The organism is Burkholderia sp. FL-7-2-10-S1-D7 (genome assembly GCF_001524185.1).
GTDB classification, from domain to species: Bacteria; Pseudomonadota; Gammaproteobacteria; order Burkholderiales; family Burkholderiaceae; genus Burkholderia; species Burkholderia diffusa.
Window position 1 is genome coordinate 1 of sequence record NZ_LOWY01000083.1, and the last position, 54,894, is coordinate 54,894.

The 54,894-nt window shown below is 68.8% G+C and carries 54 protein-coding genes; 28 read left to right on the forward strand and 26 right to left on the reverse strand.

What is annotated here, in order from left to right; genetic code table 11:
- Both WS75_RS34250 and WS75_RS24305 read right to left on the reverse strand, forming a co-directional pair.
- A partial coding sequence (locus WS75_RS34250) for a hypothetical protein (RefSeq protein ID WP_179948947.1) occupies window positions 1-247 on the reverse strand: 247 nt, incomplete at its 3' end.
- Between the two features lie 35 nt (window positions 248-282).
- Window positions 283-1,128 carry an aldo/keto reductase gene (locus WS75_RS24305; protein WP_059684039.1) on the reverse strand — a complete coding sequence of 282 codons (846 nt, stop codon included), beginning with the start codon at window positions 1,126-1,128 and terminating at the stop codon, window positions 283-285.
- A 168-nt stretch (window positions 1,129-1,296) separates the two neighbouring features.
- On the opposite strand from WS75_RS24305, the gene WS75_RS24310 reads away from it, so the two are divergent.
- On the forward strand, window positions 1,297-2,043 hold the full coding sequence (locus WS75_RS24310; RefSeq protein WP_059684042.1) for a GntR family transcriptional regulator: 747 nt from the start codon (window positions 1,297-1,299) through the stop codon (window positions 2,041-2,043).
- A gap of 21 nt (window positions 2,044-2,064) precedes the next feature.
- Here the strand turns inward: WS75_RS24310 and WS75_RS24315 are convergent, their stop codons facing one another.
- Window positions 2,065-3,456 carry a CoA transferase gene (locus WS75_RS24315; protein ID WP_059684044.1) on the reverse strand — a complete coding sequence of 464 codons (1,392 nt, stop codon included), beginning with the start codon at window positions 3,454-3,456 and terminating at the stop codon, window positions 2,065-2,067.
- A gap of 139 nt (window positions 3,457-3,595) precedes the next feature.
- Here WS75_RS24315 and WS75_RS24320 point away from each other — a divergent pair, with 139 nt between their 5' ends.
- On the forward strand, window positions 3,596-4,828 hold the full coding sequence (locus WS75_RS24320) for a citrate/2-methylcitrate synthase (protein ID WP_059684045.1): 1,233 nt from the start codon (window positions 3,596-3,598) through the stop codon (window positions 4,826-4,828).
- On the opposite strand, the gene WS75_RS24325 is transcribed toward WS75_RS24320, so the two are convergent.
- The gene (locus tag WS75_RS24325; protein ID WP_059684047.1) at window positions 4,801-5,124 is read right to left on the reverse strand and encodes a DUF2917 domain-containing protein; all 324 of its coding nucleotides are present in this window, start codon (window positions 5,122-5,124) and stop codon (window positions 4,801-4,803) included. The two genes, WS75_RS24320 and WS75_RS24325, sit on opposite strands and share 28 nt — an antisense overlap.
- 200 nt (window positions 5,125-5,324) lie before the next feature.
- Here WS75_RS24325 and mdtD point away from each other — a divergent pair, with 200 nt between their 5' ends.
- Both mdtD and WS75_RS24335 read left to right on the forward strand, forming a co-directional pair.
- Window positions 5,325-6,764, forward strand: a complete 1,440-nt coding sequence (gene mdtD / locus WS75_RS24330) for a multidrug transporter subunit MdtD (protein WP_059608008.1) — start codon at window positions 5,325-5,327, stop codon at window positions 6,762-6,764.
- Window positions 6,765-6,947: 183 nt separating this feature from the next.
- Complete coding sequence (locus WS75_RS24335; protein ID WP_059684049.1) at window positions 6,948-8,222, forward strand: EAL domain-containing protein; 1,275 nt, start codon at window positions 6,948-6,950, stop codon at window positions 8,220-8,222.
- 15 nt (window positions 8,223-8,237) lie between these two features.
- Here the strand turns inward: WS75_RS24335 and WS75_RS24340 are convergent, their stop codons facing one another.
- The 3 genes from WS75_RS24340 to WS75_RS24350 form a co-directional block, all read right to left on the reverse strand.
- Complete coding sequence (locus tag WS75_RS24340) at window positions 8,238-8,852, reverse strand: class I SAM-dependent methyltransferase (protein WP_059684051.1); 615 nt, start codon at window positions 8,850-8,852, stop codon at window positions 8,238-8,240.
- 85 nt (window positions 8,853-8,937) lie between these two features.
- A complete protein-coding gene (locus tag WS75_RS24345; protein ID WP_059684054.1) occupies window positions 8,938-9,993 on the reverse strand; it encodes a 2-dehydropantoate 2-reductase in 1,056 nt (351 codons plus the stop codon).
- On the reverse strand, window positions 9,986-10,510 hold the full coding sequence (locus tag WS75_RS24350) for an Mpo1 family 2-hydroxy fatty acid dioxygenase (RefSeq protein WP_059684056.1): 525 nt from the start codon (window positions 10,508-10,510) through the stop codon (window positions 9,986-9,988). Before WS75_RS24350 ends, WS75_RS24345 begins: the two co-directional genes overlap by 8 nt.
- Window positions 10,511-10,591: 81 nt before the next feature.
- On the opposite strand from WS75_RS24350, the gene WS75_RS24355 reads away from it, so the two are divergent.
- Complete coding sequence (locus tag WS75_RS24355; protein WP_059684058.1) at window positions 10,592-11,299, forward strand: Crp/Fnr family transcriptional regulator; 708 nt, start codon at window positions 10,592-10,594, stop codon at window positions 11,297-11,299.
- A gap of 100 nt (window positions 11,300-11,399) precedes the next feature.
- Window positions 11,400-12,611, forward strand: coding sequence for a chromate efflux transporter (gene chrA / locus WS75_RS24360; protein ID WP_059684365.1), 1,212 nt, complete (start codon window positions 11,400-11,402; stop codon window positions 12,609-12,611).
- Between the two features lie 112 nt (window positions 12,612-12,723).
- Here the strand turns inward: chrA and sodB are convergent, their stop codons facing one another.
- Window positions 12,724-13,302 carry a superoxide dismutase [Fe] gene (sodB, locus tag WS75_RS24365; RefSeq protein ID WP_044848579.1) on the reverse strand — a complete coding sequence of 193 codons (579 nt, stop codon included), beginning with the start codon at window positions 13,300-13,302 and terminating at the stop codon, window positions 12,724-12,726.
- Between the two features lie 240 nt (window positions 13,303-13,542).
- Window positions 13,543-14,925, reverse strand: coding sequence for an exodeoxyribonuclease VII large subunit (xseA, locus tag WS75_RS24370; protein ID WP_059684060.1), 1,383 nt, complete (start codon window positions 14,923-14,925; stop codon window positions 13,543-13,545).
- Window positions 14,926-15,375: 450 nt separating this feature from the next.
- Here xseA and lpxK point away from each other — a divergent pair, with 450 nt between their 5' ends.
- The 5 genes from lpxK to WS75_RS24395 all read left to right on the forward strand — a co-directional run bounded on the left by lpxK (window position 15,376) and on the right by WS75_RS24395 (window position 19,339).
- Window positions 15,376-16,404: a tetraacyldisaccharide 4'-kinase gene (lpxK, locus tag WS75_RS24375; RefSeq protein ID WP_059684063.1), complete on the forward strand. Its 1,029-nt coding sequence runs from the start codon at window positions 15,376-15,378 to the stop codon at window positions 16,402-16,404.
- A complete protein-coding gene (locus WS75_RS24380) occupies window positions 16,385-16,588 on the forward strand; it encodes a Trm112 family protein (protein WP_006750935.1) in 204 nt (67 codons plus the stop codon). The genes lpxK and WS75_RS24380 overlap by 20 nt, the downstream gene beginning before the upstream one ends.
- 118 nt (window positions 16,589-16,706) lie before the next feature.
- Window positions 16,707-17,498 carry a 3-deoxy-manno-octulosonate cytidylyltransferase gene (kdsB, locus tag WS75_RS24385; RefSeq protein ID WP_059684065.1) on the forward strand — a complete coding sequence of 264 codons (792 nt, stop codon included), beginning with the start codon at window positions 16,707-16,709 and terminating at the stop codon, window positions 17,496-17,498.
- A gap of 208 nt (window positions 17,499-17,706) precedes the next feature.
- Window positions 17,707-18,369: an adenylate kinase gene (gene adk / locus WS75_RS24390; protein WP_059684069.1), complete on the forward strand. Its 663-nt coding sequence runs from the start codon at window positions 17,707-17,709 to the stop codon at window positions 18,367-18,369.
- Between the two features lie 211 nt (window positions 18,370-18,580).
- Window positions 18,581-19,339 (forward strand): SDR family NAD(P)-dependent oxidoreductase, encoded by a 759-nt coding sequence (locus tag WS75_RS24395; RefSeq protein WP_059684072.1) that lies wholly within the window; start codon window positions 18,581-18,583, stop codon window positions 19,337-19,339.
- A gap of 78 nt (window positions 19,340-19,417) precedes the next feature.
- On the opposite strand, the gene WS75_RS24400 is transcribed toward WS75_RS24395, so the two are convergent.
- Together WS75_RS24400 and murJ are read right to left on the reverse strand one after the other, a co-directional pair.
- Window positions 19,418-20,260: a SirB1 family protein gene (locus WS75_RS24400; RefSeq protein ID WP_059684368.1), complete on the reverse strand. Its 843-nt coding sequence runs from the start codon at window positions 20,258-20,260 to the stop codon at window positions 19,418-19,420.
- 8 nt (window positions 20,261-20,268) lie between these two features.
- The gene (gene murJ / locus WS75_RS24405) at window positions 20,269-21,819 is read right to left on the reverse strand and encodes a murein biosynthesis integral membrane protein MurJ (protein ID WP_059684074.1); all 1,551 of its coding nucleotides are present in this window, start codon (window positions 21,817-21,819) and stop codon (window positions 20,269-20,271) included.
- A gap of 304 nt (window positions 21,820-22,123) precedes the next feature.
- Here murJ and rpsT point away from each other — a divergent pair, with 304 nt between their 5' ends.
- Window positions 22,124-22,396: a 30S ribosomal protein S20 gene (gene rpsT / locus WS75_RS24410; RefSeq protein ID WP_006482211.1), complete on the forward strand. Its 273-nt coding sequence runs from the start codon at window positions 22,124-22,126 to the stop codon at window positions 22,394-22,396.
- Window positions 22,397-22,543: 147 nt separating this feature from the next.
- Here rpsT and WS75_RS24415 read toward each other — a convergent pair whose 3' ends face one another.
- Window positions 22,544-22,864 (reverse strand): DUF3579 domain-containing protein, encoded by a 321-nt coding sequence (locus WS75_RS24415; RefSeq protein WP_006762342.1) that lies wholly within the window; start codon window positions 22,862-22,864, stop codon window positions 22,544-22,546.
- A 413-nt stretch (window positions 22,865-23,277) separates the two neighbouring features.
- Here WS75_RS24415 and argF point away from each other — a divergent pair, with 413 nt between their 5' ends.
- Window positions 23,278-24,207 carry an ornithine carbamoyltransferase gene (argF, locus tag WS75_RS24420; RefSeq protein WP_059607996.1) on the forward strand — a complete coding sequence of 310 codons (930 nt, stop codon included), beginning with the start codon at window positions 23,278-23,280 and terminating at the stop codon, window positions 24,205-24,207.
- Between the two features lie 128 nt (window positions 24,208-24,335).
- Here the strand turns inward: argF and murB are convergent, their stop codons facing one another.
- Window positions 24,336-25,385 carry a UDP-N-acetylmuramate dehydrogenase gene (murB, locus tag WS75_RS24425; RefSeq protein WP_059684076.1) on the reverse strand — a complete coding sequence of 350 codons (1,050 nt, stop codon included), beginning with the start codon at window positions 25,383-25,385 and terminating at the stop codon, window positions 24,336-24,338.
- Window positions 25,386-25,521: 136 nt separating this feature from the next.
- Between murB and WS75_RS24430 the strand changes: the two genes are divergently transcribed.
- Window positions 25,522-26,007 (forward strand): YajQ family cyclic di-GMP-binding protein, encoded by a 486-nt coding sequence (locus tag WS75_RS24430; RefSeq protein ID WP_006762345.1) that lies wholly within the window; start codon window positions 25,522-25,524, stop codon window positions 26,005-26,007.
- 93 nt (window positions 26,008-26,100) lie between these two features.
- Here the strand turns inward: WS75_RS24430 and plsY are convergent, their stop codons facing one another.
- A complete protein-coding gene (gene plsY / locus WS75_RS24435) occupies window positions 26,101-26,739 on the reverse strand; it encodes a glycerol-3-phosphate 1-O-acyltransferase PlsY (protein WP_059684079.1) in 639 nt (212 codons plus the stop codon).
- A 182-nt stretch (window positions 26,740-26,921) separates the two neighbouring features.
- Window positions 26,922-27,413, reverse strand: a complete 492-nt coding sequence (ybaK, locus tag WS75_RS24440; protein WP_059607993.1) for a Cys-tRNA(Pro) deacylase — start codon at window positions 27,411-27,413, stop codon at window positions 26,922-26,924.
- A gap of 295 nt (window positions 27,414-27,708) precedes the next feature.
- Between ybaK and WS75_RS24445 the strand changes: the two genes are divergently transcribed.
- Window positions 27,709-29,271, forward strand: a complete 1,563-nt coding sequence (locus tag WS75_RS24445; protein ID WP_059684082.1) for a class I adenylate-forming enzyme family protein — start codon at window positions 27,709-27,711, stop codon at window positions 29,269-29,271.
- A 46-nt stretch (window positions 29,272-29,317) separates the two neighbouring features.
- On the opposite strand, the gene xerD is transcribed toward WS75_RS24445, so the two are convergent.
- The 3 genes from xerD to queG all read right to left on the reverse strand — a co-directional run bounded on the left by xerD (window position 29,318) and on the right by queG (window position 32,046).
- Window positions 29,318-30,280, reverse strand: coding sequence for a site-specific tyrosine recombinase XerD (gene xerD, locus WS75_RS24450; protein WP_059684085.1), 963 nt, complete (start codon window positions 30,278-30,280; stop codon window positions 29,318-29,320).
- Window positions 30,280-30,747 (reverse strand): methylated-DNA--[protein]-cysteine S-methyltransferase, encoded by a 468-nt coding sequence (locus WS75_RS24455; RefSeq protein WP_059684370.1) that lies wholly within the window; start codon window positions 30,745-30,747, stop codon window positions 30,280-30,282. The genes xerD and WS75_RS24455 overlap by 1 nt, the downstream gene beginning before the upstream one ends.
- A gap of 63 nt (window positions 30,748-30,810) precedes the next feature.
- Entirely contained in the window at window positions 30,811-32,046 is a 1,236-nt protein-coding gene (gene queG / locus WS75_RS24460) for a tRNA epoxyqueuosine(34) reductase QueG (RefSeq protein WP_059684087.1), read from the reverse strand.
- Between the two features lie 17 nt (window positions 32,047-32,063).
- On the opposite strand from queG, the gene tsaE reads away from it, so the two are divergent.
- Together tsaE and WS75_RS24470 are read left to right on the forward strand one after the other, a co-directional pair.
- Window positions 32,064-32,615, forward strand: a complete 552-nt coding sequence (gene tsaE, locus WS75_RS24465) for a tRNA (adenosine(37)-N6)-threonylcarbamoyltransferase complex ATPase subunit type 1 TsaE (RefSeq protein ID WP_059684090.1) — start codon at window positions 32,064-32,066, stop codon at window positions 32,613-32,615.
- Window positions 32,597-34,123: an N-acetylmuramoyl-L-alanine amidase gene (locus WS75_RS24470; RefSeq protein ID WP_059684092.1), complete on the forward strand. Its 1,527-nt coding sequence runs from the start codon at window positions 32,597-32,599 to the stop codon at window positions 34,121-34,123. Before tsaE ends, WS75_RS24470 begins: the two co-directional genes overlap by 19 nt.
- Window positions 34,124-34,168: 45 nt before the next feature.
- Here the strand turns inward: WS75_RS24470 and WS75_RS24475 are convergent, their stop codons facing one another.
- Window positions 34,169-35,047, reverse strand: coding sequence for an EamA family transporter (locus WS75_RS24475; RefSeq protein WP_179948949.1), 879 nt, complete (start codon window positions 35,045-35,047; stop codon window positions 34,169-34,171).
- Window positions 35,048-35,295: 248 nt separating this feature from the next.
- Here WS75_RS24475 and WS75_RS24480 point away from each other — a divergent pair, with 248 nt between their 5' ends.
- Entirely contained in the window at window positions 35,296-36,177 is an 882-nt protein-coding gene (locus WS75_RS24480; protein WP_059684098.1) for a pirin family protein, read from the forward strand.
- Window positions 36,178-36,229: 52 nt separating this feature from the next.
- Complete coding sequence (trxA, locus tag WS75_RS24485; protein ID WP_059684100.1) at window positions 36,230-37,078, forward strand: thioredoxin; 849 nt, start codon at window positions 36,230-36,232, stop codon at window positions 37,076-37,078.
- A 102-nt stretch (window positions 37,079-37,180) separates the two neighbouring features.
- Here the strand turns inward: trxA and tcdA are convergent, their stop codons facing one another.
- Window positions 37,181-38,038, reverse strand: coding sequence for a tRNA cyclic N6-threonylcarbamoyladenosine(37) synthase TcdA (gene tcdA, locus WS75_RS24490; protein WP_059684103.1), 858 nt, complete (start codon window positions 38,036-38,038; stop codon window positions 37,181-37,183).
- 128 nt (window positions 38,039-38,166) lie between these two features.
- Between tcdA and pdxH the strand changes: the two genes are divergently transcribed.
- The 3 genes from pdxH to WS75_RS24505 all read left to right on the forward strand — a co-directional run bounded on the left by pdxH (window position 38,167) and on the right by WS75_RS24505 (window position 41,503).
- Window positions 38,167-38,811 (forward strand): pyridoxamine 5'-phosphate oxidase, encoded by a 645-nt coding sequence (gene pdxH / locus WS75_RS24495; RefSeq protein WP_059684105.1) that lies wholly within the window; start codon window positions 38,167-38,169, stop codon window positions 38,809-38,811.
- A gap of 128 nt (window positions 38,812-38,939) precedes the next feature.
- On the forward strand, window positions 38,940-40,160 hold the full coding sequence (locus WS75_RS24500) for an SAM-dependent methyltransferase (RefSeq protein WP_059684107.1): 1,221 nt from the start codon (window positions 38,940-38,942) through the stop codon (window positions 40,158-40,160).
- 23 nt (window positions 40,161-40,183) lie between these two features.
- Window positions 40,184-41,503 carry a DUF72 domain-containing protein gene (locus WS75_RS24505; RefSeq protein WP_059684110.1) on the forward strand — a complete coding sequence of 440 codons (1,320 nt, stop codon included), beginning with the start codon at window positions 40,184-40,186 and terminating at the stop codon, window positions 41,501-41,503.
- 40 nt (window positions 41,504-41,543) lie between these two features.
- Here the strand turns inward: WS75_RS24505 and msrA are convergent, their stop codons facing one another.
- Entirely contained in the window at window positions 41,544-42,104 is a 561-nt protein-coding gene (gene msrA, locus WS75_RS24510; RefSeq protein ID WP_059684111.1) for a peptide-methionine (S)-S-oxide reductase MsrA, read from the reverse strand.
- Between the two features lie 545 nt (window positions 42,105-42,649).
- Here msrA and WS75_RS24515 point away from each other — a divergent pair.
- From WS75_RS24515 to WS75_RS24525, 3 genes are all read left to right on the forward strand, one after another.
- On the forward strand, window positions 42,650-44,056 hold the full coding sequence (locus tag WS75_RS24515) for a selenium-binding protein SBP56-related protein (RefSeq protein ID WP_059684113.1): 1,407 nt from the start codon (window positions 42,650-42,652) through the stop codon (window positions 44,054-44,056).
- Window positions 44,053-44,718: a hypothetical protein gene (locus WS75_RS24520; RefSeq protein ID WP_059684115.1), complete on the forward strand. Its 666-nt coding sequence runs from the start codon at window positions 44,053-44,055 to the stop codon at window positions 44,716-44,718. The genes WS75_RS24515 and WS75_RS24520 overlap by 4 nt, the downstream gene beginning before the upstream one ends.
- Window positions 44,719-44,992: 274 nt before the next feature.
- A complete protein-coding gene (locus tag WS75_RS24525; protein ID WP_059540126.1) occupies window positions 44,993-45,502 on the forward strand; it encodes a flavin reductase family protein in 510 nt (169 codons plus the stop codon).
- Here the strand turns inward: WS75_RS24525 and WS75_RS24530 are convergent.
- The gene (locus WS75_RS24530; RefSeq protein ID WP_059607977.1) at window positions 45,489-45,989 is read right to left on the reverse strand and encodes an Lrp/AsnC family transcriptional regulator; all 501 of its coding nucleotides are present in this window, start codon (window positions 45,987-45,989) and stop codon (window positions 45,489-45,491) included. The genes WS75_RS24525 and WS75_RS24530 overlap by 14 nt on opposite strands.
- A gap of 130 nt (window positions 45,990-46,119) precedes the next feature.
- Between WS75_RS24530 and kynB the strand changes: the two genes are divergently transcribed.
- The 3 genes from kynB to kynA all read left to right on the forward strand — a co-directional run bounded on the left by kynB (window position 46,120) and on the right by kynA (window position 49,074).
- On the forward strand, window positions 46,120-46,761 hold the full coding sequence (kynB, locus tag WS75_RS24535; RefSeq protein ID WP_059684117.1) for an arylformamidase: 642 nt from the start codon (window positions 46,120-46,122) through the stop codon (window positions 46,759-46,761).
- Between the two features lie 40 nt (window positions 46,762-46,801).
- Window positions 46,802-48,055, forward strand: a complete 1,254-nt coding sequence (gene kynU, locus WS75_RS24540; protein WP_059684119.1) for a kynureninase — start codon at window positions 46,802-46,804, stop codon at window positions 48,053-48,055.
- 92 nt (window positions 48,056-48,147) lie between these two features.
- Complete coding sequence (gene kynA, locus WS75_RS24545) at window positions 48,148-49,074, forward strand: tryptophan 2,3-dioxygenase (protein WP_059684121.1); 927 nt, start codon at window positions 48,148-48,150, stop codon at window positions 49,072-49,074.
- 27 nt (window positions 49,075-49,101) lie between these two features.
- On the opposite strand, the gene WS75_RS24550 is transcribed toward kynA, so the two are convergent.
- From WS75_RS24550 to mdlC, 4 genes are all read right to left on the reverse strand, one after another.
- A complete protein-coding gene (locus WS75_RS24550; RefSeq protein ID WP_059684123.1) occupies window positions 49,102-50,499 on the reverse strand; it encodes an MFS transporter in 1,398 nt (465 codons plus the stop codon).
- Window positions 50,500-50,761: 262 nt separating this feature from the next.
- Window positions 50,762-51,706, reverse strand: a complete 945-nt coding sequence (locus tag WS75_RS24555) for a ketopantoate reductase family protein (protein ID WP_059684125.1) — start codon at window positions 51,704-51,706, stop codon at window positions 50,762-50,764.
- Between the two features lie 13 nt (window positions 51,707-51,719).
- Window positions 51,720-53,171 carry an aldehyde dehydrogenase gene (locus tag WS75_RS24560; RefSeq protein WP_059684128.1) on the reverse strand — a complete coding sequence of 484 codons (1,452 nt, stop codon included), beginning with the start codon at window positions 53,169-53,171 and terminating at the stop codon, window positions 51,720-51,722.
- A gap of 29 nt (window positions 53,172-53,200) precedes the next feature.
- Complete coding sequence (mdlC, locus tag WS75_RS24565; protein WP_059684131.1) at window positions 53,201-54,817, reverse strand: benzoylformate decarboxylase; 1,617 nt, start codon at window positions 54,815-54,817, stop codon at window positions 53,201-53,203.
- Between the last annotated feature and the right edge of the window lie 77 nt (window positions 54,818-54,894).

Genomic DNA, 54,894 nt, shown 5'->3' on the forward strand with positions numbered 1-54,894 from the left:
CGGCGGCGGCGATGGCGGTCACGGCAATGGCGGTCACGGTAACGGCGGCGGCGATGGCGGCGGCAACGGCGGTCACGGTCACGGTAACGGTGGCGGCGATGGCGGTCACGGCAACGGCAGCGGCGGCCACGGCAATGGCGGCGGCGACGGTAATGGCAAAGGGAGTGGTGGCGCCGGCAACGGCGGTGCCAACGGTGTCGGCAACGGAAACGGCAATGGCAGCAACGGCGGATCGGCCGGTGGCCATGGCCACTGACCGATGCATCGCCTGACGCGGAACGGTCAGAGCATTTCGAGCGCGCGCTTGCTGCGCGGCGGACGGAAGTAGCCGTCGAGTTGCGCGCGCTCGTCATCGCTCAACTCGAGATCGAGCGCCGCGCGATTGTCGCGGACGTGTTCGATCCGCGACGCCTTCGGGATCGCGAATACACCCGGCCGCGAGAGCACCCAGGCAAGCGCGACGCGCATCACCGACACACCGCGTTGCCGCGCGATCTCGTCGAGCGGCGAACGCTTCGGCAACCGCCCGTGATCGACCGGGCTGTAGGCCATCGCCGGCATCCGGTGCCTGGCGAGCCATGGCAACAGGTCGAATTCCGGGCCGCGCCGCGCGATGTTGTAGAGGATCTGGTTGGTCGCGCACGCGCCGCCGCCCGCCTCGTCGACGAGTTCCGCCATATCGGCCGTGTCGAAGTTGCTGACACCCCAATGGCGGATCTTGCCCGCGCGCCGCAGCGCCTCGAATCCCTCGACCGTCTCCTCGAGCGGCACCGAACCACGCCAGTGCAGCAGGTACAGGTCGAGACGGTCGGTACGCAAACGCTTGAGGCTCGCGTCGCACGCGGCGACGACGCCACGCCGGCTCGCATGATGCGGATACACCTTGCTGACAAGGAACACGCCGTCGCGCAGTCCGGTCAGCGCCTCGCCGACGAGCGTCTCGGTCGCGCCGTCTCCGTACATCTCGGCGGTGTCGACCAGCGACATCCCGAGCGCGATACCCTCGCGCAATGCGGCGATCTCGTCCGCGCGACGCGCGGGCCGCTCACCCATTTCCCAAGTGCCCAGGCCGAGCTTCGGAATCGTCTCGCCGTCCGGCAGGACGACCGTGGCGATCGTGTCTGTCATGCGTTCCTCGCTGCGGATTGGTGGCCGCGCACCGGCGGCCGTAGCATCGAATACGACGCATCAGTGTAGTCAATCGGCGCGGCGTCCACCTGCTGCACGGCAAAAACCGGATATAACGGCACCGCATGATGACTTAGAATGGCCGGCAATCTGATCGATACCCATTCCATGAAGGCACCCACGGACGACCGCTGGCAGGACCTGCGCCCCGACCCCGCGAACGATACGCCGCTCTACCTGCAGCTCGCCCGCAAGCTCGGCGACGCGATCCACGACAATCGATGGGCGGCCGGCGAGGCGCTGCCGTCCGAACGCGTGCTGTCCGAAGCGCTCGGCGTGTCGCGCATCACCGCGCGCAAGGCCATCGCGCTGCTCGTCGAGCAGGGCTTGATCCGCCGCACGCAAGGCGCCGGCAACTTCATCCAGCCGCGCTACGAGGATCCGCTTTCACGGCTGTCGAGCTTCAGCGAGATGCTCGAGCGCCGTGGCTTCAAGCCGAGCTCGCAGTGGCTCGAACGCGAGATTCAGCCGGCGAACCGCGACGAAGTCATCCAGCTCGGCCTGTCGCCGGCCGCATCGGTTACACGGCTGAAACGCCTGCGCCTCGCCGACGGCATCGTGATGGCCGTCGAAAACTCGACGTTCCCCGCCACGCTGATTCCCGATCCGCAGGCGATCGGCGGTTCGCTGTACAGCTATCTCGAAGCACGCGGCACGCCCATCGTGCGCGCGCTGCAGCATTTCCGCGCGGTCAACGCGACCGACGAGATCGCGCAGCAGATGGGCATCGCGCCGCACGACGCGCTGCTGCTGATCACGCGAATCGGCTATACGGCCGACCAGCGCGCGATCGAGCTCACCGATACCTACTGCCGCAACGACTACTACGACTTCGTCGTCGAGCTGCGCAAGTAATGCGCACGGTGCCGCCAGCGCTCATTGCCAGCGCGCTTCGTCCGTGCCGAGCGGCACGGGCGGCCGCGTGAATCGCGGCGGGGTCGCCGACAGACGTTCGGCCGGACGCACGGCATCGATCATGCCGAACGGCGAAGCGGTCCGGTCGATCCGGTCGCGCACGTCGTCGAACGTGAAATCCGGCACCTGCAGGCCGTCCGGCACCGTGCCGAACGATTGCAGCCAGCGTCCCGTCTGCGCGAGCGACAGCCGCACGTGCCAGCTTCCCCCTTCCGTTGCACGGCGCGCGAGCGCGATCATCGCGCCGAACGCCGCGAGATAACCCGTCGCATGATCGAGCGCCTGGCACGGCAGATGGCGCGGGCCGTCCGCGTGCGCGGCATGCTGCTCGCACCAGGCGATACCGCTCGCCGACTGCACGAGGCTGTCAAAGCCGCGCCGCATCGACCATGGCCCCGCATGCCCGTACGCGGACACCGACACGCACACGATGCCCGGCCGCAATTCCGCCAGCGCCTGCGGCGAGAACCCGCGCGCCGCGAGCGCGCCGGGGCGATAAGCCTGCAGGAATACATCGGCGTCGCGTGCAAGCTCGCGCAGCGTGGCGACGCCGGCCGCCTCGCGCAGGTCGATCCACGTCGAGTGCTTGCCGCGCCCGTTGTCGATCACGAGCGATGCGATGTTCGGCAGGTGCGGACCGTTGACGAGCAGCGTCTGTGCACCGTGCGATGCCAGCGTGCGGCCCGCGACCGGCCCCGCGATGATGCGCGTGAGATCGAGCACGCGCACGCCCGCGAGCGGCTGGTCGGGCTCGCCGCGGCCGATCGCCTCGACGGGCGCGTCGCCGATCCGCTCGATCTCGAACAGCGGCAGCGACGCGAGCGCGCGTGCCTGGTCGTGCGACGCCCATTCGTCAGGGGTTCTGATCAATGCCGCGCACAGGCCGGCCTCGGCCAGCGCGGTATCCAGCGCCGCGCCGTCCCACGTGCGGATCGCCGCCGCAACGTCGTCACGCTGCGGGCCGCAGCCGAGCACGTCGAGAATCCCGTGCAGGTGATGCGGAAAGTTCGCATGCAGCTGGATCCAGCGCCCGTCGCGCGTATCGTAGAAACCCGTTACCGGGTGGCGCGGCTCGGGCGGCAGGCCGTCGTCCACGCGCAGGTAGCGTTCGCTGCGGAATGCGACGAGCGCGTCGCGCATCGACACGTCGAGGCGCTGCGCGATGCCCGTGCGCAGCCGGTGGCATTCCGCCGCCGCGAGCCCGGCTGCCGCGATCGTCGCCGCGGCGAGCGTGCCGACGTGGAACGTCGACGGCAGCGTGGGGTCCTGCCCCGTCACGGCCGCGCGGGCCAGCGCGCCGGGTTCGCCGCGTGCAAGTTGCCACAAGCGGGACAATGCGAGTTCGGGTGTCATGGTGAAAGCGTGCCGTTGAGGAGACGAATTCGAGTCTAGAATTCGCGACGGGTGCGATCAATCTTGATTGCGCGAATCAATACATAACGAATAGTTGTAGCCGGGCCGCGCTTCATGCGCCCCGACAGGAGCGATCGGCATGACGTCCCTCAGCGCGCCGGAAGCCGCCGGCATCCTCGGTGTCAGCGTGAGCACCCTTTACGCGTATGTGAGCCGCGGCCTGCTGCGCTCGCTGCCGGACGGCGCGAGCAAGCGCCGCCGCTACGACGCGGACGAGGTGCGCCTGCTCGCGCGCCGCCGCGCCGATGCGAAACGCGCGGGCGGCGTCGCCGAACGCTCGCTCGACTGGGGCGTGCCCGTGCTCGAATCACGGATCACGCAGATCGCCGGCGGCCGCCTGCACTATCGCGGCGCCGATGCGATCGCGCTCGCGAACGACGCGACGCTCGAGGAAACGGCCGCACGACTGTGGGATTGTCCGCCCGCGCGGCTCGGCGCGGCATCGCTTGCGTCGACCGGTTTCGACGCCGCACAGTGGGACGACTGGGCTCGCCGCTGGGCCCATCTCGCGCCGCTCGAGCGCACGCTGGTACTGCTCCCCGCCGCGGCCGCCTCGCTGCCGCGCCTGTGGGCGCAAGGGCGCGACGCGCAGCTCGACTCGGCCACGCTGCTGCTGCGCGTGACGACGGCCGCGCTGGCCGGCATCGCGCCGGGCGACGCGCCCGTGCATCGGCAGCTCGCCGCAGCATGGCGGCTCCGGCGACGCGACGAAGCCGACCTGCTGCGCCGCGCGCTCGTGCTGTGCGCCGATCATGAACTGAACCCGTCGACCTTTGCGGTGCGCTGCATCGCGTCGACCGGCACCCACCTGTTCGGTGCGATCGCGGGCGGGCTCGCAGCGCTGTCGGGCCCGCGCCACGGCGGCGAGACGTTCCGCGCGGGCGCGCTGCTCGACGAAGCGGCGCGTGCCGCCGACCTCGACCGCTACCTCGCGCTGCGCGTCGCGCACGACGAACGGGCGGACGGTGCGCGCACCGCGCTGTCCGGGTTCGCGCACCCGCTCTATCCCGACGGCGATCCGCGCGCCCGCGCGTTGCTCGAGGCGCTGCACGCAATGCTGCCCGACCGGACGCCGTTACGCATGGCCCGTGCGCTCGCCGCACGCGTCGAGGCGGCGACCGGCCTGCGACCGGCGATCGATTTCGCGCTCGCGGTGCTGGAACGCTCGCTTGCGCTACCCGAGGGCGCCGCGTTCACGCTGTTCGCGGCCGGCCGCGCCGCGGGCTGGATCGCACACGCGCTCGAACAATATGCGGACGGCAAGCTGATCCGGCCCCGCGCGCGCTACGTCGGCAGCGACGCGGCGGCCTGACCACGGCCGCCGCGCCAAGCGACGAACCGTCGCCACGCGATCGGCGCGGCCTGCAGGTCCGGCGCCGCCTGCGGGCCGAACGCGAACACCGCACCACCCGCCGCCGTGCTGATCCAGACGCGCATGCCGGGCAGCAGCGCCAGCGTCTCGCCGGCGCGCAGCCAGTGATCGTCGGGCCGGCCCTCGATCGTCACCCACAGGTCGCCGTCCGCGACCTGCAGCGCGGTGCGATCGACGATGCGCCACCGCCCGGGCGGCTCGTTGCCGTCCATCTCGTAGAGTCGCAGTTCTCGCATGGCCGCCTCCGGGTCGCGTCGGTTCGAGGACTCCAGTATTTCGGACAGCGTCGACACCCGGACAGATACGCCCGCAGACACTTTCGGCTGAACTGTACCGGTCGGCTGACGGACGGGCGTCCGGCGCACCCGTGCCGATCCTGCGCGGCATGGCGGCTTTGCCTACAATGGCGGCTGTCCCGCGCCACCGGTCCGCCCCCATGTTCCAACGCCCGCCCGCCGCCGCTCCCGGCGAAAAGAATCTCACCGTGATGCTCTGGCTCGTTGCGACGGGCTTCTTCATGCAGACGCTCGATGCGACCATCGTCAACACGGCGCTGCCGTCGATGGCTGCGAGCCTCGGCGAATCGCCGTTGCGGATGCAGTCGGTCGTGATCGCGTACTCGCTGACGATGGCGGTGATGATCCCCGTCTCGGGCTGGCTCGCCGACACGTTCGGCACGCGGCGCGTGTTCTTCAGCGCGATCCTGGTGTTCTCGCTCGGTTCGTTGCTGTGCGCGAACGCGCATACGCTGTCGCAGCTCGTCGTGTTCCGCGTCGTGCAGGGGGTGGGCGGCGCGATGTTGTTGCCGGTCGGGCGGCTCGCCGTGCTGCGCACGTTCCCGGCCGAGCGCTACCTGGCCGCGCTGTCGTTCGTCGCGGTCCCCGGGCTGATCGGTCCGCTGATCGGGCCGACGCTTGGCGGCTGGCTCGTGAAGATCGCGTCGTGGCACTGGATCTTCCTGATCAACGTGCCCGTCGGCATCGCCGGCTGCGTCGCGACCTTCTACTCGATGCCCGACTCGCGCAACCCGGCCGTCGGCCGCTTCGACCTGAAGGGCTATCTGCTGCTGACGATCGGGATGGTCGCGATCTCGCTGTCGCTCGACGGGCTCGCCGATCTCGGCATGCAGCACGCGGCCGTGCTCGTGCTGCTGATCCTGAGCCTGGCGTGCTTCGTCGCGTACGGGCTGTACGCGGTGCGCGCGCCGCAGCCGATCTTCTCGCTCGAACTGTTCAAGATCCACACGTTCAGCGTGGGCCTGCTCGGCAACCTGTTCGCGCGGATCGGCAGCGGCGCGATGCCGTACCTGATTCCGCTGCTGCTGCAGGTGAGCCTCGGTTATTCGGCATTCGAGGCCGGGCTGATGATGTTGCCGGTCGCGGCGGCCGGGATGTTCTCGAAGCGGATCATCACGCGTCTGATCACGCAGCACGGCTACCGCAAGGTCCTGCTCGCGAACACGATCATGGTCGGCGTGATGATGGCGAGCTTCGCGCTGATGCGCGACTCGGTGCCCGTCTGGGTGAAGGTCATCCATCTCGCGCTGTTCGGCGGCTTCAACTCGATGCAGTTCACCGCGATGAACACGCTGACGCTGAAGGACCTCGGCACCGGCGGCGCGAGCAGCGGCAACAGCCTGTTCTCGCTCGTGCAGATGCTGTCGATGAGCCTCGGCGTCACGGTCGCGGGCGCGCTGCTGGCCACCTTCACCGGGATGCTGCGCACGGTGACGCCGAGCAACACGCTGCCCGCATTCCATGCGACCTTCGTCTGCGTCGGGATCATCACGGCCGCGTCCGCGTGGATCTTCGCGCAGCTCGCGCCCGAGATCCGCGGCCGCGCGCAGCACAAGACCGATCCGTCCGAGCGCGCGTGACGCACCGCGCGCGCCGTGCCGGGAAACCCCACGACGGCGCGCCGCGCACCATGTCGGTGCAGCATGGCTGCGCCGCGCGGCACCCGGCGACCTCGACGGCGCGTGGCACGGGGCCCGATGTCGAGCATGCTTCTTGCTGGCCTATTCTGTAGGTAAACTGGCAGCCTTCCTTCGGCCGACATCATGAGCATGATCGACATCGATCCCCCCGGCTTTCAGCCGCCCCGCCCCGTCGCCGGCGACGACGGGAAGCGGCGCACCGTGCTGTACGGTGCGTACACCGTGTTCAGCGTGTTCCAGCCCGTTTTCTCGGTGTCGCACCGCCGCGCGATCGGTTATCACGCGTCGCTGCGCGCGCACGACGAGGACAGCCGCCAGGTCGCGTCGCACGAGGTGTTCACGCAGGCGGCGCGGCGCGGCGACCTGCTCGAGCTCGGCCGGCTCGCCGAATCGCTGCATCTCGGCAACTTCCACGCGTTCGACAGTCACGACGAATGGCTCTTCCTGAGCCTGCATCCGGCCGCGCTGATGGACACCGTCTACGGCGACGCGCTGCTGGCGAACCTGAAGGCGCTCGGCCTGCCGCCGCATCGCGTGGTGCTCGAAGTGCCCGAGCAGGCAGGCGGCGAGACGCCGCGCTATGCGGCGATCGTCGATGGCCTGCGCAAGGCCGGCTTCCTGATCGCGCTCGGCGGCTTCGGTGCGAAACATTCGAACATCGACCGCGTGTGGCACCTGCATCCCGACATTGTCACGCTCGACCGCGGGATCCTCGCGCAGGCGAGCGAACACTCGCATCTCGAGCGCGTGCTGCCGGGGCTCGTGTCGCTGCTGCACGAATCCGGCCAGCTCGTGCTGATGGGCGGGCTCTCGACCGAGCGCGACGCGCTGATCGCGCTCGAATGCGATGTCGATTTCGTGCAAGGGCAATATTTCGCGGGACCGAGCGTCGACCCCGTGCAACCGCAGGCCGCCGCGGGCTGCATGGATACGCTGTCGGCCGCGTTGCGGCTGCGCGTCGCGAAACGCGAGCGCACACAGGCCGAACGCCTCGCACCGTATGTCGCCGCGCTGGAGGAGGCGAGCCAGAAGCTCGTCGCGGGCGAACCGCTGATCGACGCCGCCGGCGCCGTGCTGGGGTTGCCGGAAACCGCGCGCTGCTTCCTGCTCGATGCATCGGGCCGCCAGATCGGCGACAACGTGCTCGCGCGCGGCAGCGTGTCGCAGCGGGCCAAGCGCTTCCGGCCGTTGCTGCATTCGGAAGGCGCAAGCTGGGAGCGCCGCCCCTACTTCATCCATGCGATGCGCGCGCCGGGCCGCGTGCATCTGACGCCGCCGTACCTGTCGATCAACGAAGCGCACCTGTGCGTGACCGCATCGATCGCCGCGCCGGCCGCGACCGGCATGCAGGTGCTGTGCGTCGACATCAACTGGGAAGCGGCGCTCAACCGCGAATGAGTTCGCGCGCCGCGCTCATGCGGCGCCATCGACGTCGTCGGCCCGGCGCGCGATCAGCCGATGCACGCGCTTGCCGGATGACGCGCTGACCACCTCGTGCTCGTCGATCACGTGCATGCCGGGGCCGAGCGCCGCACGCATGCGCACCGAATCGAGCGGTGTGTACAAGCGGCCGCGCTCGTCGCGCAACGCGCCGTTGCCGGCCACCCGCCAGCTCAGGTACAACGTGCCGCCGGGCATCAGCAGTGCAGCGAGCCGCGCGGCCGCCGCAGCGGCATCCGCCTGCTCGAGATGCATGACGACCGTCTCGCACAACACGTTGCGAAACGCGCCGGACGGCACGCCCGCGAGCGCCGGCAGCGCAGCCAGTTCGAACGTCAGCGACGGATGACGCAAGCGTGCCTCGGCGAGCAGCGCCGCGCTCGCATCGTAGCCGCGCACGTCGAATCCTTGCGACGCGAGCCACGCAGTGTCGCGCCCCGCGCCGCAGCCGACGTCGGCGGTCGGCCCCGGCGAGAAATACTGCTCGAGCAGCGCATACATGTCGTCGGGGGCGGCCTGGTCGAGCCAGTCCTGCGCGTATTGCGCGGCATGGGCTTCGTAGGCATCGAGAGTCGGGCGATCCACCATGGCGATTGCTCCGCATACGCGTCCTGTCGTGCGACGCACTCCGCATCTTAGCCGTTGCGCATCGCGCGTGGTGGGGCGCGCGGTCCTATGCCGCGCGCATGTCGCCCGCGCGATGCGCGTGCGCGGTCAGCTCGGCCCACAGCGCATCGCCGCGCCAGGCGGGCCGCGATGCCGCGGTTTCGGCGTCGTGAACGAGCGCGCACAGCCGCGCGTTGACCGGCGCCTGCGCACCGACGCGCGCGCCCAGCCGGACGATCTCGCCGTTGATCCACTCGACTTCGGTCGCCCGGCGCCTGGCGAGATCGTCGGACATCGACGAGCGCGCAAGCGGATCGATCGCGAGCATCCGGCCGCCCAGCGCGCGAAACACGGGATCGGGCAAGTCGAGCACGGCGGGAATCCAGGCAGCCGGCAACGGCGTGAGCCGCGCGGGCCGGATCGCGGCACGCGCCAGCACGTGCAGTGCTTCGCGTTGCGCCAGCGCGACGCAGCGTCGATACGCGCGTTGCGAGAGTTCGTCGCGCAACGGCAGGTTCGCGAGCGCATTGACCGCGTTGTTCAGGTTCAGCAGCAGCTTCGCCCACTGCACGGCCCGCATGTCGCGGTGCAGCGCGAGCGGTAGCCCGGCACGGGCGAACGCGCCGGCGAATGGCTGCAGCGCGGGTGACGCGTCGGCCGCGAGCACGCCAGCCGAGCCCTGGTGAAACGCGCCGGGCCCGCGTTCGATCACGTTGAACGGCACCATGCCGGCCAGCACGGTCGCTTGCGGCAGCGCATCGCGCAACACGTCGGCGTTGTAGAGACCGTTCTGGAAACTGACGACGACCGTGCCGGGCCGCAGCACGTCGGCCAGTTGGGCTGCGGCGCCCTGCGTCGCGGCCGACTTCACCGCGACGAGCACGAGCCGCGCGACAGCTGCGGCGGCTGGATCGGTCGAGAATGCGACCTCGGACGGCGCGAGCGTCGCGCGATGGCCGCGCCGGTCTGTCAGGGTCAGCCCGTTTGCGCGAATCGCGTCGCCGATCCGTGCGCGGCCGACGAGCGTGACGGGCGTCCCCGCCGCCGCGAGCCGGCCGCCGAGATAGCAGCCGACCGCGCCCGCGCCGAACACGCAGACCGGCGCGGCCGGCGTGTCAGACATGCGAGTGCACGCCGCCGTGGACCGGGCCCGCACGCCGCTCGACTTCGCGGCGCACGTCGCCGCGCAGGCCCACGAAGAACGCGACTTCGGCGACGACGAACAGCGGCCCGACCGTCAGGCCGACCAGGTCGTCGACGAACGCGGGCTTGCGCCCTTCGAACCAGTGCCCGACGAACTGCACGATCCAGCCGACCACGAACGCGCCGACGCCGATCCCGAGCCATTGCGCGGTCGGCAGCAACGCGAGCGTCTGCGCAGCCCACAGGCCGAGCGCGAACAGCGCGGTCATCGCCACCCCGAAGCCCAGGTCGAGACGCAGGTAGAACACCGCGAACGCCACGGCGAGCAGCAGCGCCGGCGACAGCGCGACGCCCGCCAGCACGCCGATCGCCGGCCGTGACAGCAGCACCTCGACCGCGAACACGATCATCGGAATGCCGACCAGATGCGTCGCAATGTTGCGCACGTCGCGATGGTAGGCCGCATACTGGGAAAGGTGATCCTCGAGCGTCTTCATGGTGTCTCCTGAACGATCATCGAGCGCTATGATGCGCGTCACGCCCGACAACCTCTGTCAGCTACCCGACATCGCGTGCCCATGCCCTCGCCGCTCGCCCCGTACCTGCCGCAGATCGAAGCGCACCCGTGGTTCGCCGCGCTGCCGCCCGCGTTGCGCCACGAGCTGCTCGCCCGCGCCGCGTTGCGGCACCTGCCGGCCGGCCAGGCGCTGTTCCGCCGCGGCGACCCGCCGTGCGGGCTGTATGCGGTGCTGGCCGGTTCCCTCACCATAGGCGCGGTCGATCCGCAGGGCAAGGAAGCGCTGCTGACGGTCGCCGACCCCGTCACGTGGTTCGGCGAGATCGCACTGTTCGACGGCCAACCGCGCACGCACGATGCGATCGCGCTCGACGACACGCTGCTGCTGCACGTCCCGCAGGCCGCGCTCGTCGCGATGCTCGACGCGACACCGCAATACTGGCGGCAGTTCGCGCTGTTGATGGCGCAAAAGCTCCGGCTGAGCTTCCTGACCGTCGAATCGATGAGCGTGATGCCGGCCGCGCAGCGGCTTGCCGCGCGGCTGCTGATGATCGCCGACGGCTACGGCGGGATCAGCGCCGGCCGCACGCGCATCCGGATGTCGCAGGAAAAGCTCGCGGCAATGCTCTCGCTCACGCGGCAGACCACCAACCAGCTGCTGAAGGCGCTGCAGGCCGACGGCATCGTGCGGCTGCATGTCGGCGAAATCGAACTCGTCGACGTCGACGCGCTGCGCCGCGCAAGCGGCCTGCCCGGCGGCACGCCGTGACTGCGCCCTGACGCCGCCGCGCAATCGCCGCAACGCCGCATTCCCGCCGTCATGGCATTGCGCTATCGTGACGGCTCGTTCGCCCTCCCCGCATCCGCTCTTGAACACGTCCACCGTCACTACTCCGCCCCGTCATGCGTGGCCCGTATTCGTCGCATTCCTGCGGCTCGGCCTCACGTCGTTCGGCGGGCCCGTCGCGCATCTCGGCTACTTCCGTGACGCATTCGTCACGCGACGCCGCTGGCTGACCGAGCGCGCCTATGCGGATCTCGTCGGCCTGTGCCAGTTCCTGCCGGGGCCGGCGAGCAGCCAGGTCGGGATGGCGATCGGCCTGTCGCGCGCGGGCTATGCGGGGATGTTCGCCGCATGGCTCGGCTTCACGCTGCCGTCCGCGCTGCTGATGATACTGTTCGCGCTCGGTGTCCACGCGACGGGCATGCCGGTCGCGGCAGGCGCGCTGCACGGGTTGCGCATCGTGTCGGTCGCCGTGATCGCGCAGGCGGTGTGGGGCATGGCGCGCACGCTGTGCCCGGATGCGCGCCGCGTCACGCTGATGGCGATCGCGACCTGCATCGCGCTGCTCGTCCCGGCTGCGTGGCTGCAGGTGGTCGTGATCGTCGCGGCAGGCGCCGCCGGTCTCATGCTGTTGCCGCAGCCCGAGCGCGGCGCCCACGAGCCGTTGCCGCTGCACGTGTCGCGCCGCGCGGGGCTGCTGTGGCTCGTACTGTTCGCCGCGCTGATCGTCGTGTTGCCGGTCGCGGCAAGCGCGCTCCACTCGAACACACTCGCCGTCGTCGATGCATTCTTCCGCACCGGCGCGCTGGTGTTCGGCGGCGGCCACGTGGTGCTGCCGCTGCTGCAAGCGGCCGTCGTCGCGCCGGGCTGGGTCGGCGACTCGGCGTTCCTGGCCGGCTATGGTGTCGCGCAGGCCGTACCGGGGCCGCTCTTCACGTTCTCGGCCTTCCTCGGTGCGTTGCTGCGCGACGCGCCGAACGGCTGGCTCGGCGGGATGATCGCGCTGGTGTCGATCTTCGCGCCGTCGTTCCTGCTTGTCGCGGGCACCGCCCCGTTCTGGGAACGCCTGCGTCGCAGCACGCGCATGCAGGCCGCGCTGGCGGGCGTGAACGCGGCGGTCGTCGGGCTGCTGCTTGCCGCGCTCTATCATCCGGTGTGGAGCGACACGATCGTGTCACCGCGCGACTTCGCTGCCGCGCTCGTCGCGTTCGTCGCGCTCGTGTTCTGGCGCGTGCCGCCGTGGGCCGTCGTGATCGCGAGCGCGGCGCTCGGCTGGTTGTCGGGGGTGATCGTCTGATCGGGCGAATGCCGCGCGGCGATTGATGCCCGATCAAAAACGAAAAAGCCCTCGTGACGAGGGCTTTTTTGGGGGATGCCGCGCGCCGCAGGGGCGCGCAGGATGCCCGGACTTACGCGAAGTTCTTCGCTGCGAAGTCCCAGTTCACGATGTTCCAGAACGCTTCAACGAACTTCGGACGTGCGTTGCGGTAGTCGATGTAGTACGCGTGCTCCCACACGTCGATCGTCAGCAGCGGCTTGTCGGCCGTCGTCAGCGGCGTGGCGGCGTTGCTCGTCGAGACGATGTCGAGCGAACCGTCGGCCTTCTTCACGAGCCATGCCCAGCCCGAACCGAACGTGCCGACCGCAGCCTTCGTGAACGCTTCCTTGAATGCGTCGTACGAACCCCACTTCGCATTGATCGCGTCGCCGAGCGCGCCCGACGGTGCGCCGCCGCCGTTCGGCGACAGGCTGTTCCAGAAGAACGTGTGGTTCCAGATTTGCGCGGCGTTGTTGAAGATGCCGCCCGACGACTTCTTCACGATCTCTTCCAGCGACAGGTTTTCGAATTCCGTGCCCGGGATCAGATTGTTCAGGTTCGTCACATATGCCTGGTGGTGCTTGCCGTAGTGGTACTCGATCGTCTCTTTCGAGATGGTCGGCGCGAGTGCGTCTTCAGCGTACGGGAGCGGCGGGAGCGTATGAGCCATGGCGATTCCTTCGTTGAGTATGTAGGGAGGCTGTGTTGAATGCTGCCGAGCGTCTGATTGTAGGCGAGTCCGAATATCCCCGCAAACTCACGGGCATTTATCCGCGGTATGCAGAAAATCGCCGCTGGCGCTTCATCCGGCAGGACGAGACGACGACGCGCAGCATCCGTTCCCGCGCCCGGCGTTCGATACGTCCGGACCGCCGGGCGTGCGACCTTCGTTTCGCTTACGCCGTCGTCGTCAGATCGTGTCGGTCAGCCGCGGCTGCACGTCGGCGAGCGACACGTCGGCCGAGCCTTCGGCGAGATGCACCGTGAGTCGGCGCTGCGGCTTCAGCGCGCTCGGCGCGCGCACCGCGCGGCCGGTCTGCGCGTCGATCAGCGCCGCGTAGCCGCGCTCGAGCGTGCGCTGCGGGCTCAGCACCTCGAGCCGCGCCGCGCAGGCCGACACGCGCGCGGTATCGCGCTCGTGACGGCGCTGCAGCGCCACCGCGAGACGTTGCGACAATCCGGCGACGGCCTGACGCGCCTGCGCCGGGTCGGGCCGCGCGCGCTGCCAGCGCAATTGCGCGAGCGCGAAACGCGCACGCGCGTCGCGCACCGGCCGCGACGCCGCCGACGCGAGCCGCACCGCCAGCTGTTCGACGTGGGTACGTTGCCGCTGCAGCCGTTCGGCCGGGCTGACGAGCCGGCGCGCGAGCCAGTCGAGCTGCTGCGCACGCTGCTCGAGCCCGCGCTCCAGGCTGCGCGCAAGCGCGCGCTGCCGGTCGGCAACCTCGCGCAACAACAACGCGCGCTGCGGACTCGCCAGCTCGGCCGCGCCGGTCGGCGTCGGCGCGCGCAGGTCGGCCGCGAAGTCCGCGATCGTGAAATCGGTTTCGTGGCCGACGCCGCTGACGACCGGCAGTTCGCTCGCCGCGATCGCCCGTGCGAGCGCTTCGTCGTTGAACGACCACAGATCCTCGATCGACCCGCCGCCACGGCACACGAGCAGCACGTCGACCTCGCGCCGCGCGTTCGCGGTCTGCACGGCCGCGACGAGCTTTTCGGCGGAACCGGCACCCTGCACGGGCGCCGGATAGACGATCACCGGAATGTGCGGCGCGCGGCGCGCGAGCGTGGTCAGCACGTCGCGCAGCGCGGCGGCCTGCAGCGACGTGACGATGCCGATCGCGCGCGGGTGCGCCGGCAGCGGCCGCTTGCGCTCGGCGGCGAACAGCCCTTCGGCCTCGAGCTGCGCCTTCAGCCGCAGGAATGCCTCGTAAAGACGCCCTTGGCCCGTGCGCCGCACGGCCTCGACGTTGAGCTGCACTTCGCCGCGCGGCTCGTACATCGTGACGACCGCGCGCACCTCGATCCGGTCGCCTTCGCGCGGCGTGAATTCCGCGTACTGCGCGCGACCGCGAAACATCACGCAGCGCATCTGCGCCTGCTGGTCCTTGATCGAGAAATACCAGTGGCCGCTCGCGGCGCGCGTGAAATTCGACACTTCGCCCGAGATCCACAGCAGCGGGAACGAGCGCTCGAGCATCGTCGAAATCGCGCGATTAAGCGCCGAAACGGGAATCACTTCGTCGCCGCCGCGAGTCGCGCCGGGAGCGGAAAAAGGAGAGTCGGAAAGCATGGGCGGTCGGATGAATGCTGGCGGCGACACGATAGTCCGACACGCGCGCGGCGTCCAGCGCCGGCTACCCGCACTGCAACACGCGGAAGGTGTCCACATTTTGGCTATCGTCCCCCAAAAACACTTGAAAACCTCGAAAAAAACCAGACAATTCCGCGTAACGCTTTGATTTTTATATATTTTTAAACCTTTCGGTTTGATTCGGCGCCGATTCGATGCCCATCCGGCGGGCGTTTGACGCGAACGGGCGGGGAGTTTTTCACAGAGTTATCCACAACCCGCTCCGATCCGCCCCCATCGGATGCGTTGCCCGGCCGCGCTTGCCGCGCCCGCGTGCGGCGCGCTAGAGTGCCGCCTTCCGAAGACCTTGCGGCATGCGCCGCCCAACGGAGAATCCGTCTTGATGAATCCGTCCCACGCCGCGGCGCTCGACGCGCCGCGTCCGGCCCGATGAGCGCGCCCGGCGGCCCGCTCGCGCCGCTCGAAGCGCGCCTCACGCGCGAATGGCAGCGACGCGGCGCCCTCGCCTGGGCGCTCACGCCGTTCGCCTGCGTGTTCGGCCTGTGCGCGGCGCTGCGCCGCACGGCCTACGCGCAGGGCTGGAAGCAACCGGTCGACGTCGGCGTGCCCGTCGTCGTGGTCGGCAACGTGACCGTCGGAGGCACCGGCAAGACGCCGACCGTGATCGCGCTGGTCGACGCGCTGCGCGCGGCCGGGTTCACGCCGGGCGTCGTGTCGCGCGGCTACGGCGCGAACGTGAAGGCGCCCGTCGCGGTCACGCCCGCATCGCGCGCGAGCGCGGCCGGCGACGAACCGCTCCTGATCGCGCGCCGCACCGGCGCGCCCGTGTGGGTGTGCCCCGACCGCGTCGCGGCCGCGCAGGCGCTGCGCGCCGCGCACCCGAACGTCGACGTGATCGTCAGCGACGATGGCCTCCAGCACTACCGTCTCGCCCGGACGGTCGAGCTCGTCGTGTTCGACCACCGCCTCGGCGGCAACGGCTTCCTGCTGCCGGCCGGGCCGCTGCGCGAGCCGCTGTCGCGCCACCGGGACGCGACGCTCGTCAACGATCCGTACAGCGGCGCGCTGCCGCCGTGGCCCGACACCTATGCGCTCGCGCTCACGCCGGGCGCCGCGTGGCACCTCGACCAGCCGGCGCTGCGTCGTCCGCTGTCGCAGTTCGCGAACGAGCGCGTGCTCGCCGCGGCCGGCATCGGCGCGCCGGAACGCTTCTTCGCGACGCTGCGCGCGGCCGGCCTCGCGCCGGCGACGCGCGCGCTGCCCGACCACTACGCGTTCCCCGACAATCCGTTCGTCGACGACGCAGTCGATGCGATCCTGATCACCGAGAAGGATGCAGTAAAATTGGGCGCTTCCTGGCGCGACGCTCGGCTGTGGGTCGTCCCCGTCGAAGCCGCGCTCGATCCTCGCCTCATTGCCCTCGTTGTGGAGAAACTCCGTGGACGCTCGCCTGCTTGAAATCCTTGTGTGCCCTATCTGCAAAGGCCCGCTCCACTATGACCGCGCCGCGCAGGAGCTGATCTGCAACGCGGACAAGCTCGCCTACCCGATCCGCGACGGCATCCCCGTGATGCTCGTCGACGAAGCGCGCCAGACCGTCGAAGGCACGCCGGTCGACCCCGCCGGCCCGGCCGGCAGCTGACGCTGCACCGCTGCACCGGCGCCTGGCCGCGGTTCGCTGCGGCCGCGTGCCGGCCCGTGCCCCGGGCGGCCTGCCTTCGACGCGCCGCCCGCCCCGCCCTCCTCACCGCCCAGCCCCGATGACCCATCCGCAGCCCTTCATCGCCGTCATTCCTGCCCGGCTCGCGTCGACGCGCCTGCCGAACAAGCCGCTCGCCGATCTCGGCGGCAAGCCGATGGTCGTGCGCGTCGCCGAGCGCGCGCGCGAAGCGGGCGCGCAGCAGGTGCTCGTCGCGTCCGACGCGCAGAGCGTGCTCGACGCGGCCCGCGAGCACGGTTTCGAAGCAGTGCTGACACGCGCCGATCATCCGTCCGGCACCGACCGGCTCGCGGAAGTCGCCGCGACGTTCGGGTGGAGCGACGACACCGTCGTCGTCAACGTGCAGGGCGACGAACCGCTGATCGACCCGGTGCTCGTGCGCGACGTAGCGTCGCACCTCGCCGCGCATCCGGACTGCGCGATCGCGACCGCGGCGCACCCGATCCACGCCGCCGCCGACGTGTTCAACCCGAACATCGTGAAGGTCGCGCTCGACGCGCGCAACGTCGCGATGTACTTCTCGCGCGCGCCGATTCCGTGGAGCCGCGATGCGTACCAGCCGCACTGGCCCGACGTCGCGGCCATGCCGGCACCGGCCTTTCCGGTCCATCGTCACATCGGCCTGTACGCATATCGCGCGCGTTTTCTGCGCACCTATCCGTCGCTCGCGCAGGCGCCGATCGAGCAAGCGGAGCAGCTCGAACAGCTGCGCGCGATGTGGCACGGCGAGCGCATCGCGGTGCTGATCACCGAACATGCGCCCGAAGCCGGCATCGACACGCCGGCCGATCTCGCACGCGTGCAGGCCCTTTTTCGGCCGGGTTCAAAATAACCCGTGGCATAATCAAGCGATTGTGCGAGCCGTCCGCGACCCGCGCGTCCTCGCTTGACCCCGCCACGGCCCGCCCCGGCAGCCGCGCGTCGCTTTTCGCCGACGCGCCGCATCAGACCGGTCCGCCGCGCGCAAGGCAAGCCCCGCGCACGTTGTCGCCGACGCTTTTGCGTCTCGCCACACGAATCTACATACTGGAGATATCACCATGCGTTTGATCCTGTTGGGCGCGCCCGGCGCGGGAAAGGGCACCCAGGCAAACTTCATCAAGGAAAAGTTCGGCATCCCGCAAATCTCGACAGGTGACATGCTGCGCGCGGCCGTCAAGGCCGGCACGCCGCTCGGCATCGAGGCGAAGCGCTTCATGGACGAAGGCAAGCTCGTGACGGACGACCTGATCATCGGTCTCGTGAAGGAGCGCCTGAAGGAAGCCGATTGCGCGAACGGCTATCTGTTCGATGGCTTCCCGCGCACGATCGCGCAGGCTGACGCGATGAAGGAAGCCGGCGTCGCGATCGATTACGTGCTCGAAATCGACGTCCCGTTCTCGGAGATCATCGAGCGCATGAGCGGCCGCCGCACGCACCCGGCGTCGGGCCGCACGTACCACGTCAAGTTCAACCCGCCGAAGGTCGAGGGTGTGGACGACGTGACGGGCGAACCGCTGATCCAGCGCGACGACGACAAGGAAGAAACCGTCAAGAAGCGTCTCGAAGTGTACGAAGCGCAGACCAAGCCGCTCATCAAGTACTACGGCGACTGGGCGCAGCGCGGCGAGGAAAACGGCCTGAAGGCCCCGCAGTATCGCAAGATCTCGGGCCTCGGCAGCGTCGATGAAATCCGCGAGCGTGCGTTCGAAGCATTGAAGTAAGCACCACGTCGTGCACCGCAAGCCGCCCTTCCGGGCGGCTTTTTTTTCGTCTGCCGCGACCGTTTCGTCTGACCTGGATTCGCACGACCGTGCCGCACTGGGCGGCTTGCAGCGGCGCCCCGTACAATCGATCGAACGCGTGCGCCGCGTGGACCGGCGCACCGGCCTTTCCTCCGATCGACCGGCATCGGACCCAACCAAGGAGACAGTGATGGAGATTCGCGGCAACGTCTTTCTGATCACGGGCGGCGCATCGGGCCTCGGCGCCGGGACGGCCCGCATGCTCGCGCAGGCCGGCGGCAAGGTCGTGCTCGCCGACCTGAACGAGGCGGCCGGCACGGCGCTCGCGAGCGAGCTTTCCGGCGTGTTCGTGCGCTGCGACGTGTCGAGCGAGGCCGATGCGCAGGCGGCCGTCGACGCCGCGACGCGCGCGGGCACGCTGCGCGGCCTCGTGAACTGCGCGGGCATCGCGCCCGCCGCGAAGACCGTCGGCAAGGACGGCGCGCATCCGCTCGACGTATTCGCGAAAACGATCAACGTGAACCTGGTCGGCACCTTCAACATGATCCGGCTCGCGGCCGCCGCGATGGCTGCGACCGCGCCGAACGACGGCGGCGAGCGCGGCGTGATCGTCAGCACCGCGTCGGTCGCCGCCTACGACGGCCAGATCGGCCAGGCCGCATACGCGGCATCGAAGGCCGGCGTCGCGGGCATGACGCTGCCGATCGCACGCGATCTGTCGCGCCACGGCATCCGCGTGATGACGATCGCGCCCGGGCTGTTCGAGACGCCGATGCTGCTCGGCATGCCGAAGGACGTGCAGGATGCGCTCGGCGCGATGGTGCCGTTCCCGCCGCGGCTCGGCAAACCGGACGAGTACGCGATGCTGGTGCGCCAGATCGTCGAGAATCCGATGCTCAACGGCGAAGTGATCCGCCTCGACGGCGCGATCCGGATGCAGCCGAAGTAAGGGCCACGCGATTGCAAATGAAAAACGCCCGCGATGCGGGCGTTTTTACGTTCGGGGCTCCGGGGATACCGTGACGGCTCAGTCGTCGCCGTCGCGCTGCATCCGCTGCCGCAACTCGGTCACCTGCGATTCGACGACGGTCGCGTCGTCCGCATCGGGCCGCTCGCCGAGATACTGCTCGAGATCCTCGAGTGCCGGGCGCAGATAGTCGAGCCGCGCATAGGCGAAGCCGCGGTCGCGCACCTCGTCGAGTTGTTCCGGCAGCAGGATCACGAGCCGCTGCTGCACGGCAAGCAGCCGCTGCCAGCGTTCCGTCTGCAGGTAGATCGTCTTCAGATTGCGCAGCATCCGCGCGATGATCTCGCGGCTCGTGGCCGGCTGCAGCAGCGCGCGCAACGCGCTGTCGACTGCGCCCGCCGCACGCGCGACGTACGGCTCGAGCATCTCGACCATCTCGGCTTCGGACAGCGAATGGCCGTTGGTCGGATCGATGATCAGATCGCCGTCCGGCAGCGTCACGCGCAGCAGGAAGTGGCCGGGAAACGACACGCCGCGCGCCGGCACGCCGATCTGCTCGGCGAGCTCCAGATACAGCACCGACAGCGAGATCGGGATCCCGCGCCGCCGTTTGAGCACGGCGTTCAGGTGGCTGTTATCGGGGTCGTAGTAATCGTTGTGATTGCACGCGAAGCCGAGCTCGCGGAAGAAGAAGTCGTTCAGCGCGGCGACGCGGCCCTTCAGGTCCGTATCGTCGGCGAGCCGCCGGCGCAGCCGCGCCGCCAGCATGTCGAGTTCGGCCAGCGTGCCCTGCAGGTCGAGGTCGGGATACGCGTCCTGCGCAAGCGACAGCGCGGCTTCCGTGACGGGCAGACTGTCGTCGTCCGCCACGAGCGTGCTGAAGTAGTCGAGGACGCGGGTCATTGCGGTCGTCACTTGGCGCGCCTTCTGAAGTATGCGTATTTGAAGCCCATCACCCACAACATACCGAAATATAGTGCAGCGAACAGCACCAGGCACGCCGCCATCAGCGCGATGCGATCGAGCGGCTGCGCGCGCATGCCGGTCCAGTCGAAGCTGATCGCGCACCAGTGCATCAGGCCCGCGAGCACGAGCGCCGCGCCGATCAGTTGCACGAAGAAGCGCAGCCAGCCCGGCGACGGCTGGTAGATGCCGCGCTTGCGCAGCCCGAGGAACAGCAGCAGCGAGTTCAGGCATGCGCCGACGCCGATGCTCAGCGTGAGGCCCGCAGCGCCGATCAGCGGCACGAACACGTAGTTCGAGATCTGCGTGACGATCAGCACGCCGATCGCGATCTTCACGGGCGTCTTGATGTCCTGCTTCGCATAGAAGCCCGGCGCGAGGATCTTGATCAGGATGATGCCCACGAGGCCGATCCCGTAGGTCGCGAGCGCGCGTGCGACCATCGTGACCGTGTGCGCGTCGAACTTGCCGTAGTTGAAAAGCGTCGCGGTGAGCGGCGTCGCGAAGAAGAACAGCGCGAGCGCGCTCGGCGCCGCGAGCAGGAACGTGACGCGCAGCCCCCAGTCGAGCAGTGCCGAGTATTCGTGCGAATCGGCGTCGACGTGCGCCTTCGACAGGCTCGGCAGCAGGATCGTGCCGAGCGCGACGCCGAGCAGCGCGGTCGGGAATTCCATCAGGCGGTCGGCGTAGTTGATCCACGACACGGCGCCCTGCCCGAGCCGCGACGCGATGTTGGTGTTGATGATCAGCGACAGTTGCGCGACCGACACCGCGAACGTCGCGGGCACCATCTTCGCGAGCACGCGCTTCACGCCGGGATGACGCAGCGCGCGCACCGGGTTGAGGCCGATCAGCGGCACCATGTCGATCTTCTTCAGCCCCGGCAGCTGCACGATGAACTGCAGCACGCCGCCCACGATGACGGCCCATGCGAGCGCATAGACCGGCACCTTCAGGTGCGGCGCGACGAACACGGCCGCGGCGATGAACGCGACGTTGAGCAGCACCGGCGCGAACGCCGGCAGCGAGAAGCTCTTGTAAGTATTCAGCACGCCGGACGCGAGCGTCGTCAGCGAGATGAACACGATGTACGGGAACATGATCCGCGTCATCGTGACCGCGAGCGGGAACGCCTGCCCGTCGGTATGCAGGCCGGACGCGACCGCGAACACGACCCACGACGCGCCGGCGATCCCGAGGACCGACAGCACGGCGAGCGCCCAGGCGAGCACGGTCGACATCGCGTCGACGAGCGCCTTGGTCGCATCGTGCCCCTGCTGGTTCTTGAATTCGGCCAGGATCGGCACGAATGCCTGCGAGAACGCGCCTTCGGCGGACAGGCGGCGCAGCAGGTTCGGGATGCGGAAAGCGACGTAGAACGCGTCGGTGTATTGACTGGCGCCGAACGCACGGGCGATCAGCGTCTCGCGGGCCAGTCCGGTCACGCGCGACAGCAGCGTGAAGCCGCTGACCGTCAGCAGGGCTCGGAATAGATTCATGGGGCGCTTATTATACGGACGTTGCGTGTCCCGGCACGGACGGATGCCGAAAAGGGCCCATGTCGCCGGCGCCCCCGCGCGGCCGGCATCACGTTGACCTTGCCACGCGCTTGATTTTGTTGCTATAATCGCCGGTTTCTGAGCCTGTTACATGCACGGCGGCTGTCGTTTTCATGTCTCGGCCTCGGTTAAAATCACCGTTTTTTATGCGCCCCTGGGCAATCGTTCTCAGGGGACGGATCGAAAAGCAGCGCTTGGCCGTCAGGCTCCAAGCTCTGGAAACAGGACAGGATAAGGAACCGTCATGGCTAACTCCGCACAAGCACGCAAGCGCGCCCGCCAAGCCGCGAAGGCAAATTCGCACAACTCGGCGCTGCGCTCGAAATTCCGTACCGCGATCAAGTCGGTTCGCAAGGCTGTTGAAGCCGGCGACCAGGCAAAGGCTGCCGAGCTGTTCAAGGCTGCCGTGAAGACGATCGACACGATCGCCGACAAGAAGATCGTTCACAAGAACAAGGCCGCTCGCAGCAAGAGCCGCCTCGCCGCAGCCGTCAAGGGCCTGCAGGCAGCAGCGTAAATCCGGTGCGCCCGCTCTCGCGGGCGTTCCTGTTTCCTGCGATCACGAAAAAGCCCGCCTAGGCGGGCTTTTTTGTTGCGCGTCGCCCGCGCATCGCGCCGGGCGACCGTCAGGCGCGGGCGCGGGATGCCCCCTCGCCCGCCGAATTCACTTCTTCTCGTTGTAATCCGGCAACTCGCACGCCTCGGTGACGACGAGGTTGTTGTCCTTCGCGAAGTTCAGCACGAAATCGAACGCCATCGGCTCGATGTCGCGCAGCCGGGAATCGAGGATCACGCATTTCAGGTCGCCGAGCATCGTCGGGCGCACGTACAGCGAATATTTCAGGCGCGCGTTCGGCCCGCTCGCACCCGGCCCGAAACAGGCCATCACGCCGGCCAGACGCTCCGACCAGTCGCTCGGGCGAAACTTTTTCCCGTCTTTCGTGATGCCCTGGATGAAGAATTCGGTCGGAGGGGTTTCAGCCATGTGGTTACCCAAGTGACGGCCCGGCGATGTCCAGGCGACGGCGCCTGGATACGCGAACACAAAGCTGGAGTGGACGACGACACACGCGCTCCGATATCCCGAAAACAGGCCGTCGCTGCGTGCCGCCGGCGCGCCGCACCGGATTTGTGCAGCGCATGGCTTGTGTCCGGCAGAGCGCGAAGAGCCTTGCCTGCCGGGCTGGAGAAAACTTTTGGATTATACCGCAGCGCGACATCGCGCGTCGTCTCGCGCCCCCTCTTCCGGCATCCTCCAGTGTGCGCCACGATCCCGCCCCGGTTTTCGGCGCGGCTCGTCAAAGCACAGAAAATCCTTTATGCTGCTTTGAGTTATCCACACCCGACGGCGGCGCCGTCCGGCCTTGCTGCCGGGTGCAACCCGCCGTATTTCGTTTCATGACCGCCAAAACCATTCGTCACTACCTGCAGTTCAAGGATTTCTCGCTGGAAGACTACGAGTACGTGCTCGAACGCACGGGTATCCTGAAGCGCAAGTTCAAGAACTACGAGACCTATCACCCGCTGCACGACCGCACGCTCGCGATGATCTTCGAGAAGAGTTCGACGCGCACGCGCCTGTCGTTCGAAGCCGGGATCTTCCAGCTCGGCGGCCACGCCGTCTTCATGAGCACGCGCGACACGCAGCTCGGCCGCGGCGAGCCGGTCGAGGATTCCGCGCAGGTCATCTCGCGGATGGTCGACATCATCATGATCCGCACGTTCGAGCAGGAGGTCATCAAGCGCTTCGCGGAGAACTCCCGCGTGCCGGTGATCAACGGCCTGACCAACGAATACCACCCGTGCCAGGTGCTCGCCGACATCTTCACGTACTACGAGCACCGCGGCCCGATCGCCGGCAAGACGGTTGCGTGGGTCGGCGATGCGAACAACATGCTCTATACGTGGATCGAAGCCGCGCAGATCCTCGGCTTCAAGCTGCGCCTGTCGACGCCGCCTGGCTATGCGCTCGACATGAAGCTCGTGTCGCCGGACAGCGCGCCGTTCTACGAAGTGTTCGACGATCCGAACGAAGCGTGCAAGGGCGCCGATCTCGTGACGACCGACGTGTGGACGAGCATGGGCTTCGAAGCCGAGAACGAAGCGCGCAAGCAGGCATTTGCCGACTGGTGCGTCGACGAGGAAATGATGGGCCACGCGAACGCGGATGCGCTCTTCATGCACTGCCTGCCCGCGCACCGCGGCGAGGAAGTGACGGCCGGCGTGATCGACGGCCCGCAGAGCGTCGTGTGGGACGAGGCGGAAAACCGCCTGCACGTGCAGAAGGCGCTGATGGAGTTCCTGCTGCTCGGCCGCCTCAAGCACTGATCGCAGCACCCCGCAGCACCCGAGCGCCGCCGGCATCCGGCGGCATGCAAAAAAGCGCCGATCGTCGATCGGCGCTTTTTGTTTGTACGCGGCGGAAGCGAATGAAATGCGCGGTACGAAAGACCGCGTTACAGGCACACCGGCTCGGGTTCGAGCTCGACACCGAACCGCTCGCGCACGTCAGCCTGGATCGCCCGCGCGAGCGCGAGCACGTCGGCGCCCGTCGCGCCGCCGCGATTCACCAGCACGAGCGCCTGGCGGTCGTGCACGGCCGCCGCCCCCAGCGCGCGCCCTTTCCAGCCGCAGCGGTCGATCAGCCAGCCGGCCGCGAGCTTCACCTGCCCGTCCGGCTGCGGATACGACACGACATCGGGCACGCGCGCGCGCAGTGCGTCGAACTGCGCGGCATCGATCACCGGATTCTTGAAGAAACTGCCCGCGTTGCCGAGCACGAGCGGATCGGGCAGCTTCGCGCGGCGGATCGCGACGACCGCGTCGAACACGTCGCGCGGCGTTGCCGCGTCCGGCGCGATGCCGCGCGCGTCGAGCTCGCGCGTGACGTCCGCGTAGCCGAGCCGCGGCGTCCAGCGCTTGGGCAGCCGAAACGTCACCGATACGATCGCGAAGCGGCCGCGCCCTTCCCGCTTGAAGAAACTGTCGCGATAGCCGAACGCGCAGCGCGCGGCGTCGAAGCGCTCGCTGCGCCCCGTCGCGAGCTCGACGGCGACCAGCGAGTCGAAACAGGTCTTCATCTCGAGGCCGTACGCGCCGATGTTCTGGATCGGCGCGGCGCCGACGGTGCCCGGAATCAGCGCGAGGTTTTCCAGGCCCGGCATCCCGTGCTCGAGCGTCCACGCGACGAACGCGTGCCAGGTCTCGCCGCCGCCGGCCTCGACGTACCACGCGTCGTCGTCCTCGCGCACGACGCGGCGGCCGGCGATCTCGTCGAGCAGCACGACGCCGTCGAAATCGCGCGTGAACACGACGTTGCTGCCGCCGCCGAGCACGAGCTGCGGCAGCGACGCGACGCGCTGGTCGCGGTGCAGCGACTCGAACTGCGCCGCCTGCGTGATGCGCGCGGCAAAGCGCGCCTTCGCGGCGATGCCGAACGTATTGTGCGCAGCAAGCGGATGATCGGGGAGCAGCGACAGGGCGGAATCGTCAGGAGGCATCGGCATTCGCGGTCACGTCCGCCGGGCGGGCTCACGGCCGGCCTTGGGCAAACGGAGGGGCATCGGTAAAATGGCAAACAGTCCGCAATTATAGCGAGTGCCCGCGCGCGAGCCGGGCGCACGCATCTCAAGGGAGAATGCCATGCCATCGTTCGACGTCGTTTCCGAAGCGAACATGATCGAAGTGAAGAACGCCATCGAGCAGTCGAACAAGGAAATTTCGACGCGCTTCGACTTCAAGGGCTCCGACGCGCGCGTCGAGCAGAAGGAGCGCGAGCTGACGCTGTTCGCCGACGACGATTTCAAGCTCGGCCAGGTCAAGGACGTGCTGATCAACAAGCTCGCGAAGCGCAACGTCGATGTGCGCTTCCTCGACTACGGCAAGGTCGAGAAGATCGGCGGCGACAAGGTCAAGCAGATCGTCACCGTGAAGAAGGGCGTGACGGGCGACCTCGCGAAGAAGATCGTCAGGCTCGTGAAAGACAGCAAGATCAAGGTGCAGGCGAGCATTCAGGGCGACGCGGTGCGCGTGGCCGGCACGAAGCGCGACGACCTGCAGAGCGTGATCGCGATGCTGCGCAAGGACGTGACCGACACCCCGCTCGACTTCAACAACTTCCGCGACTGATCGACGCCATCGACCGCCGCGTCGCCGGTCACGCCGCGCCGCCGGGCCCCGTATGCCGGGCGCCCCTGCGGGCGGCAGCAGTCATCCCCTTCCTCAAACTTTCCCGCCGTCCTGCGCGCCACCGTCGGACGCGGCCTTCTTCTTGTCGCCGATCCGGCTTTCCTGCCCCGCCAGCAGCTTCGAGATGTTGCCGCGGTGACGCCACACGAGCAGCACGCTCATCGCGAGCACGGCCCACGCGACCGGGTTGTGGCCGGTGCCGAACAGGAACACGTCGAACACCGGTGCGAACACGGCCGCAACCAGCGCCGCGAGCGACGAATAGCGGAAGAAGAACGCGACGATCAGCCAGGTCAGCGCGGTCGCCAGGCCGAGCACCGGATGCACGGCGAGCAGCACGCCGGCCGCGGTCGCCACGCCCTTGCCGCCCTGGAAGCGGAAGAACACCGGATACAGGTGGCCGAGGAACACGGCAATCGCGACCCACGCAACGGCGACGTCGGGCAACCCGAAGTGCCGCGCGAGCCAGACGGCGAGCCAGCCCTTGAATGCGTCGCCGACGAGCGTCAGGATCGCGGCCTTCTTGTTGCCGCTGCGCAGCACGTTGGTCGCGCCGGGATTCTTCGACCCGTACGAACGGGGATCGGCCAGGCCCATCGCGGCGCTGACGACGACGGCGAACGACACCGAACCGATCAGGTAGGCAACAAGTGCGGCGAGCAGGATCTGCATGCGGAGAACTCTTCTTTCAACGTATCGGTGAAGGGGCGGCCGGGCGCGGCATGCCGGCCGGTTGCGGCGGGCGCCGTCGCGGCGAACCGCCGGGAGGCCGTTTCGGCCGGTCGTGCGGTCCGACCGGCCGAAACGGCGCCCATTCTACCGAACGAGCACGGCCTGCCACGAAGGTGAAACCCTCAGTCGACGCTTGCGCACTGCACGGGCGTCGCGCCGAGCAGCGTCGTGAGCACCGCCGGCGCGAGGCTGACGAGATAGCCGCGGCGGCCGCCATTCAGGTAGATCGTCGGCAATTCGAGGATGGTCGACTCGACGTACACGGGCATCGTCTTGCGCGTGCCGAACGGCGACGTGCCGCCGACCAGATAGCCGGAATGGCGGTTCGCGACGTCGGGCTTGCACGGCTCGACGCGCTTCGCGCCGATCTGCCGCGCGAGGTTCTTGGTCGACACCGTGCGGTCGCCGTGCATCAGCACGATCAGCGGCTTCGCGTGCTCGTCCTCCATCACCAGCGTCTTCACGACGCAGTGTTCGTCGACGCCGAGCTGGCGCGCCGACTCGCCGGTGCCACCATGCTCGACGTAATCGTACGGATGCTCGCCGAAGGCGACGCCGTGCCGGCGCAGCAGCTGGGTCGCGGGTGTCTCGGACACGTGTCTGGATTTGCTCATGGCGGCATTTTAATGGCGAACGACCGGCGGGCGGGCGTCAACCCACGATCGCACCGTCGCGTGTTCGCGGCGGCGTGCCGCGCACCGGCGGTATACTCGCGGCCCTTTTGCACCCGTATCCCGGGCGAGCACCCGTCGCCGCGGCGCACCTGTCCGTCAGTCCGTCCGCCCATCATCATTGCGGACATTGCGAAGCGCTATTGCCCGATTGACCGATTGTGGCGCGCCCGCCGTCATGGCACGATCGTTCGCAAAACTGGCCGCGCCGCCGCCCGGCCCTTCTTCTGGAGACGCCATGTCCTCGCCTGTCCGTTCATCCGCGCCGCTCGACGTCCCGGCGTTGCTCGCCGCGTTGCCCGGCCGCATCGCCGACGTGCCCGCCCGCTGGGCCGCGCAAGCGCCCGCGCATCCGGCGCTGATCGAGGACGCGCGCCGCCTGTCGTACGGCGAGCTGTCGCGAGCGGTCGATGCGGCCGCCGAGCGGCTCGCGCGCCTCGGCGTGCACGGCGGCGATCGCGTGATGATCGTCGCGGAAAACAGCGTCGCGCAGATCGTGCTGCTGTTCGCGGCCGCGCGCATCGACGCATGGGCGCTCGTGTCGAACGCCCGGCTGTCGGCCGGCGAACTCGATGCGATCGCCGCGCACGCGCGCCCGAAGCTGATCGCATTCGCGACGGAGACGTCGCCCGATGCGCGCGCACACGCGGCACGCCACGACGCGACGCCGGCCGACACGCTGCCGGTCGACATCGGCGCGTGGTCTTACCGCGTCGACACGAGCGCGCCCGACGAACCGGTGGCGGCCGATGGCGCCGCGCAATGCGCGGCGCTGATCTACACGACGGGCACGACGGGTGCGCCGAAAGGCGTGATGCTGTCGCACCGCAACCTGCTGTTCATCGCGGCGACGTCGAGCGCGCTGCGCCGCGTGTCGCCGGACGACGTCGTCTATACGGTGCTGCCCGTGTCGCACGTGTACGGGCTCGCGTCGGTCTGCCTCGGCAGCCTGTACGCGGGGGCGACGCTGCGGCTTGCACCGCGCTTCTCGCCGGAGGCCGTGCGCGTCGCGCTCGCCGACGAAGGCGTGACGATCTTCCAGGGTGTACCCGCGATGCACGCGAAGCTCCTCGAGCACCTGCACACGCACGCGCACGCGTGGCACGCGCCGCGGCTGCGTTTCGCGTATTCGGGCGGCTCGCCGCTCGACGCCAACCTGAAGGCGCGCGTCGAGCGCATGTACGGCGTGCCGCTGCACAACGGCTACGGAATGACCGAGAGCAGCCCGACGATCACGCAGACGCCGCTCGACGCGCCGCGTGCCGACTGCTCGGTCGGCGTGCCGATCCCGGGCGTCGAGATGCGGATCGTCGCGCCGGACGGCACGGACGTGCCGCAGGGTGAAGTGGGTGAAATCCGCGTGCGCGGGCCGAACGTGATGCTCGGCTACTACCGCAACGCGGATGCCACACGCGCAGCCGTGTCTCCGGACGGCTGGCTGAGCACCGGCGATCTCGCGCGCCAGGAAGCCGACGGCTCGGTGACGATCGCGGGCCGCAGCAAGGAGCTGATCATCCGCTCGGGCTTCAACGTCTATCCGGTCGAAGTCGAACAGGCGCTGAACGCGCACCCGGACGTCGTGCAGGCGGCCGTCGTCGGCCGCGCGGTCGAGGGCAACGAGGAAGTGCTCGCGTTCGTCGAGCTGGTGCCGGGCGCGACGGCGACCGAGGCCGCGCTGCAGGCGTGGTGCGCACAACGGCTCGCGCCTTACAAGCGGCCCGCGCGCATCCGCGTGCTCGATGCGCTGCCCGCCGCATCGACGGGCAAGGTGTTGAAGCACAAGCTGCGCGAACTCGCGTGACGCGCGGGTGCGGCCCGCATCCCGCAGGTGGCCGACGCGCGCCGCGCTAGCCGCGCGGGTGGTGCTGCGCGTGCAGCGTCTTCAGCCGCTCGCGCGCGACGTGCGTGTAGATCTGCGTGGTCGAGATGTCGCTGTGGCCGAGCAGCAGCTGCACGACGCGCAGGTCGGCGCCGTGGTTCAGCAGATGTGTCGCGAACGCGTGCCGCAGCGTATGCGGCGACAGGTGCGCGCGCACGTCGGCCTGCTGCGCGTGCCGCTTGATGATGTTCCAGAACTGCTGGCGCGTCATCCCGTCGCCGCGTCCGGTCACGAACAGCGCGTCGGCCGCGCGCGCGCCGAGCAGCGCGGGCCGCGCGTCGCGCAAGTAGCGCTCGATCCAGCCGTGCGCGACTTCGCCGAACGGCACGAGCCGTTCCTTCGAGCCCTTGCCCATCACGCGCACGACACCCTCGTTGAGCCCGACCTCGACGGTCTTCAGCGTGACGAGTTCGCTCACGCGCAGCCCGCTCGCGTACATCAGCTCCAGCATCGTGCGATCGCGCAGGCCGAGCGGCGTGCCGATGTCGGGCGCGCCGAGCAGCGCTTCGACCTGCGCCTCGGACAGCGTCGACGGAAACCGTGCGGCCTGTTTCGCCGACGTGATGCGCAGCGTCGGGTCCGCGTTCGCGCGATGCTCTCGCACGGCCCAGCCGTAATAGCGACGGAACACCGACAACCGCCGGTTCGACGATGTCGCCTTGCCGTCGCTGCGCGCGGCGATGTAGCCGGTCACCATCGCTTCGTCGGCCGAGTCGAGCGACGCGTCGTGCGTCGCGGCCAGCCATTGCGAAAACAGCATCAGATCGCGCCGGTACGCATCGAGCGTGTTGCGCGCGAGCCCGTGCTCGAGCCACAGCGCATCGCAGAACACGTCGATCGACGCGCGGCTCGCGAGCAGCGCGGGCGATGCCGCGGCCTCGTCGCTGTCGGCGTCGGGCGCGGGGTCGGGGGAAAGCAAGGGGTCACTCATCAGTACGGCACGCCTTCGTGCGCCAGCAGCCAGCGCTTCACTTTCTGGTAATAGCCATTGTCGTCGTGGTTCGCGAAGCCGCCGAGGCCGCCTGCCGCCACGACGCGATGACACGGAATCACGAGCGGGAAATAGTTCGCGCCGCACGCCTGGCCGACCGCGCGTGGCGCGCTGCCGATCCGCTTCGCGACCTGCCCGTAGGTCAGCACTGCACCCGGCGGAATGTCGCTGATCACGTTCCACACGCGATGCTGGAAGGCACTCCCGACGTCGGCGAGCGGCAGGTCGAAACGCGCCGACGCGCGTTCGAAATAACGTTCGATCTGCTTGACCGCGCGCTTCGCGAGTGGCGAGTCCGGATCGACCGATCTGACCGACTCGGGCAGATAGACGATCTCGCGCACCACCGCGGCATCGGTGCGAATGCCGACCTTGCCGAACGGTGCGTCGATGACTGCGTTGAACATGAGCTTCTCCTCACCGGTGAAACGCGCGGCGCCGCCGCGCGCCGACGACACTTTACGCCGCCTTCACGCGGCACGCAGCGCCCATTCGACATGCTCGCGCACGACCGGCGACGGATCGTCGGCCCGTGCACGCAACGCGGCGACGATCGCGTCGCGCGCATCGGGCGCGAGCCGATCGGCCGGCGCGCGCAACGCATTGCCGAGCCCGACCGCGAGATTGCGCAGCCAGCTTTCGTAACCGATGCGCCGGATCGCGCTGCCCTGCATCCGCGTGTCGAACGAGTCTGCATCCCAGCCGAACAGCTCGACGAGCGTCGCGCGGTCGAGACCGTGCCGCACGTCGAAATCGGCGACGGGTGCGGCCTGCGCGAACTTGTTCCACGGGCACACGAGCTGGCAGTCGTCGCAGCCGTATACGCGGTTGCCGATCATCGGCCTCAGCGGCTCCGGAATGCTGCCTTTCAGTTCGATCGTCAGGTAGGAAATGCAACGGCGCGCGTCGACGCGATACGGTTCGACGATCGCGCCGGTCGGGCACGCGCCGATGCAGCGCGTGCAACTGCCGCAGTGCGCGCCGGGTGTCTCGGGCGCGACGTCGGGCGCGGTTTGCGCGTCGGTCGGCAACGGAATGTCGACATAGATCTCGCCGAGGAAGAACAGCGAACCCGCGTCGCGCTGCAGCAGCAGCGTGTGCTTGCCGCGCCAGCCGACGCCGGCCTTCTGCGCGAGCTCGACCTCGAGCACGGGCGCCGAATCGGTGAACACGCGGTAGCCGAACGCGCCGATCTCTTGCTCGATGCGCTCCGCGAGCGTCTGCAGCCGGTTGCGCAGCACCTTGTGATAGTCGCGGCCGCGTGCGTAGATCGACACGACGGCCGCCTGCGGATCGTCGAGACGCGCACGCTCGCGTGCGCGCCAGTCGTGCGGCACGAGCGCGCCAGACGACGCATCGGGCGCGTCGGCGGCAAGCGTTTCGGCCGGCAGATAGGCGAGCCGCGCGGAGATCACGCGTCGCGTACCGGCCACAAGTTCGGCCGGCCGCGCGCGTTTCATCCCGTGTTTCGCCATATAATCCATTTCGCCGTGGCACCCGGCTTCCAGCCAGGCGGCGAGGCCTGCTTCGGCATCCGAGAGATCGGTATCGCTGATGCCGATCGCCCCGAAACCCAATTCGCGCCCCCACGCCCTGATGCGAGCGGCGAGCGCTGTCAACGTCGCATCATCGAGCGCGCACGGTGCCGCGCCTTCGGCACGTGTCGAAGGCCTGTCGGATGCGGCGAGTTCCGGTAATCGGTTCATCGCACTATTTTACGAGAATGCCAGCCACGTCCCATACGCCTCATGCCGACACGCTGCCCGTCCCGCTCGCGGAGCGCGTGTTCGCACTCGCCGACGAAGCGGCGACCGAGGCCTTCGGCACCCGCTTCGCGCACGCGCTCGACGCGGCACGCAGCGAACTTGCCCATGCACACGCGTTCGACGGGCTGCAAATCCAGCTGATCGGCGACCTCGGCGCGGGCAAAACGACCCTCGTGCGCGCGATCCTGCGCGGCCTCGGCCACCCGGGGCGCGTGCGCAGCCCGACCTACACGCTCGTCGAACCTTACGCATTCGCACGCGACGATGGGGAACTTGAGGTCTATCACTTCGATCTGTATCGATTCAACGATCCGGCCGAATGGTCCGACGCCGGCTTTCGCGAGTATTTCAATTCCAGCGCGATTTGCCTCGTCGAATGGCCGCAACAGGCGGGCACCCTGCTCGGCGTGCCCGATCTGGTTTTCTCGCTCGACGTGGATGGCGACGGCCGCGCCCTCACCGTCCGGGCGTTCAGCGCTTCAGGAAAGGCATGTCTCGAAAGATGTTGATCAAACCGTTCCGCTCGATCGAATCGGCGGCCACCGCGACGCACAACTGGCGGCGCCGTCAGATCCTGCGCGCGGGCGCGTCGACGCTGGTGCTCGGTCTCGTCGCGCCGCGGCTCGCGCACGCGTCGTCGGTGCTCGGCGTGCGCGTGTGGCCCGCGCGCGATTACACGCGCGTCACGATCGAATCCGACCAGCCGCTGCAGAATAGCCAACAACTGCTGCAGAGTCCCGACCGGCTCGTCGTCGACCTGAACGGCCTCGATCTCGACCAGGCGCTGCGCGACCTCGTCTCGAAGATCGCGCCGAACGATCCGCAGATCCAGTCGGTGCGCGTCGGCCAGTATCAACCGCACGTCGTGCGGATGGTGTTCGACCTGAAAGGTTCGGTGAAGCCGCAGGTGTTCACGCTGCCGCCGGTCGGCACCTACAAGTACCGGCTCGTGTTCGACCTGTATCCGGCCGTCGCGCCCGATCCGCTGACCGACCTGATCGCGCAGACGGAGCGCAAGGAGCAGGCGCTCAACGACACGGCGCGCGCGCAGCAGATGCAGCCGCCGAGCGCGCTGAACGGGCCGGCGACGCCGCCCGTCGCGGGCAACGACAACAGCGACGCGTTCTTCCAGCGCTTCGCGCAGAACACGCCGGCCACGCCGCGCACGCCGCCGGCCGCCGCGACGCCTTCCGCGCCCGCGAAGCCGGCCGTCAAGCCGCCGCCCGTCATCGCACGCCGCGACGACAGCGAAGACGATGGCGACACCTACAAGTTCACCGCGCCGAAATCGGGCAAGGGCGGCACCGTGCGCCTGCTGACGGTCGCGATCGATCCGGGCCACGGCGGCGAGGATCCGGGCGCGATCGGCGGCGGCGGCACGTACGAGAAACACATCGCGCTCGACATCGCGAAGAAGCTGCGCGCGAAGATCGACGGCGCGCCGAACATGCGCGCGATGATGACGCGCGACGCCGACTTCTTCGTGCCGCTGAACGTGCGCGTGCAGAAGGCGCGCCGCGTCGGCGCCGACCTGTTCGTGTCGATCCACGCGGATGCGTTCACGACGCCGTCCGCGCGCGGCTCGTCGGTGTTCGCGCTGTCCGACCACGGCGCGTCGAGCGCCGCGGCACGCTGGCTCGCGAACAAGGAGAACTCGTCCGACCTGATCGGCGGCATCAACATCAAGACACAGGACGCGGCAGTCAGCCGCGCGCTGTTCGACATGTCGACGACCGCGCAGATCCGCGATTCGCTGCGCTACGGCAATTACGTGCTGAAGGAAGTCGGCGGCATCAACAAGCTGCACAAGGGCTCGGTCGAGCAGGCCGGGTTCGCGGTGCTGAAGGCGCCCGACATTCCGTCGATCCTTGTCGAGACCGCGTTCATCAGCAACCCTGACGAAGAACGCAGGCTCAACGACGACAGCTATCGCGACGAGATGGCCGACGCGATCTTCCGCGGCATCAAACGTTACTTCGCCGCGAATCCGCCGCTCGCGAAGAACCGGATGGCCTGACCCGGCCGCCTTCCCCGCCGCCGGCACGCGCTGCGTGCCGGCGCGTCACGACGCCGCGAAGCGGCGCACCAGCTTTGCGCCGAACACGTTCACCGCGAGCCCGCCCATCACGAGCGCGGCGCCGATCAGTTGCGCGTTCGTCAGATGCTCGTCGAGCAGCAGCGCCGACGACGCCAGCCCGACGATCGGCACCAGCAGCGAGAACTGCGCGACCTGCGCGGCCGGATAGCGCGACATCAGGCGGCTCCACAAGCCGTAGCCGACGAGCGTCGCGACGAACGCGAGATAGACGACCGCGAAGATCGACGCGCCGTCGAGCCCGGCCAGCGCGGCCCCGATCCGCTGCGGCCCCTCGAACCAGAGCGACAGCAGGAAGAACGGCACGGGCGGCACGAGGCTCGCCCACACGACGAGCGACACCAGATTGGCCTTGCCAACCTTCTTCGTGACGATATTGCCGAACGCCCACATCGCGGCCGAGCAGATGGTCAGCAGGAAGCCCGCGAGCGTCATCGCGCGACCGCCCTGCGCCGCGATCACGACGAGCCCGCCCGCGGCGATCGCGAGCCCGATCAGGTTCTGCACACGCAGCCGCTCGCCGAGGAACAGCATCGCGAACACGAGCGTGAAGAATGCCTGCGACTGCAGCACGAGCGACGCGAGGCCGGCCGGCATACCGACATACATGCCGGTAAACAGGAACACGAACTGGCCGAGCTGGATCGTCGCGCCATACAGGATCAGCATCCGCCACGGAATCTGCGGCCGGCGCACGAAGAACACCGCGGGCACCGCCGCGAGCGTGAAGCGCAGCGCGCCGAGCAGCATCGGCGGCATGCCGTGCAGGCCAACCTTGATCACGACGAAGTTCACGCCCCACGCCAGGATCACGACCAGCGCGAGCAGCAAGTCCTTCGTGGCCATCATCGGCGTCTCCTCAATTGTCGGATGGTTTCCTGAAGCCGATCAGTCTACCGAATTTCGCCGTGCGGCCCGATACCCGCGCGGAGCGCATGGAATCGGCGACGGGTACGACGACGTGGCGCCCGCACGACGCGTGCCCGCACGTCCGCAACACCCGTGAATCATTTCGCACGCGCCCCCGACACGCGCGTTGCCACCGCGCCGCCAGTACAATGACCGGCATCCCAGCCGTAGCCCACGAGGCCGCCATGACCGATTCGATCAAAGCCCTGCTCAAGCCGCACATCCGCGACATCGGCAACCTGCAGGTGCGCCGCACGCTGCCCGCGCTCGCCGCGCGCCTCGTCGGTCCGTTCATCTTCTTCGATCACATGGGGCCCGCGACGCTGCCGGCCGGCACCGGGCTCGACGTGCGCCCGCACCCGCACATCGGGCTCGCCACCGTCACCTACCTGTTCGACGGCGCGATCCTGCACCGCGACAGCCTCGGCTCGCTGCAGGAGATCGTGCCGGGCGACGTGAACTGGATGACGGCCGGTCGCGGCATCGTCCATTCGGAGCGCACGCCCGACGCTCAGCGTGCGAGCGGCCACACGGTGCACGGGATCCAGACCTGGGTCGCGCTGCCCGTCGCCCACGAGACCACCGAGCCGTCGTTCGAGCACCATGCGGCCGACACGCTGCCCAAGCGCGACGAGAACGGCGTGTCGCTGACGGTGATCGCCGGCGACGCGTTCGGCCTGCGCTCGCCCGTCAAGACGTTCACGCGCACACTGTACGTGGCCGCCGAATTCGCGGCCGGCGGCCGCCTGGAACTCGACGCGTCGCACGAGGAGCGCGCGGTCTACGTGGTCGACGGCGATCTTTCGATTGACGGCACGCCGGTGCCGGCCGAACAGATGGCCGTGCTCGCGCCCGGCGCCACCGTCACGCTCGCGAGCGGCAGCGGCGCACGCGCGATGCTGCTGGGCGGCCAGAAGATCGACGGCGAGCGCTTCATCGAATGGAACTTCGTCGCCAGCAGCCGCGACGCGATCGAGCGCGCGAAACATGCGTGGACGAACCAGGAAATGGGCAAGGTGCCCGGCGAAACCGAGTGGATTCCGCTGCCCGAATCGAAGCCGCGTTGAAAAAGGGGCACACTGCCCCCATCCTGACGACATTCGAACGGAAGAGAACGACATGGACACCACGCTTGCCACTTTCGAGAAAGACGTCATCGAGGCGTCGCTGGACACGCCCGTGCTGGTCGACTTCTGGGCGCCGTGGTGCGGCCCCTGCAAGACGCTCGGTCCGTTGCTCGAAAAGCTCGAAGCCGACTACGAAGGCCGCTGGAAGCTCGTGAAGGTGAACGTCGACGAAAACCAGGAGCTCGCCGCGCACTTCCAGACGCGCAGCATCCCGCACGTGATCGCGTTCGCCGACGGGCGTCCCGTCGACCAGTTCATCGGCGTGCTGCCGGAAGGCCAGTTGCGCGCGTTCCTCGACCGGCTGCTGCCGGCGCCCGACGAAGCCGAACGCCGCGCCGCGCAATATGCGATCGCCGAATCGCGCTACGACGACGCGCTCACCCACCTCGAAGCGGCGCTCGCGCTGAACCCCGGCTTCGACGACGCACGGCTCGACCTGATCGAACTGCTGCTCGCGAACAACCAGGTGGACATCGCGCGCGCCGAGGCCGAGCGCCTGTCGCCGGAGACGGTACAAAGCGCCGATCCGCGCTATCAGGCGATCAAGACCCGTTTCGATGCGCTCGACGCGACGGCCGATCTGCCGCCGACCGACGCGCTCGAAGCGCGCATCGCGGCGGACCCCGCCGATCTCGAGGCACGCTTCGACCTCGCGCAAAGCCTGATCGCGCGACGCGCATACGAAGGCGCGCTCGAGCAGTTGCTGGAAATCGTGTTGCGCGACCGCGCGTATGGCGACGACCTCGGCCGCCGCACGATGATCTCGGTGTTCGAGCTGGCGGGCGATCGCCCCGAACTCGTCGCCGCATGGCGGCGAAAGCTGAGCATGGCGCTCAACTGACGAACGACCGGCCGGGCCGCGATGGCCTGGCCGGATCGCGTTGCCGCGCGCGGCAGGTCTGCCGCGCCGCGACATTGCGTTGCGCGTCGACCGGTTCCCCGATCAGCCCGGGGCCCGCGCCGCGATCGCGCGCAGCGCATGCGCGGCGGCCGCGAAGCCGAAGCTCGCGGTCACGCACACGCTCGAACCGAACCCCGCGCAGTTGAGCCCCGCGACATGCGCGGCGGCGGACGGCTCCGCGCCGTCCTCGATGTCGCACGCGGCCGCTTCCGGATAGATCAGCGGCTCGTCCGAATACACGGCGCTGACCTTGAAGCGCGCCTTCGGCCCGCGTGGAAAGCCGTGCTGCTTGCGCAGCTGCGCGCGCACTTTCGACAGCAGCGGATCCTGGATCGTCAGCGCGAGATCGTCGATGCGGATGCGTGTCGGGTCGAGCTGCCCGCCCGCGCCGCCGACCGTGACGAGCGGCTGCCCTTTTGCGATGCACCACGCGATCAGCGCGACCTTCGTGCGCACGCTGTCGATCGCGTCGACCACGTAGTCGAAGCCGCCGCCGAGCAGTGCGTCGAAGTTGTCGGGTTCCGCGAAATCCTCGATCCGGTTCACACGGCAAGCGGGATCGATCAGCGCGATCCGCTCGGCCATCGCGTCGACCTTCGGCTTGCCGTAATTGCCGTCGAGCGCGTGGATCTGCCTGTTCGTATTGCTTTCCGCGACGTTGTCGAGATCAATCAGCGTCAGCGTGCCGATCGCGCTGCGTGCGAGCGCCTCGGCCGTCCACGACCCGACGCCGCCGATGCCGATCACGGCGACGTGCGCGCGTTCGAACGCCGCGAGTGCGGGCGCGCCGTACAAGCGCGCGATGCCGCCGAAGCGGCGCTCGCGATCCACGTCAAGCTGGATTGTCGGGCTCGGGGTAAGATCAGAAGAACTGTGCGGGGCAGTGTCGGCAGCGGGCATGGCAGCAAGGAAAACGTAAGTCGTGCAGCCCTCTATTTTGCCTGAACTCCCCGTCGGCACGCGCCCCTGTGCACGCACGATTCTCGCGCGTTCGCTATACTGGCCCCAGATTGAAGCGTTTGCATAACATGACGACTCTCGCCGATCTCCGCATCAATTATTCGCGTGCTTCGCTCGACGAAGCCGACGCCGCCCCGAACCCCTTCGCCCAGTTCGATCGCTGGTTCAAGGAGGCGCTCGACGCCAAGCTCCCCGAGCCCAACACGATGACGCTCGCCACCGTCGGCGACGACGGCCGGCCGTCGGCCCGAATCGTGCTTATCAAGGGTGTCGACGAACGCGGGTTCGTCTTCTTTACCAATTACGAAAGCCGCAAGGGCCGCGATCTCGCCGCCAATCCGCACGCGGCGCTGCTGTTCTACTGGATCGAGCTGGAGCGCCAGGTGCGCATCGAAGGCCGGATCGAGAAAACCAGCGCCGACGAAAGCGACCGCTATTTCGCGTCGCGCCCGCTCGGCTCGCGCATCGGTGCGTGGGCGTCCGAGCAGAGCGCCGTGATCGACAGCCGCGCGACGCTCGAAGCGCGTGAAAAGGCCGTGACCGAACGCTACGGCGAGAACCCGCCGCGCCCGCCGCACTGGGGCGGTTACCGCGTCGTGCCCGACGCGATCGAGTTCTGGCAGGGCCGCCCGTCGCGGCTGCACGACCGCCTGCTCTACACGCGTGACGCCGCGGCAGGGTCGGGCTGGACGATCTCGCGCCTGTCGCCGTAAGCGCGGCTGCCGCGGTGCCGGCGCGCCGGCCGTGTCTCGTGTTGCATCCGGGCGCCCGCCTCGCAAGGGGCGTGCGCCGGTCAAGATACTTGGCTGTATTCGATTCAACGAACAAACGGAGAATCCAAATGTTCTGGGAAAAGAAGCTGGCACAGTGGGCGGACGAAGTACGGGCGAAAGCGAACATACCGGCGCGACTCGTGTTGTGGAACGGCGATCAACTCGATTTCGGCACCTTCAGCGCGCCGCAGGTCACGCTTAAGGTCAACAGCGCGTCGGCGTTGCCGCTCCTGCTCGAACCGAGCCTCGACAATCTCGGCGAGGCGTACGTGAAGGGCAAGATCGACATCGAGGGCAGGCTGTCGGACATCATCAACATCAGCTACTCGCTCGCGCGCAGCACGGTCACCAGTGCGAGCAAGCTCGCGCGCGTGAAGCGCTACTTCAATCACACGAAAAACACCGACAAGAAGGCGATCCAGTATCACTACGACGTCTCGAACGCGTTCTACCAGCTGTGGCTGGACGAAAACATGGTGTATTCGTGCGCGTACTTCGAGAACGGCGACGAGGATCTCGCGACCGCGCAGATCAAGAAGATCGACCATATCCTGACCAAGATCCAGCTCGAGCCCGGCCAGCGCCTGCTCGACATCGGTTGCGGCTGGGGCGCGCTCGTGTTGCGCGCCGCGCAGAAGTTCGGCGCGACGTGCCTGGGCGTGACGCTGTCGCAGAACCAGTTCGATCTCGCGACCGCGCGCGTGAAAGCCGCCGGGCTCGAGGACAAGATCGAGATCCGCCTGCAGGACTACCGCGAAATCGAGGGACAGTTCGACCGCATCACGAGCGTCGGGATGTTCGAGCACGTCGGCCGCAAGAACCTGCCACTCTATTTCTCGCGCGTGCGCGACCTGCTGACCGACGACGGCATCGCGATGAACCACGGGATCACGTCGACCGACGCGGAAAGCGGCGAAACGGCGCTCGGCGGCGGCGAATTCATCGACCGCTACGTGTTCCCGGACGGCGAGCTGCCGCACATCAGCCTCGCGCTCGAAGCGGCGCAGCGCGGCGGGCTCGAGGCGATTGACGTCGAAAGCCTGCGGCGGCACTATGCGCGCACGCTCGAGATCTGGACCGAGAACTTCGAGGCGAAGGCGGAAGAGGCGCGCGCGCTCGTCGACGACGAAAAATTCCGCATCTGGCGCGTGTATCTCGCCGGTTGCGCGTATGCGTTCGAGCACGACGACGTGTCGATCTTTCAGATCGTGTGCCGCAAGGCCGGACGCAGCGCGAAAACGCTGCCGTGGTCGAGGCGCTATATGTACGAACACACGCTGCCGCGCTAGGCGGCACTTCACGCTGGGCATGCATGGGTGACGGCAGGACGCGGCGCAGCACGCCGCCGCAACGACAGCAGCGCGACGAACCGGACGGGTCGCACGCCGACGGGCAGTTCGACCTGTTCGGCGCGTCGCCCGACGACGCGCGCGCGGCCGCGCCCGCGAACGACGACAACCCTGATGGCGCCGGCGAACGCGCGACGCCGGACGAACACGACGCTGCGCGACCGCCAAAGTCGCCTGCGCGCACCGGCCGTGCATCGCCCGGCGCGTGCGCCGATCAGGAACCCGAACCGTCCCCTGCTTCCGGCCTGCTATGGGACGAACCGTCGCCGCCGACCGCGCCGCCGAAGCAGGCCCGGCGTCGGCGCGGCGTGCCGCCAGCACCGGTTTCCGCGGAAGTCGCCGACGCGGCGGCCGCGCTGCCGCCGAACGTGCGCCTCGGCACATCGTCGTGGTATTTCCCCGGCTGGGACGGCATCGTCTACGACGGCGATTTCGCGCAGACGAAGCTGTCTCGCGAGGGGCTCGAGGCGTACGGAGCGCATCCGCTGCTGAAGAGCGTGAGCCTCGACCGGTCGTTCTACGGGCCGGTGTCGGTGGCCGACTACCTGCGCTACGCGCAACAGGTGCCGGACGACTTCCGCTTCGTCGTGAAGGCGCCGGCGTCCGTCACCGATGCGGTCGTGCGCGGCCGGCGCGGCGAGCCGTCGGGCCCGAACCCGACCTTTCTCGACGCGCAGCTCGCCACGCGCGAATTCGTGCAGCCGTGCCTCGAAGGGCTCGGCAGGAAGGCCGGCGTGCTGGTGTTCCAGTTTTCTCCGATGCCCGATCAACTGCTCGCCGAACCGGCCGCGCTGATCGATCGGCTGTCGGCATTCTTCGCGGCGCTGCCGACGCTGCCGCCGGACGCCGACGGCACCCGCTACGCGATCGAGATCCGCGACGCGAGCCTGCTCACGCCGCGCTTCATCCGCGCGCTCGCGGCGCTCGGCGTGCGCTACTGCGTCGGCCTGCATGCGCGGATGCCCGACCCGCTGCGCCAGGCAGCCGCGCTCGCGCTGCTCGACGGCGATGCGCCGGGCCCGCTGATCGTGCGCTGGAGCCTGCATGGCGGCTTCAAGTACGAACAGGCAAAAGCGAAATACGAGCCGTTCGACACGCTCGTCGACGAAGATCCGGCCACACGCTCGGCGCTCGCCGAACTGGCCGCGCGCTACGCGCTGGCCGGACAGCCCGTGATCATCACGATCAACAACAAGGCGGAAGGCTCCGCGCCGCTGTCGTGCCTCGCGCTCGCGCGCGAGATCGCCGCGGCGTGCGCGCAGTGGCGCAGCGAGGCGGCGTAAGCATCGCGGCGCGGGCGCCGCTTGCGCGTCGGCGAACCGGTTACGCGCCGCGCAGCGACTTCAGCCGGTGCGAGAACTTCTGGCGGAATTTCGCGAGCTTCGGCCCGATCACGACCGAGCAATAGCCCTGCCCCGGGTTGCGCGCGTAATAGTTCTGGTGATAGTCCTCGGCCGGCCAGTAGTTGCCGTCGAGCGGCACGACCTGCGTGACGATCGGCTGCCCGAACACCTGCTCGCGCTCCAGTTCGCGGATCACGTCGAGCGCGACGTCGCGCTGCGCGTCCGAATGTGTGAACACGACCGAACGGTATTGCGTGCCGACGTCGTTGCCCTGCCGGTTCAGCTGGGTCGGATCGTGCGTCGCGAAGAAGATCTCGAGGATCTCGCGATAACCGATGCGCGCCGGATCGAACGTCACGTTCACGACCTCCGCGTGACCGGTATCGCCGTCGCATACGTCGCGATAGCCGGGATTGCGCGTATGGCCGCCTGCATAGCCCGACTGGACGGCCGTCACGCCGTCGACGTCGAGAAACACGGCCTCCGTGCACCAGAAGCACCCGCCGCCTACAGTCGCGGTTTCAAGCATCTCGTTCACCATGAAATCATTACCTCGTTGATGACAACGGCCGGCACGCGGGCGCGCGCCGGGGTCGCCGGTCCGTATCGCCGCGGCCCGGTTGCCCGGTGCGCAGCGGCAGCGTTCAAGTATCTCACTCGTGCGCGAATCCGGCAGAACGGCATGCGCGCCGCGCACCACCGGCCGCGCGTTTCTCGTCTACACTTAGGCACGCCTCGCCGCAACGGCACACCGTCCGGCTGCGCGCAGCGTCCGATGCATGCCCGTCCTGATGCCAACATCATCCGCCGGAACATCGATATGCACGCCTCAGCAGAAAGCGCCCGCATCGCGGGCCCGACCGCCGTCGCTTTCACCGCACCCTCGCGCCGCCGTGCGCCCGTTGCGCCGCATGCGCGGCGATCGGGCGCACCGCGTTTCCCTGCTTTCCCGACCTGATGCACCGCACCGCGCGTCCTCCATCGCGCGGCCGCCGGAGCATTCCCGTCACGCAACCTGTTCGACCCGCACGTTCGCAGCGAACGTCCGTGCACCCGTGATCAGATACGACCGAGAGAGGCACCACGATGAGCATGCGGCCTGACCCGACATTTCACGCTTCGCCGGAACTTGCGATGCAGGCGCCGGCGGAGGAGTTTGCCTATACGTTGTTGCTGAGCCCCGATTTTTCCAGACCCGACGCGCTCGCCGTGATCGACGTGAAACCCGGCTCGGCGACCTACGGCAAGATCGTGCACACGGTGACGATGCCGAACACCGGAGACGAATTCCACCACTTCGGCTGGAATGCGTGTTCGTCGTCGCTGTCGCCGCTGACCGGCCACGCATTCCTCGAACGCCGCTTCCTGATCATCCCGGGCCTGCGTTCGTCGCGGATCTACGTGATCGACACGAAGCCGCACCCGACTCAGGCGCGCATCCACAAGATCATCGAGCCCGACGAGGTGTTCGCCAAGACGGGCTATTCGCGGCCGCATACGGTGCATTGCGGCCCCGAAGGCATCTATGTGAGCACGCTCGGCGGCGCGGGCAAGGACGGCACCGACGGCGCGCCCGGCATCTTCATCATGGACTGCGAGACCTTCGACGTGCTCGGCCGCTGGGAGATCGACCGCGGCTCGCAGGACAAGCATTACGACTTCTGGTGGAACCTGCCGCGCGACTACATGGTGTCGAGCGAATGGGCGCTGCCGCCGCAATTCGAGAACGGCATCGTGCCGGAGGACTTGCTCGCGAACAAGTACGGGCACCGGCTGCATTTCTGGGACCTGCGCGCGCGGCGCAACGTGCAGACGATCGATCTCGGCGCGCAGCACCAGATGGCGCTCGAGGTGCGGCCCGCGCACGATCCGGTGCGCGAATACGGGTTCGTCGGCGTCGTGGTCGACACGACCAATCTCGAAGGCTCGATCTGGACCTGGTGGCGCGAAGGCGGCCAGTTTCATGTGAAGAAGACCGCGACGATTCCGCCCGAACCGGCCGCGGCCGACGAACTGCCGCCGCTGCTCAAGGGTTTCGGCGCGGTGCCGCCGCTCGTGACCGACATCGACCTGTCGCTCGACGACCGCTTTCTGTACGTGTCGTGCTGGGGCACTGGCGAGATGCGCCAGTACGACGTGTCGGATCCGCATCACCCGGTGCTCGCGGGGTCGGTGCGTATCGGCGGGATCGTGCGTCGCGCGCCGCACACGAACGGCCGCGCGTTCGCCGGCGGCCCGCAGATGGTGGAAATCAGCCGCGACGGCCGGCGCGTGTACTGGACCAACTCGCTCTACTCGACGTGGGACGACCAGTTCTATCCGGACGGCGTGCCGGCCGCGCAGGTGCTCGCGCATGCGGGGCCGAACGGCGGGCTGACGCTCGCCGACGACTACTGGGTCGACTTTCCCGACGGCTATCGCGCGCACCAGATCCGGCTCGAAGGCGGCGACTGCTCGACCGACTCGTTCTGCTATCCGTCGGTCAAGCGTTGAGCGCCAGCCTCTCCGCGCCGCTCGCGCTGTGGGCGGCCGTGCTCGCGAGCGGCGTCTATCACGGGCTCAATCCGGCGATGGGCTGGCCGCTCGCGGTGTCGAACGCGCTGATGACGCGCCGCGGCGGCGCGCTCATCGCGGCGCTCGGCTATCTCGCGCTCGGCCATGCGCTCGCGGTATTCATGGTGATGCTGCCGTTCGGGCTGCTTGCGGCGATGCTTGCGTGGCAGTCGGCGATCCGAATCGGCGCGAGCGCGCTCGTGATCGGCTTCGGCGTGGCGCTGCTGATCCGGCGGCGGCATCCGCGTGCGCTCGCGCGGATACCGCCCGCGCGGCTCGGACTGTGGTCGTTCGCGGTTGCGCTCGCGCACGGCGCGGGGCTGATGCTGGTGCCGATCTACCTCGGGCTCTGCGGGTTCGACCGGGACGCCGGCGATCGCGCGGCGGCCACGCTCGTCGATGCGCATCTCGGGATCGCACTCGTCGTCGCAGCCGTGCATGCAGCCGCGATGTTCGGCACGGGCGGCGTGCTCGCGTGGCTCGTGTACCGCTATCTCGGGCTGAAGTTCGTCGCGCGGAGCTGGTTCAATCTCGATGCGGTGTGGGCGTCCAGCCTGATCCTGACGGGTGCGCTGGCGCTCACGCTGGCGGCGGCGCGTTAGCGCCCGGCGCGCGGAGCGGCCTCGGACGGCGCGCAACGAAAGGAGCGGGAACGACCGCTCCAGCACGACGCCGGCGCCGCGCGACAGTGTTCGCTACCTCACGCTAGCCTCGCGATGCGCCGTCCGTACGGGTCCGGCGGTCGCGATTCCGCTAAAATCGGGCCATGCGCACCACTTCCCAATCGACCGCCCCGGCCTTGTCGCCTTTCGTCCGCCGCGCCCGTTGCAGCCGCCGCGCGCCGCGCCCGTCCGTTTCGTTCCGGATGGCCGCCCGATGAACCACGCCACCCCGCCGGATTTCGACTCGGCCGCCTTTCGCCAGGCGCTCGGGCAGTTCGCGACCGGCGTCACGGTCATCACGACGCGTGCGCCGTCCGGGCAGCTGATCGGCATCACCGCGAGCTCGTTCAACTCGGTGTCGCTCGACCCGCCGCTCGTGCTGTGGAGCCTCGCGCACAAATCGGCGTCGACCCCGGTGTTCCGCAACAACAGCCATTACGTGGTGAACGTGCTCGCGGCGTCGCAGCTCGACCTGTGCAAGCGCTTCTCGACCTACAAGGGCGACCGCTTCGAAGGGATCGCGCACGCGGCCGGCAACTCGGGCATGCCGGTGCTCGACGGCGCGCTCGCGTGGTTCGAATGCCACAACCGCAGCCGCTACGACGAAGGCGACCATGTGATCTTCGTCGGCGAAGTGGAGCGCTGCGGCGTGCGTGCCGCGTCGGATGCCGCAGCGCCGCTCGTGTTCCACGGCGGCGGCTTCCACGGCCTCACACAGCTTTGATCGACCCCATGCGCGCCAGCCCGACCGGCGCGCCCGCTTCGTCCTTCAGCGTCTGCAGCACGATGTTCGAACGGATGTCCATCACGCCCGGCGCCTTGTAGAGCCGGTTCAGCACGAAATCCGAATAGTGCTTGAGGTTGTGCGCGAGCACCCGGAGCAGATAGTGGCTCTCGCCCGTCACGACGAACGCGCCGACCACCTCCGGCCATTCGCGCAGCGCTTCCGCGAAGCGCTCGTGCCATTGATTCTCTTCGTTGCGCATCGACACCTGCACGAACGCCTCGAGCTCGAAGCCGAGCTTCTCGCGGCTCAGGCACGCGCGATAGTGCTCGATCACGCCCTGCTCCTCGAGCAGGCGCATCCGGCGCAGACAGGCGGACGGCGAAAGCGAGATCCGTTCCGCCAGGTCGAGATTGCTGATTCTGCCTTCCTCCTGCAATACCGCCAGAATCCGGCAGTCGGTGGCATCGAGCGTGATCGCGTGCATTTTTGGTCCCCGTTTTCCCTCTGAGTCGAATTATCTGCCAATCCGGCGGATTGTCCATGTTTATTTCGCAAGCACTTTCTGCGAGCGTCCGCCTATCATTCGAAGCATCGATTCACCGATTCGTCATGCCATGGACACACTCTGGGACATCTCGCCGCCCGTCAGCCCCGCCACCCCCGTATGGCCGGGCGACACGGCCGTTTGCGTCGAACGCGTCTGGCGGATGGAGGCCGGCTCGCCGGTCAACGTCGCGCGCCTGACGCTGTCGCCGCACACGGGCGCGCATTGCGACGCGCCGCTCCACTATGACGCCGACGGCGCGCCGATCGGCGCGGTACCGCTCGACACCTATCTCGGCCCGTGCCGCGTGATCCACTGCATCGGCGCGTCGCCGGTCGTGCGCCCGGCCGACATCGAGGCCGCGCTCGACGGCATGCCGCCGCGCGTGCTGCTGCGCACCTATGCGCGTGCCAGCGTCGAGCAATGGGACAGCCGCTTCTGCGCGGTCGCGCCCGAAACCGTCGACCTGCTCGCCGCGCGCGGCGTGAAGCTGATCGGCATCGACACGCCGTCGCTCGACCCGCAGGAATCGAAGACCATGGATGCGCATCACCGCGTGCGCGCGCACCGGATGGCGATCCTCGAAGGGATCGTGCTCGACGACGTGCCGCCCGGCGACTACGAACTGATCGCGCTGCCGCTGAAGTTCACGACGCTCGACGCGAGCCCCGTGCGTGCGGTGCTGCGCGCGCTGCCCGGCCGATCCTCCTGATTCACCGAACCACTGACCCGAGAACCACTGACCCGACATCATGATCAAGACCCGTGAAGACGCGCTCGCACTCGACCGCGACGACCCGCTCGCCCTGCTGCGCGACCAGTTCGCGCTGCCCGACGGCGTGATCTATCTCGACGGCAACTCGCTCGGCGCGCAGCCGCGCGCGTCGGCCGCCCGTGCGCAACAGGTGATCGGCGCCGAATGGGGCGAAGGTCTGATCCGCAGCTGGAACACCGCCGGCTGGTTCGCGCTGCCGCGCCGTCTCGGCGACAAGCTCGCGACGCTGATCGGCGGCGCCCCCGGCGAGACCGTCGTGACCGACACCATCTCGATCAACCTGTTCAAGCTGCTGTCGGCGATGCTGCGCCATCAGGCCGGGCGCGCGCCGGAACGCCGCGTGATCGTGTCGGAGCGCTCGAACTTCCCGACCGACCTGTACATCGCGCAAGGGCTGATCGAACAGCTCGGCGGCGGCTATGAGCTGCGCCTGATCGACGATCCGGCGGACCTGCCCGACGCGCTCGGCGCAGACACGGCCGTCGCGATGATCACGCACGTGAACTACCGCACCGGCTACATGCACGACATGCCGGCCGTCACGCAGCTCGTGCACGACGCGGGCGCGCTGATGCTGTGGGATCTCGCGCACTCGGCCGGCGCGGTGCCGGTCGACCTGAACGGCGCGCATGCGGACGGCGCGGTCGGCTGCACGTACAAGTACCTGAACGGCGGCCCCGGTTCGCCGGCGTTCGTGTGGGTGCCGCACCGTCATCACGCGCACTTCTCGCAGCCGCTGTCGGGCTGGTGGGGCCACCGCGCGCCGTTCGCGATGCAGCCGGGCTTCGCGCCCGATCCGGGCATCGCGCGCTTCCTGTGCGGCACGCAGCCGATCGTGTCGATGTCGATGGTCGAATGCGGGCTCGACGTGTTCCTGCAGACCGACATGCATGCGATCCGCCGCAAGTCGCTCGCGCTGACCGATGCGTTCATCGCACTCGTCGAAGCACGCTGCGCGGGCCTGTCGCTGAAGCTCGTCACGCCGCGCGCGCATCACCAGCGCGGCTCGCAGGCCAGCTTCGAGCATCCGCACGGCTACGAGGTGATGCAGGCGCTGATCGCGCGCGGCGTGATCGGCGACTACCGCGAGCCGTACGTGCTGCGCTTCGGCTTCACGCCGCTCTATACGCGCTTCGTCGACGTGTGGGATGCCGTCGAGACGCTGCGCGACATCCTGGCCACCAATGCGTGGAAGGCGCCCGAGTTCGCCGAGCGCGGCGCGGTGACCTGACCGGCTTTTTGCCCGGCGCGCCGCGGTTACATGCGGATTGCGCGCCGCGCCCCCGTCATTCAATTCTGGAGAGAGTCGTGAATTCTGGTCATATGCAGCCACCCGGCGACGATGCGCCGGCGGGCTGCCCGTTCTCGGGCGCGCGCACGGCCCAACCGGCACACGAAGCACCGCACGTGCCGGGCGATGCCTCGGGCGACGCCGGCTGGCACAACGCGCAGCTCGATTTTTCGAAGTCGATGAGCTACGGCGACTACCTGTCGCTGAATTCGATCCTCAACGCACAGCATCCGCTGTCGCCCGATCACAACGAGATGCTGTTCATCATCCAGCATCAGACGAGCGAGCTGTGGATGAAGCTTGCGCTGTTCGAATTGCGCGGCGCGCTCGACGCGGTGCGTGGCGACGCGCTGCCGCCCGCGTTCAAGATGCTCGCGCGCGTGTCGCGCATTCTCGAGCAACTCGTGCAGGCGTGGAGCGTGCTGTCGACGATGACGCCGTCCGAGTATTCGGCGATGCGGCCGTACCTCGGCCAGTCGTCGGGCTTCCAGTCGTATCAGTACCGGCAGCTCGAATTCCTGCTCGGCAACAAGAACGTGCAGATGCTGCAGCCGCATGCGCACCGGCCCGACATCCTCGAACAGGTGCGCGCGACGCTCGAGGCGCCGTCGTTCTATGACGAGGTCGTGCGCCTGCTCGCGCGGCGCGGTTTCCCGATCGCACCCGAGCGGCTCGAGCGCGACTGGACGCAGCCGATGCGGCACGACGAGACCGTCGAGGCTGCGTGGCTCGAGGTCTACCGTCACCCGCAGCAGCACTGGGAGCTCTACGAGATGGCCGAGGAACTCGTCGATCTCGAGGACGCGTTCCGCCAGTGGCGCTTCCGTCACGTGACGACCGTCGAGCGCATCATCGGCTTCAAGCAGGGCACCGGCGGCACGAGCGGTGCGCCGTATCTGCGCAAGATGCTCGACGTCGTGCTGTTCCCCGAGCTCTGGCACGTACGCACCACGCTGTAACGTACGCGTGCGTCATACGCCCGCGCGTCACGACGACGTGCGGGCCAGTTCCTCCCCTTCGCGCGGCAACGCGCGTTCGCGCGTGAGCCGCGGAATGTGCCGCTGCATCGCGAGCAGCGCGACGCACACCACACTCATCGCGGCGGCCAGCATCGTCAGGTACGCCGTCGCACCGCCCGCGGTGATCACCATCGCGCCCGCGAACGCGCTGAGGATCGCGCCGAGCCGGCCGAATGCGAGCGCGCTCGCGGTGCCGGTCGCGCGAACCGCCGTCGGGTAGATGTACGCGCACAGCGCATACATCGTCGACTGCACGGCGTTGACGAACAGCCCGTGCATGCCGAGCCCGACGATCAGCCAGCCCGTGTGGCGCCCCGCATCGACGCCCATCAGCCACACCGCGCTCGCCGCGCCGCCGATGCTGCACAGCGCGAGCGGCCAGCGCGAACCCGCATGCGCGATCGCCCATGCGCACAGCAGCGCGCCGATCACGCCGCCAAGGTTGTACGCAGTGAGCCCGGAGCCCGCGACCGACACGCTCAGCCCGCTCGCGGCCAGCATCGTCGGCAGCCAGCTGAACGCCGCATACACGGCGAGCAGGCACATGAAGAACGCGCACCACAGCGCGATCGTGTCGCGCGCCTGGCCGCCGGCGAACAGCGCGCCGAACCCGCCTCGTGCGCCGGACGCGCGTGCATCGCGCAGATCGGTGAACGTGGTGTCGGGCGCGACCGGCCGCTGCATGCGCGCGAGCAGCGCGCCGAGTTCCGGCCAGCGCGCGGGACGGCGTGCCAGGAAGCGCGGCGATTCGGGCAACGCGTGCACGAGCACGAAGCCGAGCACGAGCGGCAGCGCGCCGCCGGCGAAGAACAGCCCGCGCCAGCCATAGCGCGGCAGCACCTCGTGGGCGAACAGCCCGGCCAGCATGCCGCCGAGCGGCACACAGACGATCGTCGCCGTCACCATCATCGTGCGGCGCCGCGCGGGCGTGTATTCAGCCGTCATCGTCGTGGCCGTCGGCAGCGCACCGCCGATCCCGAGCCCCGCGCAGAAGCGCAACATCGCGATCGTCGTGACATCCGGCGCGAAGCCGATCGTGCAGGTCGCGATGCCGAACAGGAACACGCTGCCGATCACGGCCTGGCGGCGCCCGAAGCGGTCCGCGACGATGCCTGCGCACGCGCTGCCGATGCCCATCCCGATCAGCCCGGCGGCCACCGCCGGCGCGAACGCGCCGCGCGTGATCCCCCATTCGCGGATCAGCACCGGAATCGCGAAACCGATCAACTGCCCGTCGAAGCCGTCGAGCACGATCGCGAGCGCGGCGAGCAGCACCACGCAACGCTGCATCGTCGTGAACGGCCCGTCGTCAAGCGTCGCGCCGATGTCGACCGGGGGCGGCTGCAATCCGTCGCGCGTGCTCATGCGACCTCCCGTGCGCCACGCGTCGGAGGCAAGGTGCGCGCACGGCGCGCGGCAAGACAACGGCATTCGATGACTTTCATGGCGTCTCCAGTTGCCCGGGCTGGCGCTTGCGCGTGCCCGGATCTCGTGCTGCGGGGGCGATCGGCATCCGTGCATCGGTGCCGGCCCCGCGTCTTGTCCAATCCAACCCGATCCGGCGCCATCGGCTGCATGCGGCGCGGCCGTATCGTCATGCGGCGCGAGCCCGCCGCCGGCGTGATGCTCAGTCGCGCCGCGCGTCGATCAGCCTGACGAGCGCGAGCAGCGTATCGGTATGCGGTACCGCGATGCCCGTCTCGCGCGCGGCCGCGACGACCTTGCCGCTGATCGCATCGATCTCGGTGCGGCGGCCCGCGAGCACGTCCTGCAGCATCGACGGTCGATGGCCGCGATGCGCGTGGATCGCGTGCTCGACGTTGCGCGCGATGCGTTCGCCGTCCACCGCGATGCCTTTCGCACGCGCGACGGCGGCCGTCTCCGCCGCGATCGCGAGCGCGAGCCGTGGGCCGTCAAGTTCAAGGCCGAGCTGGTCAACCGTGCAGCCCGTCGCCGCACACAGCGTGTTGAGCGCCGCGTTGAACGCGACCTTTTCCCAGATCGCGGCCCACACGTCGGCATCGAGCGAACACGCGAGCCCGGCACACGACAGCGCGTCGGCCACGGCCGCCGCGAACGGGCGCGCCGCGCCGTCGGCTGTCATCATGCGGATCGCGCCGGCACCGTGCGAGCGCACGTGTCCGGCGCCGGCGAAGTCGGCCGGCCACGTCGTGACGCCGACCAGAATCCGTTCGAGCGGCATGAACGCGTTCAGCGTCTCGACGTTGCCGAGGCCGTTCTGCAGGGTCAGCACGTACGTACGTGGCGTCAGCAATGCGCGCACGCCTTCGAGCGCCGCACGCGTGTGCAGCGATTTCGTGAAAACGATCAGCAAATCGAACGGTATGTCGGGCGATGCACTTGCCTGTGCATTCGCCGTTTCTGGCCGGACGGCCTGCAGCGCGCGGATGCGGCGTTCGCCGCGATCGTCGTCGATGCGCAGCCCGTCGCGACGGATCGCCTCGAGATGCGCATCGTTCACGTCGATCAGCGTGACGGCCTCGCCGTGCTCCGCCAGCAGCGCCCCGAACAGCGAGCCCATCGCACCGGCACCAAGAATCGCAATCTTCATCGTCGGCGGCCTCTCAGAATGGATACTGGCGCGGCGTGGTCTGCACGGTGATCCAGCGCAGGTCGGTGAATGCGGCAATGCCGGCCTTGCCGCCGAAGTGGCCGAAGCCGCTGTCCTTCACGCCGCCGAACGGCATTTGCGCCTCGTCGTGCACGGTCGGGCCGTTCACGTGGCAGATGCCCGATTCGATGCGCGCCGCGACCCGCATCGCGCGGGCGACGTCGCGGCTGAACACGGCCGAAGCCAGCCCGAACGCGTTGTCGTTCGCGCAGCGGATCGCGGCCGCCTCGCCGTCGACCCGCACGATGCCCTTCACCGGCCCGAACGACTCCTCCGCGTAGATCCGCATCGCGGGCGTCACGTGATCGAGCAGCGTCGCCGGGAACAGCGTGCTGTCCGACTTGCCGCCGCACAGCAGCGTCGCGCCGTGCGCGAGCGCATCGTCGATCAGCGCGTTGCAGCGCTCGACCGCCTTCATGTCGATCAGCGACCCGAGCACGACCGGCCCTTGGCGCGGATCGCCGAGCGGCAGCGACGCAGCCTTGGTGGCGAGCTTCGCGACGAATGCGTCGGCGATCGACGCATCGACGACGATCCGCTCGGTCGACATGCAGATCTGTCCGGAATTCGCGAATGCGCCGAATGCGGCCGCCGCGACCGCCGCATCGAGATCCGCATCGTCGAGCACGACGAACGGCGCCTTGCCGCCGAGTTCGAGCACCGACGGTTTCAGATGACGCGCGCACGCTTCGGCGACGATCCGACCGACGCGCGTCGAGCCGGTGAAATTTACGCGGCGCACGGCCGGATGTGCGATCAACGCATCGACGACGGCACCCGCGTCGTCGGGCGCGTTCGTCACGAAGTTGACGACGCCCGGAGGCAGTCCGGCCTCCTGCAGCGCCTCGACGATCAGCCCGTGCGTGACGGGGCACAGCTCGGAGCCCTTCAGCACGACCGTGTTGCCGCACGCGAGCGGCAGCGCGAGTGCACGCGTCGCGAGGATCACCGGCGCGTTCCACGGTGCGATGCCGAGCACCACGCCGGCCGGCTGCCGCACGCCCATTGCCAGCGAACCGGGCACGTCGGACGGGATCAGCTCGCCGCCGGTCTGCGTGGTCAGCGACGCGGCCTCGACGAGACCGCTCGCGGCAAGGTGCACGTTGAAGCCTGCCCACAGCGCCGACGCGCCGGTTTCGGCCGCCATCGCGGCGACGAACTGCTCGTGCTTCGCTTCGAGCGCGGCGGCAGCCTTCAGCAGCAGCGCGCGGCGCGCGCCGGGGCCGAGCGCGGCCCAATCGGGAAACGCGCGAGCGGCCGCGTCGGCCGCCGCGCGCGCATCGTCGACCGTGCCCGCGGGCGCGACCGACGCGACTTCGCCGTCGAGCGGGTTACGGCGCACGAAGGTCGCGCCGCTGGACGAGTGGCGGCGTTCGCCGCCGATCAGCATCGATACGGTTTGCATGGATTCTCCGGAACGACGCGCAACGCGCGTCAGGCAACTTCGACGTCGACGACGACCGGCGTATCGGCCCGCAGCGCATCGGTCAGCGTTTCGTGCAGGCGAGCGGCATCGGCGACGCGGACGCCGCGGCACCCCATCCCTTGCGCGAGCGCGACGAAATCCAGGTCGGGCAGATCGGTACCCTGCACCGGATCGTCAGGACCGAAGCCGAACACTGGCGCGAAATCCTGCAGCGCCGCATAGCGCCGGTTATTCAGGATTACGAACGTGATCGGCAGCTTCAGCTGCGCGGCGCTCCACAATGCCTGGATCGAATAGAGGCTCGACCCATCGCCGATCAGCCCGATCACGCGCCGTCCCGGCCGCGCGAGCGCGACGCCAACCGCGGCCGGCATCCCATAGCCGAGCCCGCCGCTGTCCATCGTGTAGAACGTGCCGCTGCGCGTGAACGGCAGATGCGCCTGCATCACCGGCCGCGCGCTCGGCGCTTCCTCGACGACGATGTCGTGCGCGTCGCGCACGTCGTCGAGCGTCTGCAGCGCGAATGCCACCGACATCCGCTCGCCGGCGGCCGGCGCTTCCACGCGCGGGCGCATCGGCCGCGGCGCGGGCATCGGCCGCTCGCGCGGCGCCGGCCGGGCCAGCAGGTCATGTGCCGCGAGCCGCAGGTTGCCGACGACCGCGTCGCCCGACGGCGTCCATGCGGCGATGCCGGGATCGTCGACGAGCTGCACGAGCTTGGCGCCCGGTGGCACGTGCGGGCCGCAGCCCTCGATGTGATAGGTGAACGCGGGCGCGCCGAACGCGAACACGAGGTCGTGCCCGTCGAGCCGCGCGACGATCTTTTCGCGGATCGCGGGCAGGAAGCCGGCGAACAGCGGATGATCCTCGGGAAAGCTGCAGCGCCCCGACATCGGCGCGACGTACACGCTGAGCCGGTGCCGCTCGGCGAGCCGCACGACGTCGTCCCACGCTCCGGCCCGATCGACGGCCGCGCCGACCACCAGCGCGGGACGCCGCGCGGCATCGAGCGCGTCGCCGAGCCGCGCGAGCGCATCGGGATCGGGCCGCACGACGCTGCTCACGTCACGGCGCGGCAGCAGCTCGGCCGGTTGGTCCCAGTCGTCGACCGGGATCGACACGAACACCGGCCCGCGCGGCTCCTGCATCGCGATCCGGTACGCTCGCGCGATCGCGGCCGGCACGTCCTGCGCACGCGCGGGCTCGATGCTCCATTTCACGTACGGCTTCGGCAGCTCGGCAGCCTGCGTCGCGCCGAGGAACGGATCGAACGGCAGGATCGCGCGTGCCTGCTGGCCCGCAGTGACGATCAGCGGCGTGCGGTTCCTGAACGCGGTGAACAGGTTGCCCATCGCGTTGCCGACGCCGGCCGCCGAATGCAGGTTGACGACCGCCGCGTTGCCGGTGGCCTGCGCATGACCGTCCGCCATTCCGACCACGACGGCCTCCTGCAGGCCGAGCACGTAGCGGAAATCGGCGGGAAAATCGCGGAACATCGGCAGCTCGGTCGAGCCAGGATTGCCGAACACGCAATCGATGCCGAACTGGCGAAACAGGTCGATGACGGCATCGCGGACGGTGATCGGGGCGGCGGGTGTGGCGGAATGGGACGGGGTGCCGGACATGCTCGGGCGTCTCCTCGGTGGCTTGGCGGTTTCCACAGTATCGAAGCGCGAGCCATTCACGGATACTGTATTTTTTG

What these genes read in the sequence shown, in the direction of transcription:
- WS75_RS24305 (WP_059684039.1), bottom strand. Translation starts at nt 1,128, where the DNA reads ATGACAGACACGATCGCCACGGTCGTCCTGCCGGACGGCGAGACGATT.
- WS75_RS24310 (WP_059684042.1), top strand. Translation starts at nt 1,297, where the DNA reads ATGAAGGCACCCACGGACGACCGCTGGCAGGACCTGCGCCCCGACCCC.
- WS75_RS24315 (WP_059684044.1), bottom strand. Translation starts at nt 3,456, where the DNA reads ATGACACCCGAACTCGCATTGTCCCGCTTGTGGCAACTTGCACGCGGC.
- WS75_RS24320 (WP_059684045.1), top strand. Translation starts at nt 3,596, where the DNA reads ATGACGTCCCTCAGCGCGCCGGAAGCCGCCGGCATCCTCGGTGTCAGC.
- WS75_RS24325 (WP_059684047.1), bottom strand. Translation starts at nt 5,124, where the DNA reads ATGCGAGAACTGCGACTCTACGAGATGGACGGCAACGAGCCGCCCGGG.
- mdtD (WP_059608008.1), top strand. Translation starts at nt 5,325, where the DNA reads ATGTTCCAACGCCCGCCCGCCGCCGCTCCCGGCGAAAAGAATCTCACC.
- WS75_RS24335 (WP_059684049.1), top strand. Translation starts at nt 6,948, where the DNA reads ATGAGCATGATCGACATCGATCCCCCCGGCTTTCAGCCGCCCCGCCCC.
- WS75_RS24340 (WP_059684051.1), bottom strand. Translation starts at nt 8,852, where the DNA reads ATGGTGGATCGCCCGACTCTCGATGCCTACGAAGCCCATGCCGCGCAA.
- WS75_RS24345 (WP_059684054.1), bottom strand. Translation starts at nt 9,993, where the DNA reads ATGTCTGACACGCCGGCCGCGCCGGTCTGCGTGTTCGGCGCGGGCGCG.
- WS75_RS24350 (WP_059684056.1), bottom strand. Translation starts at nt 10,510, where the DNA reads ATGAAGACGCTCGAGGATCACCTTTCCCAGTATGCGGCCTACCATCGC.
- WS75_RS24355 (WP_059684058.1), top strand. Translation starts at nt 10,592, where the DNA reads ATGCCCTCGCCGCTCGCCCCGTACCTGCCGCAGATCGAAGCGCACCCG.
- sodB (WP_044848579.1), bottom strand. Translation starts at nt 13,302, where the DNA reads ATGGCTCATACGCTCCCGCCGCTCCCGTACGCTGAAGACGCACTCGCG.
- xseA (WP_059684060.1), bottom strand. Translation starts at nt 14,925, where the DNA reads ATGCTTTCCGACTCTCCTTTTTCCGCTCCCGGCGCGACTCGCGGCGGC.
- lpxK (WP_059684063.1), top strand. Translation starts at nt 15,376, where the DNA reads ATGAGCGCGCCCGGCGGCCCGCTCGCGCCGCTCGAAGCGCGCCTCACG.
- kdsB (WP_059684065.1), top strand. Translation starts at nt 16,707, where the DNA reads ATGACCCATCCGCAGCCCTTCATCGCCGTCATTCCTGCCCGGCTCGCG.
- adk (WP_059684069.1), top strand. Translation starts at nt 17,707, where the DNA reads ATGCGTTTGATCCTGTTGGGCGCGCCCGGCGCGGGAAAGGGCACCCAG.
- WS75_RS24395 (WP_059684072.1), top strand. Translation starts at nt 18,581, where the DNA reads ATGGAGATTCGCGGCAACGTCTTTCTGATCACGGGCGGCGCATCGGGC.
- WS75_RS24400 (WP_059684368.1), bottom strand. Translation starts at nt 20,260, where the DNA reads ATGACCCGCGTCCTCGACTACTTCAGCACGCTCGTGGCGGACGACGAC.
- murJ (WP_059684074.1), bottom strand. Translation starts at nt 21,819, where the DNA reads ATGAATCTATTCCGAGCCCTGCTGACGGTCAGCGGCTTCACGCTGCTG.
- rpsT (WP_006482211.1), top strand. Translation starts at nt 22,124, where the DNA reads ATGGCTAACTCCGCACAAGCACGCAAGCGCGCCCGCCAAGCCGCGAAG.
- WS75_RS24415 (WP_006762342.1), bottom strand. Translation starts at nt 22,864, where the DNA reads ATGGCTGAAACCCCTCCGACCGAATTCTTCATCCAGGGCATCACGAAA.
- argF (WP_059607996.1), top strand. Translation starts at nt 23,278, where the DNA reads ATGACCGCCAAAACCATTCGTCACTACCTGCAGTTCAAGGATTTCTCG.
- murB (WP_059684076.1), bottom strand. Translation starts at nt 25,385, where the DNA reads ATGCCGATGCCTCCTGACGATTCCGCCCTGTCGCTGCTCCCCGATCAT.
- WS75_RS24430 (WP_006762345.1), top strand. Translation starts at nt 25,522, where the DNA reads ATGCCATCGTTCGACGTCGTTTCCGAAGCGAACATGATCGAAGTGAAG.
- plsY (WP_059684079.1), bottom strand. Translation starts at nt 26,739, where the DNA reads ATGCAGATCCTGCTCGCCGCACTTGTTGCCTACCTGATCGGTTCGGTG.
- ybaK (WP_059607993.1), bottom strand. Translation starts at nt 27,413, where the DNA reads ATGAGCAAATCCAGACACGTGTCCGAGACACCCGCGACCCAGCTGCTG.
- WS75_RS24445 (WP_059684082.1), top strand. Translation starts at nt 27,709, where the DNA reads ATGTCCTCGCCTGTCCGTTCATCCGCGCCGCTCGACGTCCCGGCGTTG.
- xerD (WP_059684085.1), bottom strand. Translation starts at nt 30,280, where the DNA reads ATGAGTGACCCCTTGCTTTCCCCCGACCCCGCGCCCGACGCCGACAGC.
- WS75_RS24455 (WP_059684370.1), bottom strand. Translation starts at nt 30,747, where the DNA reads ATGTTCAACGCAGTCATCGACGCACCGTTCGGCAAGGTCGGCATTCGC.
- queG (WP_059684087.1), bottom strand. Translation starts at nt 32,046, where the DNA reads ATGAACCGATTACCGGAACTCGCCGCATCCGACAGGCCTTCGACACGT.
- tsaE (WP_059684090.1), top strand. Translation starts at nt 32,064, where the DNA reads ATGCCAGCCACGTCCCATACGCCTCATGCCGACACGCTGCCCGTCCCG.
- WS75_RS24470 (WP_059684092.1), top strand. Translation starts at nt 32,597, where the DNA reads ATGTCTCGAAAGATGTTGATCAAACCGTTCCGCTCGATCGAATCGGCG.
- WS75_RS24475 (WP_179948949.1), bottom strand. Translation starts at nt 35,047, where the DNA reads ATGGCCACGAAGGACTTGCTGCTCGCGCTGGTCGTGATCCTGGCGTGG.
- WS75_RS24480 (WP_059684098.1), top strand. Translation starts at nt 35,296, where the DNA reads ATGACCGATTCGATCAAAGCCCTGCTCAAGCCGCACATCCGCGACATC.
- trxA (WP_059684100.1), top strand. Translation starts at nt 36,230, where the DNA reads ATGGACACCACGCTTGCCACTTTCGAGAAAGACGTCATCGAGGCGTCG.
- tcdA (WP_059684103.1), bottom strand. Translation starts at nt 38,038, where the DNA reads ATGCCCGCTGCCGACACTGCCCCGCACAGTTCTTCTGATCTTACCCCG.
- pdxH (WP_059684105.1), top strand. Translation starts at nt 38,167, where the DNA reads ATGACGACTCTCGCCGATCTCCGCATCAATTATTCGCGTGCTTCGCTC.
- WS75_RS24500 (WP_059684107.1), top strand. Translation starts at nt 38,940, where the DNA reads ATGTTCTGGGAAAAGAAGCTGGCACAGTGGGCGGACGAAGTACGGGCG.
- WS75_RS24505 (WP_059684110.1), top strand. Translation starts at nt 40,184, where the DNA reads ATGGGTGACGGCAGGACGCGGCGCAGCACGCCGCCGCAACGACAGCAG.
- msrA (WP_059684111.1), bottom strand. Translation starts at nt 42,104, where the DNA reads ATGGTGAACGAGATGCTTGAAACCGCGACTGTAGGCGGCGGGTGCTTC.
- WS75_RS24515 (WP_059684113.1), top strand. Translation starts at nt 42,650, where the DNA reads ATGAGCATGCGGCCTGACCCGACATTTCACGCTTCGCCGGAACTTGCG.
- WS75_RS24525 (WP_059540126.1), top strand. Translation starts at nt 44,993, where the DNA reads ATGAACCACGCCACCCCGCCGGATTTCGACTCGGCCGCCTTTCGCCAG.
- WS75_RS24530 (WP_059607977.1), bottom strand. Translation starts at nt 45,989, where the DNA reads ATGCACGCGATCACGCTCGATGCCACCGACTGCCGGATTCTGGCGGTA.
- kynB (WP_059684117.1), top strand. Translation starts at nt 46,120, where the DNA reads ATGGACACACTCTGGGACATCTCGCCGCCCGTCAGCCCCGCCACCCCC.
- kynU (WP_059684119.1), top strand. Translation starts at nt 46,802, where the DNA reads ATGATCAAGACCCGTGAAGACGCGCTCGCACTCGACCGCGACGACCCG.
- kynA (WP_059684121.1), top strand. Translation starts at nt 48,148, where the DNA reads ATGCAGCCACCCGGCGACGATGCGCCGGCGGGCTGCCCGTTCTCGGGC.
- WS75_RS24550 (WP_059684123.1), bottom strand. Translation starts at nt 50,499, where the DNA reads ATGAGCACGCGCGACGGATTGCAGCCGCCCCCGGTCGACATCGGCGCG.
- WS75_RS24555 (WP_059684125.1), bottom strand. Translation starts at nt 51,706, where the DNA reads ATGAAGATTGCGATTCTTGGTGCCGGTGCGATGGGCTCGCTGTTCGGG.
- WS75_RS24560 (WP_059684128.1), bottom strand. Translation starts at nt 53,171, where the DNA reads ATGCAAACCGTATCGATGCTGATCGGCGGCGAACGCCGCCACTCGTCC.
- mdlC (WP_059684131.1), bottom strand. Translation starts at nt 54,817, where the DNA reads ATGTCCGGCACCCCGTCCCATTCCGCCACACCCGCCGCCCCGATCACC.